Raw genomic sequence first — 57,671 nt, 5'->3', positions numbered from 1 at the left:
TGCGAAATGTCGGAAAGGTAGTTTCCTTCCTTCATCTGCTCAATACCTTTGTAAAGAGCCTCGCGCGTCGACCTGAGAAGATGCATCACATCATCAGATACGTCGCCAACGGGGACAGTCACCGCGCTGTCGCCGAAATATCCTTCGTAATTCGTGCCAAGGTCGAGTTTTACAACATCGCCCTTCTTCAACTTTCTTTTACCCGGGATCCCGTGCACCACTTCCTCGTTTATAGAAACGCAAAGCGCACTCGGGAAACCCCTGTACCCCTTAAACGAGGGTTTTGCCCCTTCCGCCAGGATCATCCTTTCAGCGGTAAGGTCCAGTTCCTCGGTAGTGATACCGGCTTCAACCAATTCAACGATCCTGGAAAGCGTCTTTGCGACAATCTGGTTGGCACGCCTTAACTTCTCGATTTCCTCTTCAGTTTTAAGGATTATCATGCCCCTTGCCGATTATCTCTTCCACTTTCCTGTAAATATCATCAATCTCCAGCATCCCGTTAATGCTGTGGAAACTACCTTTTTTACCGTAATATCCCTTCAGCTCTTCCGATTGCTGCTTATATACTTCGTAACGTTTTCCTACCGTTGCCTCGTTATCATCCCCCCTCTGGAACAACTCGCCTCCGCACTTGTCGCAGACGCCATCCTTCTCAGGTGGGGAAAAACGTATATGATACCCGAATCCACAGCTTTTGCAAGTCCTTCTTCCGGCTATCCTTGTAACAACGGTTTCCCGATCAATCTCAAAATCAATTACATGGTCAATCTGAAGCCCCTTGGCCTTCAGCATATCATCCAGCGACCGCCCCTGTTTCAGCGTCCTCGGGAACCCGTCAAGGATGAACCCGTCACCGCAATCATCCTCATTCGTTCGGTCGCAGATTATCTCAATCACGACCTCGTCGGGAACCAGCATCCCGTGATCCATAAATTCCTTGGCCTTCAGCCCCATCTCGGTCTCGTTCTTTACCGCTTCCCGGAGAATGTCGCCTGTGGAAATCTGGGGGATCTCAAACTTTTCTATTATCTTCTTTGCCTGTGTCCCTTTTCCGGCCCCCGGTGGACCAAGAAGGATTAGGATCACCTTCGACCCCTTATCCGACCCTCTTTCAAAAACCCGGAATATTGCCTCATAACCAGATGCGATTCGACCTGGGACATGGTATCCATGGAAACACCCACGACAATAAGTACGCTTGTTCCGCCAAAATAGAACGGCACTGAAAATGCCTGGATCATGAAATCCGGGAAGACGCAGACTATCGCAAGATAGAGAGCGCCACCGAGAGTTATCCTGGAAAGGACGTAATCTATGTATTCGGCTGTGGGCCTGCCTGGCCTGATGCCGGGCACAAATCCGCCGTTCTTCTTCATATTTTCAGCAACGTCAGTCGGATTGAAAACCAAGGCTGTATAGAAGAAACAGAAAAATATGATCGTGCTTACATATATGGTGGTGTAGATAAGCGTGCCTGGAGAAAGGCTGTCCGCGATCTTGTTCATCACCGGATGCTGCATGAAGCTGGCTATTGTAGCCGGAAACATTATCACCGAGGATGCAAAGATCGGAGGGATAACGCCTGACGTATTTATTTTCAACGGGAGATGGCTCGACTGCCCGGAGTACATCTTTCTCCCTACCATTCTTTTTGCGTACTGGATAGGTATCCTTCTCTGTCCGGTCTCGACAAATACTATCACGCCGACGACAGTCACCATGATGGCAAGCGCTATCAGGGCGGTTATCGGAGTCAATTCACCAGTCTGAAGTAGCCTCAGACTGTTTATTATGGCGTTCGGCATGCTCGCCACGATTCCCGCGAAGATGATAAGCGAAATCCCGTTTCCAACTCCGCGCTCCGTGATCTGTTCGCCGAGCCACATCAGGAACGCTGTTCCTGATGTAAGGGTTATGACGGTAATTATCTTGAAAGCCATCCCCGGGTCGTTGACTACGGGAACGCCTGTTGGCGAGGTCATCGCTTCAAGACCGAAGGCAATACCGGAACCCTGTATCAGTGCGAGGAATATCGTACCGTACCTGGTGTACTGGGTAATCTTTTTCTGCCCCTGCTCACCCTCTTTTTTAAGTTTTTCAAGATGGGGAACCGCTACGGTAAGGAGCTGGATAATAATTGACGAACTGATGTAGGGCATAATGCCAAGCGCGAATATCGTGAGCCTGGAGAGCGCGCCTCCGGAAAACATATCGAAGAAGCCGAGAATGGTCCCTTGCATGCTCGCAAAAAATTCCGCAAGTACGGAGGAGTTAATGCCTGGAACCGGGATGTGGGAACCGAGCCTGTAAACGGCCAGCATCGCCAGCGTGAAAAAAATGCGGTTTCTTAATTCGGGAACCCGGAATATATTTCCAAAACTCTCGGTGCCCAATTAGATCTCCGTTACTTTTCCGCCAGCGGCTTCTATTTTGTCTTTTGCGGTCTTGCTGAATTTGTGAGCGGTAATGGTGATGGATCTCTTTATATCACCGGTGCCCAAAATTTTAATTCTGTCGCTTTTCCCTGCAATACCGAGCTGAGCAAGAACGCCCGGGGTGAATTCGCTAACCCCTTCAACGCCGTTCAGCCTATCTAGATTAACAGGAGTAAATTCTATTCTGTGAATGTTTCGAAAACCTCTTTTCGGAAGTCTTCGATGGATCGGATTCTGTCCACCTTCGAAACCGGGTATGTGCGATTTTCCGCCTGACCTGGCTCTCTGCCCCTTGTGTCCCCTGCCCGCAGTCTTTCCAAGACCGGAGCCTGTTCCGCGGCCAAGCAGTTTTCTTTTCCGTTTTGCGCCAGCGCCTGGCGATAATGTATGGATTCTCATTTTGTTTCTTCCGCTCCACCCATCGATGTTTCACGCATCTTTTTAATGCTTTCAGGAGTCCTCAACGCAAGCAACGCTTCCATCGTCGCGTGAACAACATTGTTCGGATTGCTGGTTCCGAGCGATTTCGTGAGGATATCGCTTATGCCTAGAACCTCAAGAACCGCGCGAACCGGACCGCCGGCGATAACGCCTGTACCTTTTGAAGCCGGCCTCATGATTACATGCCCCGCTCCAAATCTCCCTATTACATCGTAGGGGATCGTTCCGTCCTTAATTACTATTTTTTTCAGATTCTTTTTAGCGACTGAGATCGCCTTCTTAATAGATTCCGGAACCTCCGCGGCCTTGCCATAGCCGACACCAACCGTACCGGCCTTGTCGCCTACCACTACCAGGGCGCTGAAACTGAATCTGCGTCCGCCCTTTACGACCTTCGCGACCCTGTTGATAAAGATAACCCGTTCTTCGAGTTCAATTTCGGAGTCTGCCATATCCCTCATGTCCGGTTTTTCAAATTTCAATGCCGTTTTCCCTCAAACTTTCTGCGATCTTTTTGACTCGTCCATGATAGACATAACCGTTCCGGTCGAAGACCATCTTTGTTATTCCCTTGGATTTTGCTCTATCAGCAACGATCGCCGCCAATTCACCGGCAGCTTTGATGTTATTGCTTTTGAACTTCGACCTGAGGTCCTTTTCAACGGAATTGGCCGATACTATCGTCTTGCCTGCGTCATCATCTATTACCTGAATGGTAAAGTGCCTGTTGCTTTTGAAAACTGTAAGCCTCGGCCTGACCGAGCTACCCCTTATCTTTTTCCTGATGCGGAACTTTCTTTTAAACCTTAGATCTTTTTTTGCCTGCATTGATGTCTACCCTATTTTCCAGCCGAAACCGACTTACCGGCCTTTTTGATTACTCTCTCGCCGAGGTAGCGAACCCCTTTGCCCTTGTATGGCTCAACAGGCCTGCAACTTCTGATATTGGCGGCCACCTGGCCTACAACCTGCTTGTCTATTCCGATAACGGTTATATCCGTCTGCTTTTTGCTTACATCGAACGAGATCCCAGCCGGTGGTTCGATCACTACAGGATGTGAAAAGCCAAGCGCCAAGCCGAGGTTCTTCCCCTGCAGTGTCGCTCTGTAACCAACACCCTGAAGCTCCAGTTTTTTTTCAAAGCCTTTTGTAACCCCCTCTATCATGTTCGCGATGAGGGAACGCATCAGGCCGTGGAGCGACTTGTTTGTTTTGCTGTCGTTTGGACGATCAAGATTGATGGTAGAACCTTCGATCTTGACGGTTATAGGCTCCCTTCCGGTCTGCTTAAGCGTACCTTTAGGCCCTTTAACCTCGATTACATTACCGTTGACAGAGACGGTAACGCCCGCGGGTATCGTTATTGGTTTTTTTCCTATTCTTGACATATCACCAGACGTAGCACAGGATTTCACCACCGCAATTTTGTTGCCGCGCTTCGTGGTCGGTTAATATCCCTTTGTTTGTTGAAATTATCGCTATCCCAAGTCCGCGCAAGACTTTGGGTAGATCCTTTGCCTTTGTGTATGTTCTTCTGCCCGGGGTGCTTATTCTCCTGATACCCTTTATGGCGGCCTCTTTCGGCCTTATCCATTTAATGAATATCTTGAGCGTCCCCTGCTTATGATCCTTCACCACCTTGTAATCGTTTATATAGCCTTCCTTGCGGAGTATTTCGGCGATATTCACAAGCATGTTGGACGAAGGTATGTCCACCTTGTCATGGCCCGCCATCATGGCGTTCCTTATTCTCGTTAACATGTCTGCAATAGGATCAGTTACCATATCTTTATCCTTACCAGCTAGATTTTGTTACGCCAGGAAGTTTTCCTTCCAGCGCCAGTTTTCTAAAACATATTCTGCACATCTCGAATTTTCGGAGGAACGCCCTTGGCCTCCCGCAAAGCGGACACCTGTTGTATGCCCTGACCTTGAACTTCGGCTTCTTTTTCGCCTTCGCCATCATTGAAGCTTTAGCCAACTTTAATACCTCCTAATTCCTAAACGGCATGCCGAGCAATCTAAGCAATGCTTTGCCTTCCACATCGTTCCTTGCGGTCGTTCCAATGGAAATGTTCATTCCCATAACCTTATAAATCTTGTCGTAGTCTATTTCCGGGAAAATGAGCTGTTCCTTTATCCCAAGCGTGTAGTTGCCGTACCCGTCGAAACCCTTTCCAGATACTCCGCGGAAGTCCCTTACACGAGGAAGCGCGGCGACTATCAGCCGCTCGAGGAATTCGTACATCCTCTCTCCGCGTACTGTTACCTTCACGCCTATCGGTATTCCCGCCCTCAGCTTGAAGTTCGATATCGCCTTCTTCGACCTGGTAACAACGGGCTTCTGACCGGTTATCGTGGAAAGCGTGTATACGCCCCCTTCGATCACCTTGCTGTCGGAGACCGCTTCACCAAGCCCCATGTTCAGGGTTATCTTCTCCAGCTTCGGAACCTGGTAATAGTTCTTAAGCCCAAGCTCTTTCATCAGAGCCTGAACAACCTCGTTCTTGTATTTCTCGTGCAGCTTCGATGCCATTTACTTAATCACTTCTCCCTATACCGCATCCAGTACTTCGCCGCATGAACGGCAGATGCGTGTCTTTTTTCCATCTTCAAGGGCTTTCTTCCCCACCCGAACAGCTTTATCGCATTTTGAACAAACAACCTTTACGTTGTCGACACGGATCTTGTTCTCCTTGTCTACAATGCCGCCCTGCCTCATCTGGGCATTCGGCTTCTGGTGCTTTTTCACCATGTTCAGCTTCTCTACGGTAACAAAACCGTCTACCGGATTTGCCGATAGCACTTTCCCGCGCCGACCCTTGTCCTTGCCGGCAATCAATTCCACTATATCGTCCTTCCGTATTTTCATGGCGATCACAGTACCTCCGGGGCCAGCGAGACGATTTTCATGAATCTCTTGTCTCTCAGCTCCCTTCCTACCGGGCCAAAAATACGCGTTCCGAGCGGCTCTCTGGCATCGTTTATGAGCACTGCCGCATTCGTATCAAACTTTATATATGAACCGTTCGAGCGCCTTCGCTCCTTCTTGGTCCTCACTATCACGGCGTTTTTCACCTCGCCCTTTTTGATGCTCGAGTTTGGCGACGCCTGTTTAACCGCAACCTTTATGACGTCGCCGATCCTCGCGTATCTCCGCGTGGAGCCGCCTAGCACCTTGATGCACTGCACTACGCGGGCACCGGAGTTATCCGCCACTTCCAATACCGTTCTAAGCTGAATCATCCTGTTTTCCCAACCCTATTCCGAAACAATGGAAGATACTTTCCATCTCTTTGTCTTGCTCAATGGGCGGGTCTCAACTATCTCGACCAAGTCCCCAATCTTGCACTTGTTGTCTTCATCATGCGCGTAAAGCTTTTTCGTTTTCTTTATGAACTTCTTGAAGACAGGGTGGATGATCTTCCTTTCGATCTTCACCACAACGGTCTTATCCATCTTGTTGCTGACTACTTCGCCAACGCGAACTTTTCGTCTAGGAGGAAGCGCTGACATCTTTTACCCTCTTCTTTTCATTTAATACTGTAAGCATCCTTGCGATATCCTTTTTTACTACCGATATCTGATGCGGTTTCTCCAACTGCTGCGTGCTCTTCTGGAAACGCATGTTAAGGTACTCTTTCCTCAACTCTTCCAGCTTAAGCGACAGCTCTTCTATCGTCAGTTCTCTTATTTCCAAAGCCTTCATGACAGGCAACCTCTCGTTTCCTTTGAAAGTATTCTGGTGGCAAGCGGCAGCTTCATCGCGGCGAGCCTCAAAGCCTCTTCCGCAGTCGACAGATCCACCCCATCCATTTCAAACAGTATCCTTCCCTGCTTTACGCGGGCTATCCACTGTTCTGGGGAACCCTTACCTTTACCCATTCTGACCTCAAGCGGTTTCTTTGTAATCGGCTTATCAGGGAATATCCGTATCCATACCTGACCGCCGCGCTTCACATGCCTTGTCATCGCGATACGGGCAGCTTCGATCTGCCTGTCAGTGATCCAGCCCGGCTCTGTAACCTGGAGCGCGTAGCTTCCAAATGAGATGCTGGAACCGCGCCACGCGACGCCTCTGTTCCGCCCCTTTTGGCGTTTTCTATGTTTAACCTTTTTAGGACTAAGCATTATCTTCCCTTTTTGAGCTGTCCTTGCCCATCTTTTCGTCGAGCATGTCGCTGGCGGCAACCGACGAATCTCTTACCTTAAGAATCTCTCCATGAAAAACCCATGCCTTTACGCCGATAACGCCAAAGGTGGTCTGGGCTTCCGCAAATCCAAAATCTATGTCCGCGCGGAGAGTATGAAGCGGCACCCTTCCTTCGCGATACCATGCAACGCGCGCTATCTCTGCCCCGTTCAACCTGCCTGAGCAGTTTATGCGGATACCCTTCGCGCCAAACCTCATCGCTGTCGAGAGCGATTTCTTCATAGCCCGCCTGTATGCGATTCGCCTCTCAAGCTGCATGGCGATATTTTCCGCCACAAGCTGAGCGTTAATTTCCGGGCGGCGAACCTCTTTAATGTTAAGAGATATCTCCATCTTACCCCCGACCATCTTCTGCAGGGTCTTCTTCAGCGCATCGACCTCCGAACCCTTTTTACCGATGATGATCCCCGGCCTTGATGTATGAATATTTATCTTGAGCTGTTTTGAGCGCCTCTCAATCTCGACCCTGGCTACGCCTGCGTGAGAGAGTTGCTTGTGTATGTATTTCCTGAGAGCCAAGTCGTGATGCAACTGCTTCGCGTAATCAGCCTCGGCATACCAGTTCGAAAGCCAAGACTTGTTGACACCAAGCCTGAAACCAATTGGATGCGTTTTCTGACCCAAAGCTGCTCCTTCCTTTATTTCTTCTTCGCGCTTTTCTTCGCGGTTGTCTTCTTTGCCGCGCTCTTCTTGGCAACGGTCTTTTTCGCGACAGCCTTCTTGGCTGCCGCCTTCTTCGCTGTGCCCTTCTTGGCATCAGCCGTTTTCTTTGCTACCGGTTTCTTCGTGGAAGTCTTTTTAACCGTGGCCTTCTTGGCTGGCGCCTTTTCGGCCTCGCCTTTTACGGCCTCGCTCTTCTTTTCGGTCTTCACCTCTGCGCCCTTTTTGACAACTCCTTTTTTCGCTGGAGGCGCCTTTCTCTTGGCCCCTTCCTCTTCATGCGATTCGAGTATCAGGGTAATGTGACTGAAAGGTTTGTGAAGAACATCCACGCGCCCCCTTGCCCTCGGAAGCTGACGCTTCATAACCGGTCCCTTGTCGACCAATATTGTCTTGATGATCATCGCATCAGGATCGCCCACATTTTTTTCTTCCGCATTTGCGCGGGCGCTTTTTAAAAGCTTCTCGATAATCTTCGCAGGTTTCGTGTTCGTGAAATGAAGCATATTTAGCGCGTCACCGACTTTTTTGCCGCGAACCATGTCCGCGATCAGCCGTCCCTTCTGGGGTGACATCCTTACAAATCTCAGTTTAGCGCTGGCTTCCATATCTTCCTTTAAATTCAACAATTTCTCTGCCGCACCACTAAATGGCACGAAAGCACGTAAGTTTATTTTCGAAGGGAAGGAATGTCAAGAAGTTTCTTGCATTCAGAACCTGCTTTCCCTATCGAAAACGGTTTTCCGAATCCCCTTGTCCTGCTCGCCGTTACCGGCGCCGCAAAATCCAGGAAGCGAAGTACGAAGTATACACGATGTACGCGTGAAACCTAATCTTTTTTTTTATTTTTTTTATGTTTTTTTAAAGGCTAAAATCGGAGGCAAACAGCCGATAAATATTGTCCGCTCATTGTTCAAAAAGTCGGTGATATTTGAATATAAGGGGCGGCATTTTACGATCATGTGGGCTATTTTTTGCCGAACCAGAACTTTGTAAACATAGCAAGCGTACCGCTGAAGAGCTTCTCCACGCAACACTGGTCCCTTATTAACTACTTCACCCGTTGCAAGGATTTACCTGTAAAGGCCTGCGATATCTTCATTACTGTCGACTAAAAATAAGGTTTTTCAGATCTGACAAATCAATGGATGTTTATGGGAAAAACTTGAGGAGAGGAGAGGAGAGGAGAGGAGAGGAGAGGAGAAAAAAAGGAACCAGGAAATTGCGTCAGATCGATTCCGGCAAAACCCAACCAAGTTCGCGAAGAATGATCGGGAGCGATTCCCTCGTGGTCCTTCGTATCGCCTGCGCAATGTAGAATTCAGATTTTTCAATAAGCCCATCCCGCACGAGCTGTAACAGGTTCTTGTTGTCAAACATCCCCCTAATGCGTTGCAACAGGGAGCGCCCCTCCCTCTCGATCCTCTTGAGAGGTTTTCTCGAGTAGTGCCTGTTGATATTAGCAAGCGCGTTCACCGCGGTGCAGGCAATCTTCACATTGTGATGCCTCATATACTTTTCAAGCACCTTGGCAGATTCAAAATGATCAATTAAGCCGAGACTGAAAATGATCTCCTCCGCCAGATCCGCAGGTGCCGTTTCAAGCTCCTTCCCCAATATCGGAATCGCGTCGGCGCCATAAACTACCGCCATCGCCCTGGCACCCTGCTTCCTTACAAAATCGTTGCTCGATTCCGTAAGTCTAAGCGCGAGCTCTTCAAGCGGAAGATCCATGAGAACCGGATCAACATAGGTATGGTCATATAGCCTTTTTTTCCGTAGTCCCTTCACGGCAACCGGCCTCGACGGGCGAAACAGCATGGCAAAGATGTTGAACGAAAAAACCCCGTGGGGCTCTGCAGGCTTTATCCCTAAAACCTTGTAATGGTCCTGTATCGCTCGGTATGCCTTTACTACCTCTTTGAATTTATAGGTGTTACCTATCCCATTATTTGTATCGGGATGATATTTCTGAACAGCCTTTCTATAGGCCTTTTTAACCTCGCTCATATCGGCGCCAGGTTTTACATTAAGTATGTCAAAGCACCTTTTCATTTACCAGCGTTTACCCCCAAATTAGGGCTAATTGTATGTAAATTAGATACCCTTGTCAATATATTTTTCTTTCCTTTTTTGCCTCAAAAGCTAACTACCTTTGTTTCGGAAAAATGCAATAATTACTTGATATGATTTCCATTATTGATGCGGCTGGCGTAACTTACAAATTCCCGACAGGGGAGTTTAAATCTGCCAAAGATGGCTCTGCTGACCCGGCAGGAAGACCCCTGCTACACAATATCCATTTTACCCTTAATAGCGGTGAAATTATATTTATCAAGGGGGAATCGGGTTGCGGAAAAAGCACCTTCCTGAAACTCCTTAACCGCCTCATAGATCCCGACACCGGCAGAATGGAATTTAACGGGAAGGAGTACCACTCCATTGACGTAATGGAACTGAGACGGAAAATACAGCTGGTGCCGCAAACCACATTCCTCATGCCGGAGATGACGGTAAGAGAGAACCTGCTCTTTGCCGCGCCGGATGCGGGGGAAGAGAAGATCGTCCACCTGATGGACGCATTCAACCTTCCGCACAATCTCCTTGAAAACTCCGGCTCCCGTATATCGGTAGGGCAGTCTCAGCGGTTTTCCGTTATTCGCGCGCTACTGATGAAACCCGACGTGATACTCCTCGATGAACCGACAGCCGCGCTCGATCCGGACAACCGGGAGAGGTTCCAGGAATCGTTCCTCCGCCTCCATGGGGAGGGGGGGCTCTCCGCGGTATGGGTCACGCACGACGAACTGAAGATCGCAAACGGAAAAGGGAGGCAGATGCGCCTTGATAAAGGTGGGTTCATATGAACAGTGTCGTGATCGATCCCTCAGCGCTCGATCTGGCGATGGTCGCCCTCCTGTTCGGGATAGTTATTGCACTCTCCATTAAGGAACAGCTCGGCATTGAAAAGACCTTCCTCCATGCCGCGGTACGATGCGTCGTCCAACTCCTTCTGGTCGGTTACATCATCGAATATATCTTCGCCCTGAACCGATGGTATTTTGTTGTGCTACTGATAATCACGATGAGCGTTATCGCCGCGACAGCGGGATCGCAAAGGATGACCTCTCGCGTCAAGAATGTCGGCCTATACGTCTGGTTCGCGATATTCACCGGGACGATAGTGAACACCTTCATTGTTACAGAAGTTATCCTGAAGATAGAGCCGTGGTACGATCCCCGGTACCTTCTCCCGCTTGCCGGAATGATAATGGGGAACGCGCTGAACTCCGGCTCAATGGCTGGAGAGCGGTTCCTCTCCGAATTGAAGAACAGGAAAGCGGAGGTGGAGACTATGCTGATACTCGGCCACTCCTCCACGCGGGCCTGCATAGAGATGAAAAGATCCGCAGTTCGGGCAACCCTCATACCGACGTTCAACGCGATGTTCACTGTCGGTTTTGTGCATCTCCCCGGCATGATGACCGGACAGATCCTTGGAGGGGCGTCGCCGGTAGTTGCGGCAAAATATCAGATAATCGTGATGTTCATGATTTCAAGCACTGTGCTGTTGACCGCCCTGATACTTATCAACCTTCTGAAAGGGAAGTATTTCACCAAAGCGCATCAGCTGAATTACCACCTTCTGTAAAAGAGGTTCTCCTACCTCAGCCTTTCGAGATACGTTCCCAGTCCTGATGTCTGCCGGCTGGAATTGACCGCCCTTTCAAGCTCATTTTTTACCTCTTCCCTCTCGGCACCGGATGAAGCGCTCACCTTCTCTTCCAGGTTGAAAGGGGTGATCTGACGGTAGCCGTACTTTTCTATCACCCCGCTGTTTCTCCCCCCTCTCCTTGCAAGGATCACGGAAATATCGTCGAAGTAAACAACGCTCCACTCTTCCATCGGCAGGTTTTTCAAAACGGCGTCCCTGTATCCGGCGATAACCCATTCGACTTTGTAGAGATCGAGCATTTTTGCGTATCCGAAATCCTCCAGCCTCCTTATCGTGTTCGCGTGAAGGAGGTCCCGCCCGTCGATGAATACCTTGCGCGATGGATATAAACGGTAGATGAGGTAGCCGCCAAAGGGGTGCGAATTGAACATCTCCCCTTCCATGGGCACCTTCTCAATAAAATCAACCGCCGATACCGGGATGCGGTCCATTGCGATCCCTCGTCCCGTATCCAAGGGCTGGGAGTATACCGCCGCTATGGAAACGATTGCCATAATTGCTAAATAGACGACCTGTTTCAGCCGGATATTTTCGATGCGGTTCTGCCAGAGGGTGACGACGGTAAAGAGCGAAACTATGCAAAACGGCTCCATCCCTCTAAACGAGGTGAGGCCAAGATAGCCGAAGCCGGCGACCAGCATGACGGCATACGGCGGAGCTTTCCTCGCTCTCGCGAATATCAAAACCATCGCGGCGAAGATCACCAGCCAGTAAATAGTAAGCTGGGGAAGCTCCCATGGAAGCGGAGGGGGAGCGTGTTCAGCGTTCAGAAAGGCGACCTCCTTTTTAAAAAGGAGGTATCTGAACGAATAAAGATAGATATGAATGTGATTCGGATTTACAAGTCCGGCGATAAATGAAGCCCCGAACAGGGCGGCAAAAGGTTTCCAGTTCCGCCTCTCAACTATCGATGAAAGCAGAAAAGTTCCTGCGGTGATAAGGCCGAATACAACACCAGCGTGAAGATTCGACCAGAAAAAAATAAGCAGAGGCACCTTGTAAAGATCCCTGACGCTCATGCTTAATCTCTCCCTGCCGTAAAGCCGGACTAGCTGAAAAAGGACAAGGACGAAAAGAATGTCGGACGCAAGGATCGGCCGTAGAAAAAACCTTAGGCGCAGTGACGCAATAACGGCGATTGCGAGAAGGGCAGATTGCCAGGCGGGGACCTTTAACCTGAATAGGAAATAAAGCGAGGCCGAAAAGAGCGCGACGAGGATGGCCCGGAATACAACCAGTCCATCAACGCCGGATATTTGATGTACTGCGAACAGCGGTAGATCGAAAAGCCAGTTGTGAAAAACCCATTTCGCCCCCGCAGTGGTAAACGAAAAAGGATCCTTGAAGGGGAAACCGAGATTTTCCACCATCCATCTGCCGGAAGCGATGTGCCACCAGACATCGTATGAAACAATTTGAAATAGTGAGAGAATGAAACCCGCAGAAACGGTTAGAATAAGGGGACGTTCCATTATTGTTTTCATATTCAGGTGTGATTATAGGGAAAAGAGAGGTTCGGCGCGTTTTTTTTTCGCCCCCTTTTTCGCGTAAACAGATGCAGGGAGTTTTTATGAAATATCGTGAACTTGGAAGAACCGGAATGAAATTTTCGGAGATCGCTTTCGGCGCCTGGCAGATAGGGGGCGCTCCGTTCTGGGAATCAAAGGGGGAAAAGGCCTCCATGGAGGCGATCTCGGCGGCTTTGGAAGCCAACATAAATATTTTCGATACCGCACCTGTCTATGGATTCGGCAGGAGTGAAGAGTTGATAGGCAAAGCGTTGAAGCCATATCGCGACAATATCTTCATCGCGACGAAATGCGGACTTCGATGGAAGAAGGAAGATCTCGCCACCCTTTACCGCGACCTGAAACCGAAGTCGATCCGCGAAGAGGTGGAACTTTCCCTGCGGAGACTGCAAACCGACAGGATAGACCTGTACCAGATACATTGGCCCTCCGCCGACGATCCTGTCGGACCTACCATGGAAGAACTTGCCAAACTGAAAGAGGAACAGAAGATCATGGCGATAGGGGTGAGCAACTTCAACCTCCCGCTTCTACGCGAAGCGTCGGGAATAGCTCCGATCGATTCAATCCAGCCGAAGTACAACCTTCTGGAAAGAGAGATCGAAGATGAGCTTCTTCCATTTTGCGCCCAGGAGGGTATCGGCGTCCTTGCCTACAGCCCGCTCGCGTCCGGCCTTCTCTCTGGAAAATACAACAGCTCTTCCGCATTCAACGACTGGCGGGGGAAGGGGAACATGGGGCTATTTAAAAAAGATAAGATCGATGAAGCTTTCAGGAGAGTCGGCAAACTTTCGAAAATAGCCGAAGAGAGGGGGGAAAACCTCCTGCATCTCGCGCTCAACTGGGTCTTGTCCAACAAAACGGTAACAGCCGCGCTTGTCGGGGTAAAGGACGGCAACCAGCTGAGGCAGAACGCAAAGGCGCTTTTAAAACCGCTGTCGGAGGAGTTGAAGGCCGAGCTTGAGGCGGTATAGCTGATAGCAGTAGCCTTCAGGTTATCTTCGGGATCTTTTTTGAAAGACCCCGTTTATCGGCGAGCTTGTACTGGTGCTCCATCCATTGATCGTACTGTCTCTCAAAAAGGGCCCTGTTCCCTTTCCTGTCTACATCAAGCGCACATCCGCCATATGTGGTGATGACAGTTTTGCTCCTCCCCCCTATCAGCCTGCTTACCACCTTTTCCCCTCTCTCTATCGGGACGAATTTCCTGAAATAATCGGACGCCGAGATAAATCCCATCCTGTACAGTTTCATGGCTAGGATCATGAACGCCCAACCGAAAAGCCCTTCGAGGCCGACGTTCCTTCTCAAAATCCCGATTCCGCTTTTGAGGATATTGGAGAAGCGCCTAAGGTATCTGACCCTGTAGAATTCGGTGAACTCGTTTTTGTTTTTTATCTTGAACGGTTTAAAGAGGTGAAGATTGTTTATCCTGTAAAGCCCTTCCGCGAAATGCGAGTAGGCCATCCTTATCCCCCTTCTCCTCTTCTTCGGCTTGTAAAAATCGAGCGTCTCTTTCCTCGTCATCCCCATGAACCAGTCGTAGTCGCCAGCCGCCTTGCATCCATCGAGGAACTCGTCTATCTCCATCGGCGTGGCGAGCGGCATATCCCCGGCACAGGCAAAAAACAGTTTCTCGCGAAGCTCTTCATCATTATCCTCGTCTCCCGGCTTGTATTTCACAAGAGAGTGAATAAATGCTATCCAGACATTTGCCACAATGTCGGTACTCTCCTGCACGGGAAAAACCTTCCCCGAAGGGATATCCCCTCCATGCTCCTTGAGGATCCTTTTGATCTCGTCCGCCGGGCCGGTTATGAAAATCCTCCCTATCCTCTTCACCTCCAGAAGTGCAAAAAGAATATGGATGAAAAGGGGGCGGTTCTTGACGAGGAGCATGTTCTTGTTTATCGGCAAAATCCCGAAACGCGACTCCTTACCCCCCGCAAGAATTACGGCGTCTATGGAATCAATGTTACTGCTCACTCTTGTTTACCCCTGGCTGAATAGCATTTCGGGAAAAATTTATCATCAATAAATTCCATTAGCAGGAATTACCCTGCTCATGTTACATCCAAAGGGGAAAAAAACGACAGAGAATTAAATGGAAGGCGTTAGTTCGTACCAAAATGAATTTGAATGCGTAAATTTTAGATATATATGAACAAGCTCTGCGCATTTATTTTCGCACTTTATGCGCGCATAACTCATTGTTTTATTGACTTTTTTAAATCTGAGGAGAATTATACTGTGCATTTGTTTTCGCATATAGAGTATTTTTAATGCCCTGGACTTTCGTAACAGTTTGATATTAATACCTTAACATTTTTGGCATAAAAGGTGCTTTATTCTAGGGCAGAAAGCATTCGTGCTTGGTTTATACGTCGAGTCTCTCCCCGTCCTTTCGCCTGTCCGGATTCTTTTCTATTTTTATAGAACTCCCACTTCCGGACAGGCGAATAATTTTTCCCGGCCAGAGAAGAAATAGCGCCGATCCGTTAAAATCCGAACAAGCCCCCCTCTTCCCGAAATGTGAATCCGCATGTTTCGATATCATCCTTGAACCATGGGTATTTCCGGCAGATGAACGGCTTTTTGTCCATTTCATGAAGCAGGCATATGTTATCTTCAGAAAGCTGGTCGCATTTCCTGTCAATCTCAAGGAGCGCCCTGTCCGATATCTTGTCCGCATCTACGAGTTTCACGCCATGATAAGAGTAATAGGCCTCCGCATCCTCCAGTGTTCCATGTTGCCTTACGATATTGCTCAATATCCCGGTGATCCGAAGCTTTTTGCAGCATTCACCGCATGAAACGCATTCCCCTTCGCGCACTATTTTCCTTCTCATACAATTACTTTTTTCAGCTCTATCGGAGTTTCTATCATGGCATCGGGCTTCGCTTCGATTATCTCTTCCCTCTCCCTGAATCCATAGGTCACACCGACTGTCCTTATCCCGGAGTTTATCCCGGCCTTTATATCAACCCTGCTGTCCCCGACTATCACCGATTCCTTCCTTGAAGAGGAAGCCTCTTCAATTATTGAAAGTATCATTTCCGGCTCCGGCTTGCTTGTTTGATACGAATCCCCCCCCTTTACGGAGAGGAAATAGCGCCTCATATCAAGCCCGTCGATTATCTTGTCTACGTAACGGAACGGTTTGTTCGACGCAACAGCCATCTTCTTTCCCAGTGATGCGAAATGCTCAAGCACCTCGGGAATCCCGTCGAACATTACTGTCGTATCGAGGAGCGTCTCTATATATGTATCCTGAAAATGTTTGATAGCCTCCGGCAATCTTTCGGCGTTGCCGGATTCGATCATGCTCTTTTCGATGAGTGGACGGACGCCGTTGCCGACGAAGGAATAGAGATGCTCAACCGGAATCTCTCTCTGCCCCATCGCGGCTAGTGTGCTGTTCACCGCGTCGGCGATATCCTTTTTCGAGTCGATCAGCGTGCCGTCAAGATCGAAAATTATCAGATTTGCTTCTATTGTATTCATGAGCAGAACAGTATAAATGAAAAACCGGGCATTTTAAAAACCGTTCTCCGCCTCCGGTATAAATACGCTATCATGTCGGCATATGATTGATTGTCATGTACACCTCCTTACGGCCGAAATGGTCGAGGATTCCAGGTTCCGCTTCGAGAAGAATTACCCCGGTTCGGCGGATATGCTAATAAAGAAGGCATCACATCTGATAAACCAGAAATTCATAAATTTCCTCAAGGAGAGAACGCTGGAAGATCACGCCAAGCAGTGGCTCTCCGAGATGGACGCAAACGGGATAGATAGAGCGCTCTTTTTCCCCATTTCAGAGCAACCGGAGCAGGTGCGCGACTTCGTAGCCCTTGCTCCCGAGAGGTTTGCGGGTTACGCCTACCTGAACGACCCGCTGGCAAAAGACGCCCCCGAAAGGCTTCGCAACCAAGTCACGCAGTACGGTTTTCGCGGGCTGAAGCTCTACCCCTGCCTTCAGCTTTTTCATGCGTACGACGAAAAGGTCTTCCCATTATACGAAGAGGCGCAGAGCCTCGGGGTTCCGATAACCTTCCACATGGGGATAACGCACGCCCCTGCATCCGATTACCGGTATACAAATCCGCTCGACCTCCAGCTCCCGCTACGGCTTTTCCCCGACCTGAACTTCATCATCGCCCATTTCGGAGCCGGCTTTTTCCGCGAGGTATGCCTCATCGCCTATCACACCGACAATCTGTATGTCGATACATCCGGCACCAACAACTGGCGAGATTACACCCCTGAGAGGATGGAGCTTATGGAAGTGTTCAGAAGGGCGATCGACATAATGGGAGCATCGAGAATCCTGTTCGGCACCGATACCGTGATGAGACCAGACAGCGGATACAGAAAAGCGATAATGGAAGAGCAGAAGGCGATAGTTAGATCGCTCTCCCCTGATCCTGCCGACGCCGAAAAAATCCTTGGCGGCAACGCCGCCGAACTTTTCAAAATATCGTCAAAATAATTCCTATAACCGCGCTTTCCACGTCGAGTATTTCTGGCCAAGCACAATAGAGTGACATTGAAAACGGATTTCAGCTATCTGGATAAAGTTGACCTCGCAAGGTATGGGACTTAAAAGAAAGGGCGGCCTTTGACTATCAAAGGCCGCCCCGGCAAAGAAAGCTATTTCTTTTCGTCGGAAGCGTTGAAATATTTCATGAACTCCGACCTGTCGGAAAGAATTACCGCGTTGTTGCTCGTTAAAGCCTTGCGATAAGCCTCAAGCGACCTCTGGAACTCATAAAACTCCGGATCCTTTTTGAAAGCATCCGCGTAGATCTTAATGGCGACCGAGTCGGCCTCACCGCGGATAATCTGCTCTTTCTTGTAGGCCTCGGCAAGCATAACGGTCTTCTCCTTATCGGCATTTGCCCGTATCTTGTTCGCCTCTTCTTCACCCTCGGCTCGGAACTGCGAAGCTATCCTTTTTCGCTCTTCCCTCATTCGGCGGAAAACGGAATTCTTGTTCTCCTCCGGCAAGTCCGCCCTTTTTATCCTTACGTCTATGATGGCAATACCCATCTCCATCTGCTCGGCCTTCTGGTTTGCGCGCATGGTAACGTTCTCCATGAATACCTGCCTGTTAACAGAAACTATCTCTTCGAGAGTGTGGGAGCCGAACTCCTGCCACAGCTCGGAGTAGATGATGTCCTTGATACGTCCACGAGCCTTTATCTCCGTCCTCACTCTCTTGTAAAAGAGCTCCGGGTCGGTGATCTTCCATTTCGAGAAAGAATCGACGACAAGCGTCCTCTTGTCCTTCGTTACTATTTCCGTAGGGGTAATATCGTAATCAAGAAGTCTTTTATCGTATTTCGTTACCTGCAGGATTATCGGTATCTTTGTATGCAGGCCCGGCTCAGAAACCGCCGTTACGAACTTTCCGAACCGGAGGACTACCGCCTGCTCGAACTCCTGCACGACATAAAAGGAACTCCCTGCAAGGAATAGCGCGACAACCAGCAGAATTCCAAAAACCAGATTTTTTACTTCGCTCATCATTTCACACCTCCCGCTCCGGTAGGCGCCCCGGCCGAGCCAGGGGGCATCAACGCTTGATCCTGACCAAATGAAAGGATCGGCATCATCTTCTCGGCTGTCTGTTTATCGACAAGAATCTTTTTGGAATTCTCAAGCACAGCTTCGACAGTCTCAAGATAAAGCCTCTTTCGTGTAACATCCTTCCCCTTCCTGTACTCTTCCAACTGCTGGGTAAAGCGGGATGCATCGCCTTCAGCCCTTTTCTCTTTCTGTTCGCGATACGCTTCGGCCTCTTTCAATATCTGCTCGACCTTACCCCTTGTTACCGGGATGATTGAATTCAGATATCCTTCAGCCTCTCGGATAAGCCTGTTCTTATCCTCTTCAGCGTTGTTTACATCCTTGAATGCCTCTCTAACCTCCTGAGGTGGGTGTATGTCCTGAAACTGCACAAGTCCGACATGGATGCCGCTTTCATACTTGTCGAGTATTTTCTGTATAAGCTGACGGACCTCTTCCTGGACGCGCCCCTTGTCGGTGGTAAGAAGCATATCTATCTCGGTTCGTCCAACCGATTCCCTGAGCGCGGATTCTGCCACACTCCTGACGGTCCCTTCCAGGCCGCGGTCATACAGCTCCCTGGAATCGTCGTCGGCTACCTTGAAGAGGTAGTTGATCGGATCCGATACCTGGTACTGCACTACCATGTCGATATCCACGATGTTCACCGACTTGGTAAGCATCAAGGATTCTTCGAGGAAAGCGTTCGGATTCGGCTGACGTTCCCTGGTCGATGAACGGAAACCTATCTCTACCCTCTTTATCTCCTCAACCCTGACTTTTATGACATCGCCGATCGGGGATGGCACAAACCAGTTGAGTCCCGGCTCGGAGACCTTCATGTACTTTCCGAAAAGGAGGACAATTCCTCTTTCATTAAGCTCAACCTTGTAAATTCCCGTAAGTACCCAAATACCGAAAGCTATCATAAGAGCCGAGATTATCGTGCTCTTGTTCAAAGGCGGAAGATCCGGGAGCTTGATATCAGGGATGTTTATCGGGGGTTGCTGACCGCCAGGCGGCCTCCATTTGTCTTCCCAACCCATTATTGTTACTCCTTTTGAAGCTAAAGATTGATTAAGTTAGTAAAAATATACGGTGAACCAGTATTGTTACTTATTTAAACCTCATGTGCAAGGGTTCCGTTGCATAATTAAAGGAATTGACTTTGCCGGAAAGTCGTATATATTCTCTTATTCTGGATTAAACGGGGCTGTGGCGCAGCTGGGAGCGCGCTTCACTGGCAGTGAAGAGGTCAGGGGTTCGATCCCCCTCAGCTCCACCATTTCCCCATATCAAACCCCACATTCTGCGTGATAACGGCCTCTCGAAATTCATCCGGGGATCGAAAGTGAGTTTTCGTTTGCGACCGAACAGGGAGCAACGCAAAACAGGACGTTTTGCGAGAAAACGAATCGGGTCGAGCGAGCGTTGCAGGAGCAGCGCGAGAGTGACCGATCCCCCTCAGCTCCACCATTTCCCCATATCAAACCCCACATTCTGCGTGATAACGGCCTCTCGAAATTCATCCGGGGATCGAAAGTGAGTTTTCGTTTGCGACCGAACAAGGAGCAACGCAAAACAGGACGTTTTGCGAGAAAACGAATCGGGGTCGAGCGAGCGTTGCAGGAGCAGCGTGAGAGTGACCGATCCCCCTCAGCTCCACCATTTCCCAATATCAAACCCATCAATTCCTGCCATACTAAGGCACCCTGAAAAACATCAAAGTGCCGCACTTGGTCCGGAAGAATATGCCGTTAAGCCCTGCATTCGCATCTAAAAGAATTTCGGCAAAACTTATAAAATCGTTTAATCTATTGACGATGATCTCAAGAACTTACATACTAATTTTTACGGCGTTTGTGATTCTCGTACACGCCCAAAAAGCTGAATCATCTCAAAAGATAAGCCCACAAAACGGAATAAAGGTAAATCTATCTGCCACTGAGACGGAATGGCTAAAGCAACATCCGGTCATTCGAGTCGGTCCCGACCCTGCCTTCCCGCCAATAGAGTGGTTCGATAAAAAGGGGGAACTTGATGGTATCGCCGCTGAATATCTTGAAATTATCCAGGACAGGACCGGGCTGAAATTTACTATTGTAAAACTGGAATCATGGGAGACCGTGCTTGATAAAACAAGAGCAAAAGAGGTCGATGTATGGAGCGCGGCGGCAAAAAATCCGGAACGGGAAAAGTATATGCGTTTCACCTCGCCATACCTTCGGCTTCCGGCGGTCATTATCGTGAGAAGCGACAAGCTAAGGAAACATACACTGGAAAGCCTCAAGGGGAAGAAAGTCGGGGTCACTTTCGGTTACGCGGTCCACGATTATCTCATGGAGAATTATCCCGAACTTGAGATCACCCCAATGCCTGACGTGGTCAGCGGTCTGCGAAAACTTGCTTTTGGCGGGCTTGACGCCTTTATCGCAAACATCGCCACGGCATCGTACTACATCGAAAAGGAAGCCATAATGAATCTCCATGTTGCCGGTGAAACCGGTTTTATATACCAGCTCTCCTTTGCCGTAAGAAAGGACTGGCCCGAGCTTGCAGGGATACTTGAGAAAGCGCTTGCAACACTCACCGGAGCTGAAAAAAGCAATATCGTCCGAAAACATATCATAGAATTCAAGGAACCGTGGCTGACACGCGGTGAGCTGACAGCCCTCATCCTCATCATTGGCGGCGGGCTGGGAATAGGATTCGTGCTGACATGGAACCGTTCGCTTAAAAACCAGGTGAAACTTCGGACAGAGGAACTATCCAGGGAGCTTGCAGAAAGAAAAAAGATGGAAGACAGCCTGAGACACGCCAAGGAGCAGGCTGAGAGAGCGAACAGGATGAAAACCGAGATGCTCGCCAACACGAGCCACGAACTGCGTACACCCCTGAACAGCATTATGGGTTTTTCAAGGCACCTGTTAAAAACCGAAATTACAGAGGAACAGAGGAAACCGCTCAAGATCATTCAGGATTCATCCGAAAAACTTCTTCACCTGATAAACACGCTTCTGGATGCCGGAACAGTAGAACATGGAATAGCCGAGCTGGACGAAACGCCGTTCAATTTCATTGAATTCATGGAGATGACCATAGAAATCCCAAAAAAGAGCGCGGAAGCGAAAGGCCTTGGTTTCATATATCAGATATCACCCAATGTTCCCGCCATCCTCATAGGGGATTGCGACAAGCTGATGCAGATATCGAAAAACATACTGAACAACGCCATTAAGTTCACGCAAAAAGGGGAGCTGAATATGAAAATATACCTCGATGATGAACAGAAAGACAAGCGCGCCTGGATACATTTCGCGGTGAAAGACACCGGCATCGGAATACCGGAAGACAAGAAGTCGCTGGTGTTTGAAAACTTCAAACAGGTCGACGGATCGATATCCCGAAAATTCGAGGGTATCGGTATTGGGGCGTCAACGTCGAAACAGTTCGCGGAGCTGATGGGCGGGAGGCTATGGTTCGAAAGCGTAGCGGGAGCCGGAACCACCTTCCATTGGATACTCCCTTTCAGCGTGCCGTAAGGAACTGACTCCCTCCAAAGTAATCATCATGCCAAGGTTTGTGTTGGCCCAGCCAAATTCGCAATTTGCCTGATTGCAGTTCGAGAAAGGGATGTCAATAATACCAGGCGCTGTGGCCAGTAGGCCTGAAGTTGCGCCTATGTACGCGTCTCTATCCTATTTCTTTTTTACAGCAAGACTTAGCGTCTGGGTTGTAGTCCCGGGCCAGAACAGAAGTAGCGGAGACGCAATGAATATCGATGAGTAGGTACCAATCCCGATACCAACCAGGAGCGCAAAGGCGAAATCATGAATAACCGAACCGCCGAAGATAAAGATCGCCAAAACAACAAGGAGCGTGGTGCCGGATGTAATAACGGTACGGCTCAACGTGGCGTTTATGCTACCGTTGATCAAGTCGTTTATCGGCAAAGACCTCTTCAGCCTCAGGTCCTCCCTGATGCGGTCGAACACGACTATCGTATCATTGAGCGAGTAACCGATCACCGTAAGCAACGCGGCAACAACCGGCAGCGCGAACTCCTTGTCCGCGATGGAAAAGGCGCCAACCGTAATGATCGTATCGTGCGCCAGCGCTACTACCGCCGCGACGGCAAAGCGGAATTCGAACCTGTATGAAACATAAATAAGTATCCCTATCAAGGAGTAAAGGATAGACATAATGGCCTTTGTTGAAAGATCGCTTCCAACCTTTGGTCCAACCATCTCGACCCTTTCAATGATAAAACCGTCCTCCCCATACTTGCCAACCAGACTTTCTTTAACCATCTGTACTGTTTTATCATGCGCCCCGTCTTCGGAGTGGAGATTGATGATAATGACCTCAGGCTCGCCAAATTCCTGAATGTCCCCGCCGTTTGCATCAAGGGCATTCACGATCTTCCTTACCTCTCTGATGTCGACAGGCTCCTTGAATTTGATCTGTATCAGTGTGCCGCCGGCAAAATCTATCCCGTATTTCAATCCCCCGTGCAAAGCCACGCTGAGCAATGAAATAGTGATCAATACTGCGGAGAATATATACCCGGTCTTTCTAAAATCAAGAAACTTATAGTTTAAATTGCTAATCGAAAATCTCATGTTCAGATGCTCACACTTGTAACTTTCCGGCTGGAAAGTATCAGGTTAAAAACTGTCCGCGAAACAAAAACCGCGGTAAACATTGATGCCAATATGCCGATGGTCAGGGTCACGGCAAACCCTTTCAAAGGACCGGTACCGAACTGAAACAGCACTATCGCCGCGATAAGAGTCGTAATGTTCGCATCGATAATCGTGAGGAACGCCTTTGAAAAGCCGGCCTCAACCGCCGCGCGTATCGTTTTCCCGTTCGCGACCTCCTCGCGAATTCGCTCAAAGACCAGAACGTTCGCATCCACCGCCATACCGACTGTGAGGATAATTCCCGCGATGCCCGGGAGTGTAAGCGTAGCTTCGAGATAGCCCATTATCCCCGCGATGACCACAAGGTTCAAAATGAGCGCAAAGTCGGCGATTATCCCCCCTATCCTGTAGTAGGCAAGCATAAAGAGTATTACGGTGACCAATCCAAAAATAATCGATTTTACCCCTTTTGCTACGCTGTCCGCGCCGAGAGTGGGGCCAACAGTTCGCTCTTCAAGGAGATGCAACGGTGCCGGCAACGCACCGGCCTTCAGTACTATCGCAAGATCGTGGGCCTCTTCGGTCGAGAATCCGCCCGAGATCTGCGCCCTACCACCTCCGATGCGCTCCTGAATGACAGGAGCGGAATGCACCTTCCCGTCCAGAATAATGGCAAACCTCTTGTTCACGTTCTTTTCCGTTATCTCGGCGAACCTCCGTCCCCCTTCGCTGTCGAAAACCAGAAGTACGTATGGTTCGTTGTAACTCTGATCAATACGCACGTCGGCGTCCTCGATCGATTCGCCTGTAAGGAGAGCGTTCTTCATCAATACATACGCGTTTCTTTTCTCATTCTTTCCGGTGTTGGGATCTATTTCGTATCTCCAGAGTACCTCTCGGCCAGCAGGGATATCACCCGCCACGGCCTTCTCGATGCTCGCATCTTCATCTACCATCTTGAACTCAAGCATTGCGGTGGTTTTGATGAGCGATTTCGCCCGATCGGGATCCTGTACCCCCGGAAGCATTATAAGTATCCTGTTCTCCCCCTGCCTCTGAATGCCAGGTTCCGAAACGCCAAACGCGTCTATCCTGTTCCGCAGGGTTTCAAGCGCCTGGTCGACTGAATTCTGTCTCAGCGTTTTGGCCTTGTATTCGCTGAATGTATAAACAAGCTCCCCTTGCGGCTGGCCGGAATCTTCGCTCAGATCGGAAAATTCAGAAAAAATCCTCTTAGCCGATACTGTATCGTCAGGATTGGCAAGAACCACCCTCAGAGAGTTGCCCCCCTCGGTATCCATATGCCCGACGCCAATGCCGTCGTTCTCAAGTGCATCCTTTATTTCGTTCCTGAGCCTTTCAAGCTTCAGTTGAATTGCCTTGTCTGTTTCGACCTCATACACGAGGTACATCCCCCCCTGGAGATCCAGTCCGAGCTTGATCTTCTTTTCCAGCGGAAGAGCTGAGTAAAGCGCGGTTATAAGCACAACCGCGGTCAATCCAAAACGCCAAAGAAGAGGTTTGTTCATATGCTTTTCGTCACCAGTGATGAAACGTAATTTTTATTTATTTTCACTTTAACCTCTTTCGCTATCTCAACAGTAAGTTCGTCATCCTTGACCTTCACAATAGTCCCGATGATACCGCCGGAGGTTAGCACCCTGTCCCCTTCCTTCAGGTTTTCTATCATCTGTTTTGTCTCCTGCTGTTTCTTTCCCTGCGGGCGAATAATAAACACATAAAAGATAAACAGAAGTAGTATCAGCGGAGCGAAACTCATAATAGTGTCGACCGTCGATACCTCGGCCCCCGTAGGTGGTGCCATAGCGAAGGCGTTGTCTACCAGCGAAAACATCAATTAACTCCTATTTAATAAAATCAAAAGGATAGATTAAAACCTAACCGGATGAAAAGTTCAAGAAAAACCGAAAAAACAAATTTTTCGTCAAACAGGCCCTTGCCGCCCCCCTGTTTCGCCAATCTCTCCTTCGTCCTCCCCCCTGGCGAAACATGTGGCAAGAAAAAGGGCGCAAATCACGGAAAGCATCATAACAACCCTGTGAAGGATCGACTGATGGTATGGCATGTTTACGTACCAATAGACCATGAAATAATACGTCTCAAAAAATATTGCTGAAAGAAATAGGAAATCCCATACAAGTTTCGTGCTGAAAATCCTCCTGAAATACGCAACAGTCGCCCCGATCAAAAGGTAAAAATGAATGCCGAAATTGCCGCTTATAAAAAGAGAGTGCCAAAAAGCCGCGCTCTTTTCCCCTACCGTATTATCAGGCATTACTTCATTACTCTGCCGGATAATGTCCGCTGGCGCGCCGGCCGCCATGCGGAAAAGACCTGATAGCATAGGATCGTGATACTCCTTTATTGCCAAAAATAGCAGGAAGGGAACACCGAATCCGGCTACCCTAATGGACGGGAGACGCCTGTTTTCCCAAAATTCCCGGACAAGATACATCCCGATAAAACCGAATCCGGTAAGGCCTGTTATTATCCCCTTCGTTTTGGCAAAAGATACAAGCGTAAAAAAGATGATGGATGTATTCAGATCGGTCTCATCGCCGTCCCTGATATATAAAGAAAAGAATAAATATCCAAGCGCTACCGCAACTATCAGGAATATGTCGATGTACGTTGATGTCATATGAAAGACGAAAAGCGGGATCGAAACTACAAGGAAAAGGGAATAAAGCCCCTGACGCGTATTCCTTTTTTGCGCAGGCGAAGTATAGACAAGCACCATAAAGAATACGGCCAAAGTTAAAACACCGTAATTCAGATAAAAATGATCCGCGCTCCCATTCAGGTGCCACGATAACAGCGGGGCATAGTTTGGCCAGATCCCGTTATGAAAGATGGAATTATTTATGTCCACAACGCCCGCATGCACCAGTAGCGGGTGGTATCCGCGCGACCTCAGCGCGTCATCTCCATTGGTAGGCGTACTGATCCCGTGAAAAACAGCGAGCAGGACTACCGCGACCACAACGGCGACCAATATCGCTTCGAACGCGGAAAAAGATATCTTTTCCTGCCGCAGTTTATGGCGCGATAAAGTCTCTGCTACAAAGCCGCTAAACTCCCTCCACCTGTACCCCGCCGATAAAAGCGGTAAGGCGACTATGCCGACTGAGATGGATGCCATCGGTGCCACCCCCGTAACATGTTGAACCGCAAGATACGCAAGAGAAAAGTATCCGGAACCGATAAACCAGCCGAGGGCAATATCGTACGCCAGGTTTTTCCGCAACAACCGGGCGTGATGGCCTATGACATAGCCTGAAACCGCTGTAAGCGTTGCGCTTATGAGGTAGATCACTCTTTCCTCGCTATGAAAACATTCCTGTTGAGCTCATACACCTTCCTGAAGCCTACGGGGAGCGGATACGCCGAATTGTATGAAACGATCGCGTTCACGCTGTTGATGTCCGCCTTTACGTATGTCGGAAGACCCGGCCATGGATTTCCAAAAAGCGTATCATTGTCAGGTTCATAAAAAACGCACCTTTCGGGAACAATGTTAAAGCAGAAGGCCTCAGGCGAGAACCAATCCCCGCTTTCGTACATCACCACTACTGTATCGCCGGTTCCAATTATCTCTCTTGCCTTTGAGACAAGAATGCCGAACTCGGGATAATAGTAATTGAGTTTAATTTTCTCTTCGTTTGAATCGAGAATATTGTAATTGACGGAAGGGGCAAGCCTGAAAGCAAAGTGAAGCGCAAATATGCAGACCCCCGTCAGGGATATCAATACCGCAAACTTTTCCGTCTTTATCTTTTTCGAATAAAGCCGTGCGAAAATCAGAACAACGACCAAAACGAGATATGAAACTCCAAGCATTAAGGAAAAACTGATATTCCTGTTTACATCCCAATATGCCGGCGTAATAAAGTTGATAGTCGTATGCCAGATGCTTATCGGTTTCCAGAAAAAAGCGGATCCTTTTTCCGCGCTGTAATCCCGCAGGTTTGCCGGCGTGGTAACTGCCAGATTTCTAATTCTGAAATTCCCCGTCCCCTCAAATATCAGCATAGGCCTGCTGCCGGGCGACCACCCTATCGTTCGCCTGAGATCAAACTCAACCCGCCCTGTCCCGCTCCATATCTTCTTCCGTTCGCTGAAGAGATAGTCAATCTGCTCGCCACCCGGTGTCAGAGAAGAAGATGAAACCAGGAAATTCCCGTCAGTCTCGTATTCAAATGAAACTGCCGCGACGTTCGGCATGGCAAGCATCAGGTTTTCCCTCTTGTCGACATCGAACAATACGACCCCTTTATCCACCTTTAACGGTGTATGCGCCATCCAGGTCTTTTCATCCTGGGGTACGGTGATGGTCGCCCCTTCAGCATTGTTCGTATGTGGAACAACGATCATCAATACGAAAAAGAGAAATGGAAATCGGCAAATCCCGGCGATAAAGGTCATGCCGGAATTCTACGTTGTGAACCAACCTATTTCAAATGAATTGCCAGCCGATCCGGTAATAAACAACCAGAATCGTTCCGATGAAAAGAGAAGCGATAGGCGGTTAGCGTCTTCTTGCATATGCCATTTATTCAATTAGTTACAGCCAGCACGCAAGAGTTCTCCGTTTTGCCTTTTTGGTAGAAAGCTCTCGAAAAGCCGATTTTATTCTCCAAACAATCGCTGATACCGCAAAAGTCGATCGCATGAGCGCTGAAAAATCGGATATTATTTAAATTGGAAGGCTAAGGTATATGCCGATTTGGCCGATATACCATAGAGGAGAAAAACGTCCGCCCAGCATATTACGAAGCGGACAGATCTACGAATGCCGAAAAATTCGGAACTGAATTACTTGCAGAGCAGGAGGTTTATAAATGGATCAGGCACATGCTGAAGGGGTACACCGCTCGTCATCACCCGAAGCGGCAAACGCTATCAAGATGACAAAACTTTTTTCCGAGAGCTATATTGAAGCGTTCAACAAGCTTGGCGGAAAAGGGAAGTTTACCGTATCCCCCTCTTACTACCTTATCAACTCTGCCCAGACGCGCCATCGCGTCGCATCCCTCCTCGATTTCACAGGTGGCATAAACGGCCTCGTAATCATAAACTACCCCGAAGAGGCGGCAATCGACGTCGTTTCGGAATTCATGAAGGGGATGGGGATGGGCCCTGAAGATACACCAAAGGTCATAGCCGAAGAGGTGACAAATACCCTCGGCGAGATTTGCAACCAGGTTGTCGGGAGCTTCAGGAAGAATCTTGAGAGAAAATACGGGTTCCAGGCGACATCTGGCACGCCTATGACCATGCTCGTAAATACGCAGCTGAACCTTTCGCCTGTTGACGCGAGAGGCTTTTTCTTTGTCCGGTCGCAGATACTTACCCCAAGCATGAAAGCATTCTTCATAGAATTCTGCATTCAGGAAGGTGTTTTCGTAAAACTCAAAGCCTAGCACCAAGAAAAGAAGAATTCCCGCCGGGTGGCTTCGCTGTTTTTTAGCCGGGCAATCGCTGAAGCGAAACCGCAAGCGCGGCGGGCGCAAACATCCCGGTGAAACGGTTTTTCCCGATAAACATGGAAGAACCGGACGAATAGATATAAAATATTACCCAAGGCGACTCTACAATGCAGACTACAAAACAGAAAATACATTGAAAACTAAAAACATAATCATCGCGGCTCTGATAATCGCCGCCGTCATCTCCCTGGGCGCCCTGGCAAATCTCGGCTATAACAGCGTGGGGGGCATACAGGGGATAGAAACCATCACATTGTGGATGAACGGTAAAACCGTTCCGCTTGACCTCAAAACAGAGCGCCCCACTGAGGATGCGGAGAACATCCGGGTCGGAAGGGTGAACTATGAATTGCGATGCGCGGTTTGCCATGGAACCATGGGGGACGGGAGAGGGAGCAAAGCAGAAAGACTCAAAACAAGGCCGACCGATTTCACCACCGGCGTTTTCAAGTTCCGCTCTACCAAAGGAGCGGTACCTGACAATCTTGATATTTTCAAAACCATTTCGCGCGGTCTTCACGGCACGGGTATGCTTGCATGGCCCGGCCTTACCACGACTGAAAAGTGGCAATTGACCTACTATGTAAAGACTTTTTCCGACCTGTTCGAGGGGGCTGACAAACCTGAGAAGGTATACATCCCTTCCCCGATAATGAGCAGACCTCAATACATGAAGTTCGGGGCGGAGATCTACAGCAAGGCGAAATGCTACGAGTGTCACGGACACGAAGGGAAAGGGGACGGCGAAAAAGCCGGCGAACTTAAAGACGACTGGCAACGCCCCATCAAACCTGCAAATCTGAAAGAGAGAGGATTAAAGCGTGGCAAGGATATCGATGAGATATACCTCTCCATCGCAACCGGACTTGCCGGCACGCCGATGCAGTCGTTCGCAAAATCGCTGAAACCTGATGAGATGCTCGCCCTCGCCTACTATGTCCAGTCTCTTTCCCGCGTCCCTACCGAGAACGGCTTCATTACGGGGATTCTAAATATGGAGGATGACGAAAGGAACGGACTATTCATAGACCATGTTCTGATGCCGACGCTCTACCGGGTAAAATATTTCGGCTGGATGTTTTAATACCCCCTAACTCTCCTCTCAACAAAACATCGCTCGTTACCCCCAAGCAATTTTACATTTAGCAGAACTGCAATATACTGCTGACAACAGGAGCGTCAATACTCACTGTTTATCCACCAGTTGAGAAATCGATAAGTAACTTATTTTAACATTATATTTCTTGTTATTGCAGATGTTACACAGTAACATAATAGAGGGTGCGCGATGCTTTCTATGAAAACTGCCCAGAAAAAAACATAATTTTGGTGAACAAACGAAATGGACAGTGTTCTAAAGCGATTTGAAAATGTCTCTGATTTTACGTCTGAGGGCGTTGTCATATTTGCCTCGAAAAGGCGCAGGCCATCACCAGGCTGGGTCACTGGAAACTGGATCCCGCAACAGGCAATGTTGAAGGCTCAACCGAACTTTTCAATATCTTCGGCCTTTTCAGAGACCAAGCGACACTCCCGGCTTTTGCCGACGTCGTACACCCGGATGACAGGGAATTCGACCTTAAAACCATCCAGCGGGGGATCGATTTTGGTGAGCCCTGGAACATCGAACATCGGCTTCTGATGAGAGACGACGCCATTAAATGGGTACAGGCAATGGGTGAACCGATGCTGGATGATGACGGGAAGGCAACCCAGATACCAGGAACGGTTCAGGATATTACCGACCGCAAGAACAGGGAGGATGAAAGGAGCCGTCTGTTGACAGCCGTCGAGCAGTCCCCCGATACAATTGTAATTACAGACCCTGACGGGAAGATCGAATATGCAAACAGGGCATTCGAGAAGGCCACCGGATTCACCACTGCGGAGGCAATAGGACAGAATCCGCGCATTATCAAAAGCGGCAAACATGATGAGGCTTTCTATAAAAATCTGTGGGATACCATAAAGGGGGGCAATGTCTGGGAAGGCTTTTTTACAAATAAGAGGAAGGACGGCACCCTGTACGAAGAGTTGGCTACTATCTCACCCGTCTTCAACTCCGACGGCAGGATAATATCTTTTGTCGCAAGCAAACGGGACGTATCCAGGGAGCAAAACCTGAACAGGGCCAGGGAATTCTTCACCCACGCAACCTCACATGAACTGCGAACTCCCCTGACACATCTGAAAGCTCTTCAACTGCTGACATCAAAACTCCGCGAAAAATATCCTGACAGCGAAGAAGCGAAAAAGTCATGCAACCTGGCCGACATTCTTTTTAACAATCTGGAGAGGATCGTTTCTGCCACCAGCCTGCACCTTGACATATCGTCAAAGAGAGAGATTCCGTTTCACAAATTCAAGGTTGTGCCGTTCCTGGAGAACCTCTTCCTTGAGACAGTGAAAGTCGTCAAATCCGAAAATCGTGACATATCACTGTCTATTGATCTGGAGCGGCTACCCGAGGAAACCTTGATTTTCGGCAACGGGGAGATACTTGGCCGCGCGATCAATGAGATACTTTCAAACGCGATAAAATATACTCAGGACGGAAAACGAGTTGACCTTAAAACATCAATTGATCGCGGTTCACTGGTAATTGAAATTATTGATGAAGGGATCGGAATTGCTGAGAATGAACAGAATTTCCTTTTTGACCCGTATTATTCAGTCGAAAACATACTTGAACATTCGACCGGCGCATACAAGTTCAAAGGTGGGGGGATCGGCCTCGGTCTCACAATCGCCAAACTGGTGATCGAATACCATGATGGGACCATCCTTCTTGAAAGCGAAGGGAAGGATAAGGGTACAAAGGCAACGATACTTCTTAAACTTGCAAAACCTTATTCTTGAAAATGCCGCCTACTTGAGAGGGAAACCGACGTTTACGCCAAAGGCGAAAATGGTATTGTTCTCCAGATCCCCCGGCAACATGCTGACAAACAGAAAAGGTTCTACTTTTGTTTCCCCCATGTCCATCTTGTTTCCTATCATCACACCTGGAGCAAACCCTTCGGCTTCAATATGCCCATACAGATCGCCCTGATAAACATATTCCCACCAATCGACTGATACCGAAATCCTGTCTATGCCAAAACCAAAGTACATCCCTTCCATCGACTTTCCAGAATAGAATTTTCCGTATACGCCAAAGATGGAGCCGCCCCCCTCTTCCGTATATCCGTCAGTTTCATAATAATATGAGAACCCTCCCCCGCGTACCAACAGAGAGTTTTTTTCACCTGATTCGAATTCAACACCGACGCCATACATGGTACCAAGAGGATTTGCTCCAAGTGACACCTGCATCTCCTTTCGTGATTCGCTGTGTGAATAATCCGCTGAAAGCAACAGAAACATGAAACCAATCGTCATGCAACGGACAGCTATTGTTGATAGGCGCATAACAAATCCCCCTTGATGAAATATCAATCAAACCAACCCTTGGTCAATTAGAGCAAATTTATTTCAGGATGACAATCCACTACGGATGGACGAACTACTCCTTTATGCTTGGCGCGGGATCCAGATGCCAATACTCTTTCTTGAATTCCCACGGAGGGAGAGCATCCACTGCCGACCATATGCCGATACCGCTTTTCCTCGCTTCTTCCTCGGCGGCCATATACGATTTCCTGTACGATCCTTTCAGATGCTTTTCATAGGCCCATGCGAAACCGCGACGTATCATCTCCCGGTTCAGGTCCCAGCCATCCACCGTCACTATGCATATCTCCCTGTCGTATGAGCGCTCCCCTGTCAGCTCCACCTTTACGCTCTTTCCAAGAGACATTTTTTCGAGCTCATCCGCCGCCTCTTCGCCAAACGGCTGACCAGGCTTCCCTTCATGTGCCACTTCCGGCGCATCGATGCCGTACAGCCTGCACTTTATCTCATGCTTCTGCTTTACCGGTTTAACGACAAACGTATCACCATCGCTAATATATATAACTGTCCCTTCCATCTTCTTGTTCCCCCAGGCAAACGCGAACGGGGAAAGGAACGTTAAACCAAAAAATATAAAAAGAGCTCTCTTCATCATATATGCCTCATTCCTGCTTTTTCCGCCTGCAAATCACCTTGCAGGAATTGCCGCCCCATCTTTCCCTGCTGTTTCTTCATCAACTATCAGGCTGTAGTCCTGCCTGCGCCTCCGCGCCTCAAAGCCTGCATCTGTGATTATCCTCCTGATATCTTTTTCATTCAGTCTGAACCCGACCCCCGCCGCTTTCACGACGTTCTCTTCGATCATTGTGCTCCCCATATCGTTTGCGCCGAAATAGAGCGCCATCTGGGCCATCTTCGCCCCCTGGGTCACCCACGACGCCTGTATGTTCGGAATATTGTCTAGAAACAGCCTGCTTATCGCCACGGTCCTCAGGTATTCAAGACCTTCGTCCCCCCTGCCGGCTATTTCGGGATTCTTTTCTAGATCGGTATTGCCCGGCTGAAAGGGCCACGGGATAAACGCCGTGAAGCCTCCAGTCTCGTCCTGCAGTTCCCTTATCCTCTCCATGTGCCGTATCCGCTCGGACCTGGTTTCGATGTGGCCATACATCATTGTCGCGGTTGTCTTCAATCCAAGACAATGAGCTGTTCTCATCACCTCGATCCACATATCCGCGGAACATTTGCCGGGGCTCAATTCCCCACGGACACGGTCGACAAGTATTTCAGCTCCCCCTCCCGGTATTGAATCAAGACCGGCGTCAATAAGCCTCTTCAAGGTCTCCTCTATTCCGATATTGCTCAGTTTTGACATGTGAACCACTTCTGGGGGTGAGAAAGCGTGAAGATGAATGTCGAAATCCCCCTTGATCTTCATTAGAAGCTTTTCATAATCCTCTATCTTCCATGTCGGGTGTAGCCCCCCCTGCATCAGTATCTGCACGCCGTCGAGTTCTTTCGTTTCCTGTATTTTCTGGGATATCTCTTCGTAAGAGAGGAGATATCCATCCGCGCGCCCCGGTTTCCTGTAGAAGGCGCAAAAACGGCAGCCGGAGGTGCATATATTCGTGTAGTTGATGTTACGGTCGATTATGTATGTGACGATCCCTTCGGGATGAAGCCTCTTCCTTACATCGTCGGCCACTCTGCCGAGAGATAAAAGATCGTTGGAGCCGTAAAGCTCTTCCGCCTTACTTGAGGTTATCCTGTTTTTCATCCTTCTCGCCTTTTTGCAAAACTTCCAGCTTTATCAACCCTCGGTTGTCGCACTCCCTTACTATGAATGTAAAACCGCCGATTGTGATATTTTCACCTTTTACTGGAATCCTTTCAAGGTGGCTGAGAATATATCCCGATATCGTTTCGTAATCACCCTCCGGGATGTCCCACCCAAGACGATCCTTGACCATATCTATTTCTGTATGCGCATGAATAAGCCATCGGTTCGGTTCCAAAACTTCCACGTGGGACATCGGAGAATCATATTCATCCGCTATTTCGCCGAATATCTCTTCGAACAGATCTTCCCTGGTAACAACACCGATCGCGCCGGAGTATTCGTCCACCACTACGGCCATCTGCACGTCGGCCTTCTGCATTTCCGACAGCAGGTTGCTTATCTTTTTCTTTCTGTAAACATAGTAGGCCGGACGGATGAGATCCTTTGCCTTGACCGCTCCCTTGGAACTTCTGAGAATGTCAAACGCGGTCACTATTCCAATGACATTGTAAATCTTTCCCGAATATATCGGGAGCCGCGAAAATCCTGTATCAAGGAGCATCGCGCGCACCGAGCCTATCGGCTCGTTTTCGCCGACTCCGTAGGTATTTATCAACGGCACCATGCACTGCTCCACAGTAGTGTGTCGCAGTTCGAAAATATTGTGGATCATCTTCATCTCTTCCGGATGCAGATCGAACTCCTTTTGCCCCATTGTAAAGAGCCTTCGGATCTCCTCCTGGGAGACGGTCTTCATATCGTGTATCTCGTCTTCCTTCTTCTGCCTCAAGAGGACGCGAACTATCCCGGAAGCGACCCAGAGTAACGGAGCGAAAACTTTCTTGAAAAACGAAAGCGGGTAGACGACCACATAGCTGATCGTGTCGGTGTACCGCTGGAAAAGCGCCTTCGGGAAGATCTCTCCGAAAAGGAGGGTCAAGGGTGCCATTATCAGTATCGTCCAGAGGTCGGCCTCTCCCGGAATTATCTTGGTGAAGTACGCGGTTGTTACGGCGGTGGCGGCGACGACAAACATGTTCGTGCCGAGCGACGTTGTACCGTACAGGCCCGAGGGCGACTTGAAGAGTTCCTGCAGAAGAAGAGCCCCCCTCTTTCCCTGTTCGACGTACAGCGAGAGCTTATGCCTGCTGATCGAGATAAGTGCGAGTTCGGAGCCGGAAAAGAACGCCTCCATAAAGACGCATACAACGACAATTATTATAGTAGTAACAAGTTCCATCTTTTACCTTTTCTCCGATGAATCAGAGTTGATTATCTTATCGGCGTCATCCAAGTTCCTTGTTTCTTCGGCCTTTATCGCCAGGCGCCAGATGTTTGCCCCTTTCAACCTGTCGACAGTGAAGTTGATTCCTTCAGCCGTAATTGATTCTCCCCACCCCGGCATCCTGCCGAAGAGATGAAAAACAAGTCCGCCGACGGTATCGATCTCCTCGTTCTCGAAATTTGTTTTGAAATACTCGTTGAAATCTTCTATCGACAGTCTTCCCGGCACAAGGTAGCGCCCCCCTTCGATCTCCTTTATCCCTGTAAGGTTCTTTCTGTCCGGCGCTTCCCCTACTACCTCCTCCAGAATATCGTCCATCGTTACCAGTCCGTCTACGCCGCCGTATTCGTCCCGCACAATCGCCATGTGGAAATGTTTTTTCTGGAACTCGCGGAAAAGCTCGTCAATCTTTTTCGTCACCGGCACCTGATAGGCGTCATGCAGAAGGTCTTCCACCTTTTCGAAGTTCTTTTGCACATCGTCCTTTAAAAGATCCTTGGCAAACAGTATCCCCACGATGTCGTCGGGATTCTTTCTGTATACCGGTATCCTGGAGAAATTCGAAAGCACAGCCTTTTGAATAAGCGTCTCTATCCCATCTTCCAGGGGAAGAGAGAATATCTCCGTGCGCGGAGTCATTATGTCGGTTACCAGCGTATCCCCCAGCTCAAAGATATTGAAGATCATCTCCTTCTCATCGGCCTTGATGATCCCCTTGTCCTTGCCATGCTCAAGAACCGTTTTTATCTCATCCTCGGTGATGAGCCTTCTCTCCTCGTTTTCAGACTCGCCGGTTAGGGATATGAGGCGGTTTGTCAGCCAGGTCACTACCCCCTGAACTGGGGAGATAACCTTTGAAAAGACGTAAATGAACCGCGCCACAAAGAGCGCGTACTTCTGGGCGTTCTTTAAGGCAAATGTCTTGGGAGTGATCTCGCCGAATATCAGGAGCACGAAGGTGCCGATACCGACGCCGATAGAAAGCCCGTGTTCCCCGAAATAATGGAATGCAATGATGGTTGTTACAGCCGCTATCGCGACGTTTATCAGCTCGTTGCCGATATATATGGTGACAAGGAGCCGCCTCGGAGACGACAGCAGTTCCGCCACAAGACGTCCGCGTTTCCCTTCCCTCTCCCTCAGCATATCCACCTGTACGGGACTAAGCGAAAAATATGCGACTTCGGCGCCCGAGAATACCGCGGAAAAGAATAAGAGGAAAAACAGGGATAAAAAACGGACTAATAACCAAACTTCCATATATATAGCGGTTAAACCTGCTCTCCTCTGTTACGCACGGTTTTCTTCGTTCAGTTGCGCCGCATGCAGGGCGCGGTATTTCCTCACCGCGTGCAGAATAAGGAAATAGGTGATCACCCCTCCGACAATCCCAAGCAGAATGTTCCCTATACAGAACGGAATGAAAAACACCTTGCCAATCTCAATAAGTGTCTCCATGTTCATGGTCCAATCAATGCTTACGTCCTCCGTTCCTGTGACCGCAAGCCCGACCCAGAATCCGCTTAGAAACATCGGAATCATGGTAAAAGGATTGTTCAGGAAATTGCCTACGAAAACAAGCGCTGTACTCAGCCTAAAAATCCAGGCCGCCCCGATTGCCATTACCGTATGGGTTCCGACAATCGGAAACCACGCGATAAATACGCCTACCGCCACAGCCGAGGCTATCCGGCCTGGTTCTCCATCCGAATGGATCACCTTTTTTACAAGGTTCTTTACCGTATCAAACGACCATTTCATTTTTTCAGTTTAATCTCTTTTACTTCGCCAAGTTTCATCATATTTTCCCCCATACCACTCCTGTCACCGACAGCCATAATGACCATTTCATCGGGGTGGAGATACTTCGACGCGACCTCCAGTATTTTCTCCCTTGTCACCATATCGATATTCTCGCGGAATTTCTCAATATAATCCTTGGGTAATTCAAAATATTCAAGATTTATATAGTTGGAAACTATCTCAATATCCTTATCGAAATCAAACACATAGGAATTGATTATCGATTCCTTCGCCATGGAGAGCTCTTCATCGGAAACCCCGTTCTTGATAACCTCACGGAAAATCTCCCTGCTCGCCTCGATAAGCTCATAAGCGCTTGCGGCCTTCGTCTCACCGCCGGCTATGAACACCCCCTGGTCCCAGTTGCCCCCCGAGTAATAGGAATATACCGAGTAGGCCAACCCTCTCGTTGAGCGGATGTCCTGCACCATTCTTGAAGAGAACCCGCCACCTCCAACAATGTAATTCATTACCCTCACTGGATAGTAATCGGGATCGTTTCTCCCTACTCCAAGGTGCCCCATCTTGATAACGGACTGCGGAAGTTTCTTGTCGATAATGTAGTTTCCAGGTTTTATTTTTTCCGGGAATTGCGGTATCGGCGGCAGTTTCCTGGGGGCACTCCCCATGTCGCCAAACAGTTTTTCAAATTTCGCCACAATTTCCTTTGAGTCGAAATCACCCGTGATACCGAATATGAAACTGTCCGCTCCGATATAATCCCTGTAAAATTTGATGCAGTCGTTCCTGGTGATTCCGCTTACCGTCTCGACCGTTGCCGGATTGCCGTAGTGGTGTTCGGGGAGGAGCATACGCATGAACTCGCGAGTGCTTATCTCCTGCGGGTCGTCGTTCTCGCGCTTGATGCTTTCGAGCATGTTGTTCTTTACAACTTCGAACCTTTTTTCGTTGAAGGCCGGCTTCCTTATAATTTCCGCCAATATCCCTAATCCCTCTTCAAGGTCCTTTTTCATGACCGACATGCTTATGGAACCAGATTTACTGCTTATTGATGTTTCTATGGAAGCGGCGATGAACTCAAGGTTTTCATCCAGAATGTCAGGCGGCATGGATTCAGTCCCGCCGCTACGCCACGTTCCCCCTGTGATCGCCGCCAGCCCTCTTTTGTCAAGAGGCTCGAATATCTCTCCAACACGCACAAGTGAAACGATGTCGACCATCGGAAGCTCATGATTCTCGAGCAGGTGGAGCACCATTCCGTTTTTCAGCACAACCCGTTCCGTAACGGGGGGCTTGAACTGAAGTTCCGGATATTTTATTTTTTCAAGGTCGCTTCTCTTGACGCCTCCCGCAGTGGCGCAGGCCGATATCAATACGGCAATCGTTGCTATCCTGAATAATCCGCTTTTCATTTGCTGGCCTTCTTCTCCGGCGTCTTACCTTCCGGACGCACTAGGATCGCCACCGTGCGGTTGTTCTTGGTGAAATATTTCGTCGCGACCGCCATGATGTCCTCGGCTGTGATCTCCTTTATCCTGTCGCTATAGGTCGTCATGTACCGCCAGTCCCCCAGCAGGATCGCATATGAAGAGATATAATGGGCCAGGCCGGAATTCGATTTCAGTTTGCGAATATAGTCCGCCTCCACATTGTTGGTGATCTTTTCAAGCTCACGCAGGGAAACCGGCTCTGTTTTCAGTTTTTCAAGCTCGTCGTATATGGCCTTTTCCACCTCTGCCACAGTATGAGGCGAGCGGGGAACGGCATGGAAATTAAAAAGGTTCCCTCCCCTGTCTCCGGGACCTGTCCACGCGTCGACCGATACCGCGATCCCTTTTTCAAGAACAAGCGACCTGTATAGCCGCCCTGTGCGTCCCGACGTAAGGATGTAATTTATAACGTCAAAGACATAATCATCCTTGTGCGGCACGGGAGGTTTATGGAAGCCGATCATCGCTTCCGGATTCGCGTCAAACTCTACCATTATTCTCCGTTCACCTTTTTGCATCGGCTCTTTGGTCCCCACCCTGTCGGGGATTTCCTGTCGGGGAATATCGCCAAAATATCTCCTTATCGTGTTGTAGGCATAGTCGGGCTCAATGTCCCCCACTATGCAGATGACCATATTCCCCGGAGAGTAATATGTCTGCAGGAACTTCCTCACCTTGTCCTTCGGCAACAGCGATATGTCGCTGCTCCATCCGATGATAGGATTTCCGTATGGATGCGCCTGGAATGCCGCCGCCCCATACTGCTCGTATAGAGTACCGCTTGGCGAGTTGTCCACGCTCCTTCTCCGCTCTTCAAGAACCACATCCCGCTCCGAATAGTACTCCCGGAGCACGGGGGATCTCAGCCTGTCGGATTCTATCCATGCCCAAAGCTCAAACTTGTTTGACGGGAGCTTCACAAGATAGGTCGTTGTGTCCTGGCTCGTAAACGCGTTGAAACCGGAACCCCCGCCCCTCTGGTATATCGAGCTGATCTCGTCCTTGATTATGTATTTACGCTGTTCTTCAAGCGTTTTGCCAAGCTCATCTTTCAGCCGCTTGATCTTTTCGCTGTCCCCCTTATCCCCTTTTCGCACTTCAGTATCGATGTTTCTTCCGATCTCCTCCGCTTTCTTCATCAGCGGCTCTTCCTTTTTGAAGTCCAGGGTGCCTATGTTTTCGCTCCCCTTGAAAAGCATATGTTCGAGGATATGCGCGGTTCCGCTCTGCCCAGCCTCCTCATCGATACCTCCGACAAGAAAACGGATATACGCGGCAAAGGAAGGTGATCCCGCACGCTGAAGTACGATTATCCGAAGTCCGTTATCCAGCGTGTACTCCTTTACCCTTTTCTCAAGCGTCTCCTGAGCGAAGGCGTGAGAGGAGGCAAGAAGAAGGAGTGCCGCTACATACGCAAAAATGCGCGCAGAACTGGGGGGTATTGTATCGCTTCTCAAAACTGGATTAACGGTATCATTTCTGTAAACACTCTTTAAAATCATAATCTTGGATATATTGGAAGTCAAATAGTATTTGTCCCCTGCCAAAAATTGAATATATAATGCTGTCTGTACCATATTTTGGCCGAGGAGGAACTTTTGGATATGCCTGATAATGATATGGACGATTCTTTCGATGAAATAGCAGAGGAACTACGGAAGGAATACGTTCTCGATGCCAAGGAACATATCGATACTATTGAAAATCTTGTCGTTACACTCGAAAAGGAGAGAACGCTCGGCAGGGGGGACGTGGATCGGCTTTTCAGGGCATATCACACCATAAAGGGAAACTCCGCGCTTGTGGGGTTTGATAACGTCAGGGACCTTGCCCATATCGTCGAAAGTGTCATCGGGCAGTTCAGGAGCGGGGAAATGGTCATGTCTCCCAGAGTGGCAGACATTATCCTCTCATCCGTAGACATGCTGAAAAAAATGGTCGCGGAAATCGAGGACACAGGAAAACCTGTCGCTAATCCTACAGCTTTAATAAAGAGCATCAAGGAATTCAAGGAGAGCTATAACATAGTCCAGGCCGCTCCACCGGCAAAAACCGGGTCAAAGGCAAAACCTCCCACCAAGGCGACGCCCAAACCGGCACCGAAGGAGTCCGCTCCCGTTAAAAAGCAGGTTATGAAAGTAAAAACAACCGGCAATCTGGCGATACTCCAGATGCCCGAACAGCTTGACAAGGAGTTGAAGGGCGATTTGATAGAACACATAAAGAGCTTTCAAAAAAGGGGGATCTCAAAATTTGTCCTAAATTTTGAATTGACGAAATCGATCAGCCAAAGCGGAGTCGATCTTATCCGTGAAGTTCAGCAGGAAATAGATTCCGGCGGGGGAAAACTTGCAAGCTGTGAAATACCTCTTGATGTGATGTTCACCTTCAATAACTCAGGCAGTAGCGACACCATCAATCCCAAAACAGACCTAAGGTCGGCAGTCCTCGCCGTCGGCTGGCCGTAAACGAAAAAACCAGCAAATAAAAGACCCCGGAGAAGGGGGCAATCTTCAGTCTATAGACATTCAGGAATGTGATATTTCCGATCTCAACGCCGCTTCGAGAAGATAGTGTGCGAGCGTACCGGCAAGGAAATACGAAATCGTCAGCGCGTAAAATATTCCCGGAAGACCAAACCAGGCCGACCCGGCATACGCCAGCGGCAGATAGAAAATAAACGCGTGCGATATCGGCAAGAGCGACGCGTGGTACGGCCTGTTGAGAACATTCAGCACAGACATTGATATCTGAATGATCCCGAAAAAACCGTACCCAACCGGAACAACCATAAGATATAACACCACCTTGCTCTGCACATCGGGATTATCGGTAAACGCGGAAGCTACCGGACCGGCGACTGCCAGCATGAGCAGAAAAATCCCCGCGCCCCACCAGATTGAAAATCTTTTGCTATAGCTCACCCCTTCTCTGACCCGCTCCCCTTTCCCCGCGCCAAGATTTTGTCCTATGAACGGACCAAGAACGACGGAGAGAGCGAACACCATTATCATCCCAAAGAACTCTATACGGGACGCAACTCCATATGCCGCCACAGCTTCGGGTCCGTAGGTAGCAACCAACATTGTGATGATCCCCGTTGCGACAGGGACCACCATCCTCGACCCTGCCGCGGGGAGACCGATATGGAGAATCTGTTTCCATGATTCGAGCATGTCGCTCAAAGAAGCAAGCTTGAACGAGAGAACGGACTCGCGCCAGTAAAGGACATATATAGCGACAACGAATGTGATCGCCCGCGCTATGATGGTCGCTATCGCGGCCCCTTCCATCTCCATCCTCGGTATCGGGCCGTAGCCAAAGATCAAGAGCGGGTCGAGCGCCACATTCACGATAGCCGCCACCATCATTATCAGGCTGGGGGTCTTCGTATCCCCCATCGCGCGAATCGCATTGTTTCCTACCATAGGAACGATGAGAAAACCGATGCCCGCGTACCAGATGACCATATACTTTTTTACAAGCTCAAGAATTTCACCATCAGCTCCAAGAAGCCGGAACATCGGTTCTATGGTTAAAAACCCCGCGGTCACGAAAATCCCTACTACGCAAAGAGCGAGTATTAACGAATCGGTGGTGAGGCGCGTGACCTTTCCATGATCCCCCTCCCCCACGGCGCGGGATATCACGGCGGAGGCTCCTATCCCAAGTCCCATCGCGAGGCTCCCTATTACCAGCACGACCGGAAACGTAAAGGTTATCGCGGCGAGTTCATCCGTTCCGAGCATACCGAGGAAAAATGTATCAGCAAGATTGAAAATGACCATCCCCGCGACCCCATAGAGCATTGGGAGCGTCAGATCCATAAGGGTTTTACCTACGTCCCCCTCTATCAAGCGGGCGCTCTTCCCTCTCATCCGTTCGGAGCTTTTACTGTTGCTGTAAATGTGAGAACATCTCCAGGACGGAACCGTTTACGCCTGACGACATACTGCTCGCGAAATAAAGAATCGTCTCCGCCACCTGCTCAGGCGAAAGCCTCGGATAAAGATTCGGCGCCGCATCCTGCAACATTGCGGTATCGACCGCGCCGGGCGCGATGCAGTTCACCCTTATCCCGAAGTTCTTCCACTCAACGGCGAGCGCCTCCGTGATGCCGACCACGCCATGCTTTGAAACTATGTACGGTCCGAATCCCGGGAATTTTTCCGAACCTTTCACGCCGGAGAGCGAGGATATGTTTATTATCGAGCCTCCGTTCTGCTTCATCAGCGGAAACGCCTCGCGGCAACATATGAAAGTCGCCGTGCAGTTTACGTCGATCGCTCTCCTGAATTCAGCGGTCGACATCCCTTCCATCTTCCCGGCCTTGAATTCGCCGGCGGCGTTCACCAGCACATCCAGCCTGCCGCTCCCTCTATCGACCATCTTGAACATGCTCACTATCTGGCTTTCGACCTGCAGGTCGCAGATTATCTTCTCCACTTTTCCGCCGGCCTTCTCGACCAGCTTTCCCGTTTCATCAAGCTCCTGCCCGGAGCGTGAGCAGATATATACGTGTGCTCCGTTCCTTGCCATGAGCATGGCAGTATGCGCCCCTATTCCTCTTCCACCGCCGGTTACCAGCGCTATCTTCCCCTTCAGCATTTATCTTCCTCCACTCTTAATGGCGCGCTCACGACTCAAGCCACCCGGTCAACGGTTTTACTACGTCGCGCCAGTCGAAATTCCTCTTTACTCGCTCCATACCAGCAAGACCCATTTTCATCGAGAGATCCCTGTCGCCAAGGAGCAGTATAATCCTTTCCGTGAGGCTCTTCATATCGCCCGGTTCCACCAGGAAACCGTCCGTGCCGTCACGCACCACTTCCGGCACTGCCGTGCAGTTCAACGCTACAACAGGTTTTTCCGCCGCCATAGCCTCCAGGTAAACTATTCCGAAAGTCTCATGAAGGCTCGGCAGACAGAATACATCGCAGTTGGCATACAGTGAAGCTAGCTTTTCCTGGTCCAGCACCTCCCCCTCCAGAATAACTGAATCCGCGAGGCGCTTTTCCTTTATCAGCTTTTGAAGCGCTTCATATTCCAGGCCCCCACCCGCGATCCTCAACAGCGCCGTCGGGAAGCGGGAAAGGACTTCGGGCCAGATATCTATCAAGGCATCTATCCCCTTCCTTTTATATAGCCTGGCAACGGCAACTACGGTTGGCGGCCTCTCCTTTTTTATCGCGGCTCTTTCTATGCTACTGCGGAATTCATCGAAGAATATCCCGTTGTGCATCAGCTTCACCTTTTCCGGATCTATGCCGTACATGGAGCATATCTTCTCCCTGGCGTAGAGGCTTGGCGCGAATACCACCTCCGCCCTTTCGCACGCCTTTTTCTCCAGCAACGCGAGAGTCTCCAGCACCCTCCGCACCACGCCTGTCTCAAACCTCACTATGTCCCTCAGCGTCCCGCCGTTTATCGATGCAAAGCGGACCTGATGGGGAAATGAGAAACCGTCGATATCGAACGCCACGCACCGGCGCCCGGAAAGGGCTATCTTGGCGTTTATGGAACGATTGAACATCACCCTCTTGAGCGAAGAGGCAAAGTACCCCTCCGATCTGAAGTCGGGGTTTATCAGTTCCGCGTCATACCCTTCTTCCCTCAGCAGTCTGTGGACCGCTTCCGCAACAACGGCGACGCCGCTACCTATGCCGGACTTGAGCGGCCATGATGTAACGACATTGCAGGGATTTTTTTTCATTTCCGGTTTGCCTTCGTTATCAGCTTCTCCATATAGATCTTCACTACCGGGTCCATCCAGTCGCGGTACCCTTTGGCGTAAGCTACCAGCCTGCCGCCGGGATTTATTACGAACGTTGTCGGAACAGCGTCGAGCATAAATTTCTCTCCAAGCTTCATCTCCGGGTCGTGATAGATCGTCTCCCTTATGCCGATCTTCCCGACGAAATCCCGCACCATTTCAGGCGACCGGTCGATGGAAACAAGCACGACAACGACATCCTTATCCCCCTTCTCCTGAAGGAAACTCTCAAGCGAGGGCATCTCTTTTTTGCATGGAGGACACCACGTTGCCCAGAAGTTCAATATAACCCACTTTCCCGCCAGCGATGAAAGTTCCTCGCTCCTCCCGTCAAGCGTAATAAAGCTCAACTCGGGAAGCACAACCCCCTCTCCTGCTGGCATGGCGGTGCTCTCAAGACCGGTGGAAGGTATCGCCCCTTCGCCACGAAGGTTCAACAGCTCGACGTAAGCGTTCGCTTTTATATAGAGCGACTCCGCCCTGGAACGGTCCTTCTCCACCCCTTTTCCGTTTTCATAGAGTTTCCCCAGCGCCAACTGCGCCTTCGGATAACCTTTTCCCGCCGACTTTCCATACCAGTATGCCGCTTCGCCGTAATCCTGTTCTGCCCCTATCCCCCAGTCGTGCATCCTTCCGAACTGGAACTCCGCTTCCATGCTCCCCCCCTTTGCCGCGTCGCGGATCAGTGGGTATGCCTCCTCATATCTGCCATGATCGTAATACGCCTTCCCCCTTTTGTAGAGGTCGGAGGTATCAACTGTGGCACAGGAGCCAAGAAGAACGGAGAGGAGAAATATCGGAAATGAAAGGTTATTCAGGATTGGTTTGGAATCCGCGGAATACCCGAAGAGCCTCTTCCTTATTGCAAGACGCCTTTCGGGATAAACCCCGTTTTCATTTCTGACTTTTGTTACCCTTTTTTCTTTTTGTCTTTTGTTATCGACATCAGCTCGGCAAAATAATCCTGTATCACCGGATCCATCCAGTCCCTTCCGCCGAGGGCATGTGAGACTATCTCACCCTCTGGATTCAATACGAACGTGGCGGGGAGGCTCGATACGTTGAACTTGCTCGCCGCTTCTGCCGCAGGGTCGTGGAATATCTGGAACGTAAGGCCGTAACTCTTCACAAAGTCCGCTACCTTGTCTGGCGATCCCTTGTCGATAGATACCGCGAGAACGGTCATGTTCTCCTTCTGGTACTTGCGGTAGAAAAGCTCAAGCGATGGCATCTCCTCTATACATGGAGGACACCACGTTGCCCAGAAGTTGATAAGCACCCACTGCCCGCGGTACGCCTTGAGATCTATCTTCCCGCCCCCCAGCTTCTTCAGCGTTACGTCGGGAGCGATAAGCGAAGGCTCGTTGCCGGTCGCGGCGTCGGCATGCAGATCCCTGTGACCGCCGTTAATGGAGGCTACCGTTATGAAGTAGCCGACCAGAAAGACCACGCCGAAGACGGTCAGGCTTCGCCAGTTGAACAGTATCTTCTTTCTGTTCACATTACCTGCTGTACTGCTTTTACTTCCGGTATCTCGTTCTGAAGGGCTCTCTCTACCCCCATTCTCAGAGTCATGGTCGAGCTCGGGCACGAGCCGCAAGCCCCCATAAGACGCACCGATACGATCCCGTCCTGAACATCCACAAGCTCAATGTCTCCGCCATCGGCCTGAAGGGCCGGCCTAACCTTTTCCAAAACTTCAGCAACTCGTTCTCTCATTTGCAATCTCCTAAAAATATGTTTTGCGCTATACCTTATTGTTTCAGTAGGATTTCGACATGTCAATTATTTTCGATACGGAGGAATATTTTTGCTGTAAACCCGTAAATAACCTGGTGTTGAAGGGGCTACTCCCGCGGTTGCCAGCCTATGACCGCAGAGACCGACTTCCTCGGGATCATGATATTGGTCTCGGTGAGGTGGACCCCTATCCTCTCCCCCTGAGTGAGCCTCATCATCTCCGGTTGCGCGTCCAGCGACCAGTCGCCATACCCGGGGGCATATCGGAACGTCCCGATGTATCCGTTCTTTTTCATCTCCACCTGTATCCTCTCATCGACCCGCTCGGCGAAGTAGTCGGCCATCCATCCCCCCACATGCTCTAGGTAGAAACCGTCCGTCGGCTCGCTCTTTATCAGCTCATCCGCCCTGTCGGGGATCCCCGGCCCGATAGTCGTCATCAGCACGGTGGCATAATCGCAGTTGTTGAGCGTCTCCGCCAGCTTCTTCCCGAAAAAGAGGCGGGGACTCTCCTCGAAACCCGGGGGCTGTCCCTCCTCTTTCACAAGCGGATATGTACGGTAGATCGCCTTTGGTTCTATCAGCGTATAGCCGGTATCGATCGCCTTCTTTATGTATGCGGCGATATTCTTCTCCGGTATCTCCGCAAGAGATTTCGCTTTCGCTATTTTCAGCTCGCGCATCACACGCACCTCTTCTATCTCAAACGGCATATTCGTTAACAAAACATGCTTTTTAAGGCTCTCGAACTGTGCCGCCATAATATCTCCCGGGAAAAATGTGGTTCAGGTTTTACTCTTTCACTCTATGGACTGTGTCTATCGTTTGATTATAGCTTGAATCGCGCGTGGAGCAACAGAGATGGCAAATAAAGACCTGTCAGCCTGCAATGAACGCCTTGCATCGTTACGCGTTACGTATTCAGTTACTGTACCGTTTCGTATTTTTGCCCCTCTATATTAAAATGTCTATTAATGGGATGAACTATAAGAAGTCGCGAAATAACAATCGCGAAACAATATCCGCGAAATAACAATCGCGGAACGATGATCGCGAAACAATAACCGCGTGATTACGATCGCGGAACAATAATCGCGTAACAATTTTATTTGGAGATGTTAATAAAATGATGCGCATCAAGGGGCTGGCACTATCACTGATCTTATCTTCAACGATTATCTCCTGCGGAAACCCCCAACCAGGCCCCCCCGGACCTCCGGGCGAAGTGACTACGGTCACCATTACGGTCACAAGCACATCCACAAGCACATCCACAAGCACATCCACAAGCACATCCACAAGCACATCCACAAGCACGTTAACCGACACCTCAACAAATACTTCTTTAAGTAATAATAATGGAGAAAGTCTTACCATCATTACCGGTAAACTGACCACCCCTGCCGGTGTTGATGTTGGAGAATTCAAATCTGCAAAAGTTTATGTGGTTGGACAGGAGGGGGATGCTGTTACCACTGATGAGAACGGAAACTACTCTCTTCCAGTGAACATGACATCCGCCGAACAGATATCCATCCTCTCCCAGACACTTGCCGGAAAACCAAACTTGGCAAATGGCGATATCAAATCTTATGCGACAAAGAAAACCGCCCAGGTCGGTCTTATCAGCATCAGTAATTCAAACCTGTATGGTAAAAAACTTAATCTTTCCGTGACCGAAGGGGAATCAAAGACGCTCCCGGATACTGTCATTACCCCTGTCGGCGCTATATCGGGCAGTGTTAAGCTTCATGGGCAGACCGACCATACCGGCATACTCGTATACATACCCGGCACATCATTCATGGCAACAACCGATGCGACCGGCAACTACACTATCAGCAACGTACCGGAAGGTGACTACACATTCCTTCGCGCGGAAAAGGATGGCTACAACTACGCGATGCTTTCAAACATAGCGGTTGAATCCGGGGCCACAACAACCGCGGACAGCATGAAGCTCATTATCTCTACCGGCGCGGAGGGAAAGATACTGATAAACTCCGGCGCTACGGTATCAACCTCGGCAACAGTCGACCTTTCTATCGCCGCGTCAACTAACGCAGTTCTAATGATGATCTCCGAATCAAGCATTTTCCTGAATGCCGCATGGGAGTCTTTGCAGTCTACCTCCAGCTACACATTTGCCAATGACGGACTTCATACGCTATACATAAAATTCGCCGATGCAAACGGCCTCGAAAGTTCGCCTGTCTCCGCAACCATAAACGTGCAGGCGAATCCGAAAAGCGTGCTCGCCTACCCCGCGAACACAGACACGATAAGCAATACAAAACCGGCGTTCGACTGGAGCGACACCGCCCTGCCGTCCGCCACTTACAAACTTCAGGTCTCCACAAAGGCGGATTTCACCGGGACACACGTTATCGACAAACCCGGGCTGACCGCGTCGACGCATACGCCTACTGTCGCGCTGGCGAACGCAACAACCTACTACTGGCGCGTTGCCATCGTTGATGCAAGCGCGACCCAGTGGTCGTGGGTGTCGGGGTCATTCACCACAGATATCGGTACCGTGACCCCCACCGGCCCGTCCGGCGTTATCTCCGAGACCAAACCTACCCTTGAATGGACCGCCAGCCCGCTTCCGGGAGCTTCATACAAGGTGCAGGTTGTCGACTCAATTACAAAAGCGGTATTCGAATCGGGTAACGCCGCTTCTGCTTCCTACCCGCTCACTTCCGCATTGACCAACCTGAATTCGTACTACTACCAGGTCGCGGTGGTGGACGAAAACGGCGTACCGGGAGCGTGGAGCGGTTCAAAATCTATTAGCATTAACCTTGGCGCGGTGAGCCTCCTGAGCCCGTCAGGGACGATAAGCGATACCAAGCCGGTTATCGACTGGACAGACAGCACTCTTACAAACGCCTCGTATATCGTGGAGGTCTCTGCCAACCCGGCGTTCCCGACCGGCGGAACAACTCAGGTAGCTACGCCCTCCAGCTCCATTCATACCGTACTAACCCCCCTTGCCGACCTGACGACCTATCACTACCGTGTAGCCGTTGTTGACGCGAACGGAATGCAGGGGGCATGGAGCGCGAAAGGCTCTTTCAATACTAACCTTGGGAAAGTCTCCCCCCTCTCGCCGTCGGGAACCATTGTCGCCACAAAACCGACGATCGACTGGACAGACAGCTCACTTGTAAACGCGAAATACAGGGTGCAGGTATCGACCGATCCCGGTTTCGGTACGACGGTCGAGGATGCCACGACGCCGATCTCAACTTCCGCGCACACCGTAGCCGGGACTACGCTTCAAAACCTGACGACATACTACTACCGCGTGGCGGTGATAGACGAGAACAACGTGCAGGCCGCGACATGGAGCAGTAGCGGCTCGTTCGACATAAGCCTCGGCACGGTAACGCTCTCATCCCCTTCAAACGGTTTCTCGACCAAGAGCACTCTCCCCTCCTTTGCGTGGGGCTCGAACTCAAACGCTACAACATACAAACTTGAGGTATCAAAGAATGCCGACCTCTCGGCCCCGGACCAGACGATCACCGGGATCGCAACCACGTCAAAGACCCTCACCTCCGCGCTATCCGGCGGAGCGGGACAGATGTACTACTGGGGGGTAACGCCTGTCGACACAAACGGAGCGACCGGTGTGAGATCCTCAATTAGAAGTTTCGAAGTTGATACTCTTGCGCCATCAGTATCAAGCACCTCGCCGGTCGATACCGCCACAAGCGTGGCTGTCGATTCAACCGTTACTGCGACCTTCGATGACGACATGGATGCCGCGACGCTTACGACAAGCACCTTCACACTGAACGGAGGTGCAATATCGGGTACTGTCTCCCTTTCCGGGAATACCGCCATCTTCACCCCGTCTGCAAACATGCCGGGTAGCGAAACTGTCAGCGCGAACCTCACGACCGGTATTTGGGATTCTGTCGGCAACGCGATGCTCTCCCCCTACCCTTGGAGCTTCACCACCGCCCCCGGCTGGATGCACCCTGTAGACAGGAACGACTTTTTCGGCATCAGAGGATTTGAAAGCGAGGTCGCCTCGCAGATGGACGTCGCGATGGACAAGAACGGCAACGCTATAGTCGTCTGGGTGGAGGATAATACTTCGAACCTTACATGTAGCGGGCCGTGCATGCATGTATACAAGGCGGAGTACAACTCCACTACAAAGACATGGACATACCCCGCGAATGCGGCTGACTCAATAAGCCCGGTCGGAAGCCTGTTCGCTGGCGACGGCGTTACAGTGATATCTTCCGATGCGCAAAATCCGAAGGTGGCCATAAGCGACAACGGCGACGCGGTTATCATCTGGGTGCAGGAAGATAATACAAAAAACTGTAATAGCGGTTATGGTCCCTGCAACCAGCTATTCATGAGCGAGCGCCGAGGGGGAACATGGGCGCACCCTGCTGACAACACCGTTGCCAGCATCGTAAACCCGGACGCAACCGGAACTGGCGGAGTATATTCCGCGAATGTGGCGATGAACGCAAGCGGTAAAACAATTATCGTATGGCAACAAGTCCAAACGACTCTATCTAGGATTTATATGGCCGATTACAATATAACATCGGCTACCGTATGGACCTTCCCTGCCGACCTTACCGCATATATAAGCTATCCAACTACAGCTGGCATAAGCCCGGATGTAGCTATGGGAGATAATGGCGACGCCGTTATTGCATGGTACCAGTCGGACGGCACACCGAACTGCGGTTCCCCCACCCCTTCGTACGCCTGCAACCAGATATTCAAGAGGGAGTACCGCGAGACCGTACCGGGAAGCAGCGGCGTATGGGGATGGACAGGCCCTGCAAGCCTAACCGACAACATTAGCCCGGACGGACAGTTTGCGGAAGATCCCAGGGTCGCGATGGATGAGACAGGGAAAACCGTCATCGCATGGTCACAGCTAGACGGCACTAAAAACTGCAACAGCCAGTCATGCCTCCAGATATTCAAAAGCGACTTCGGTATTACGTCCGCCGGGGCATGGACACATCCGAACAACGCAAGCCTGCTCGACAACATAAGCCCTGACAATCAATCAACTTCAAGCATCCCGGTTGTGGCAGTAAAGAACGGAAACGCCCTGATCGCATGGACCCAGGGGGATGGAACGACAAACTGCTCCAACTGGCAGGCTTGTTCGCGAATATACAAGGCGCATTTCAACGGAACGTCATGGTCCTTCCCTTCGAGCCTTACGGGTGATGCCCTAAGCGTGAGTGGAGCCCATGCCAACAGCCCAAATGCTTCGCTCGACCAGGGAGGGAATGCTGTCATAGGCTGGACACAATCCGACGGTTCGACCAACTGTCTTAACGGCTACTCCTGCACGCAGGTATACATGAACGAGTATAAGGACCACGGTATCGGCTCCAAAACCTGGCAGAGCCCGCCAGCGCTTTCCAGCTATATAAGCGCAAGCGGAGTGAACACTTATGGAGGTCCGTTTACCGCCCTCGGATCATCCGCGACAGGGGTAAGGCACGGTATCGTCATCTGGGCGCAGGACGATAACAGCACCACAAACGAATGCGGAATGATGATGATGGGGTGCAACCAGATATTCAAGAGCTTCTACAAATAGAGGAGGCTCAACCGCCGCGGATTGCCGCTCCCCTTCGCTCCCCCTTGAGGTGGGGCGATTGGGAGCCATCAGCTCTTGCCGTCTTGATACCCTCTCATCCTCTCGACTCCTCTCCTCTCGACTCCCAGCGCCGCGCTCTTTACCTCTTTTCCAAAACGTCACAACCGGCTATACCGCCCGGCAACTTTTCTGGTAAACTTCACCGATGGAAAAACCCACGCCGGAAGTATCGATAGTTATCCCGACCTACAAGGAGTCGGAGAACATCGTCTCGCTCGTCAAACAGATAGCGGAAGGGTTCCGCGACAGCGGGGCGCACATCGAGATCATTGTCGTAGATGACAATTCGCCCGACGGAACCGCCGATATGGTTGAAGCTCTGCAGGATTCCAACATCCTCCCTCCATATGTCGACCTGCAGCTCATCGTGAGGCAGGAAGAGCGCGGCCTCGCAACGGCTGTCCTTGCAGGATGGAAGAGCGCCAAGGGGCCTCTCCTCTCCGTTATCGACGGCGACCTTCAGCACCCGCCCGAGGTGATCTATAAACTGTACAAGGCGATCAAGGACGACGGCCTCGATATGGCTGTCGCCAGCAGGAAGGCTGAAGGGGGGGGGACCTCCGACTGGGAACTTAGCCGCGTGATCGTTTCGGTTGTTGCCACATGGATTGCAAGATTCTTCCTCCCTGTAACCCTCTGGCACGTCAGGGACGCCACCACAGGATGCTTCATGTTCGACAGGACAAAAGTGGATTTCGGCAAACTCTCCCCCGTCGGCTTCAAGATTTTCCTGGAAACCCTCGCACGCGGAAAATTTAACAAGGTGAGGGAGGTAGGATACGTTTTCAGCCAGCGAAACGTCGGAAAGAGCAAGATGACCCTCTGGCAGGACATCCTTTTCCTAATCCATCTGTCTAAACTCGGCCTTTCCACAGGTGAAATTGCCGTGCCATTGTCAATAACCGTCCTCCTCGTATATACTTTAATCAGGATGTTTTAGGCATTCCCGCCGGGATGGCGGGAGATATTTCTTCATGGATTGAGGAATGCGAAATGGTTGGTATAGAACCTCTGGCGGCACCGCCTCACAGGTCGCCGGCGGAAAAAAAGGGCGTAGCTCCCCCTGAGAGCGCCAAGCGCGTAGGCAAGCCTGTATCGAGAAAGCCTGTCACCGAAAATATCGCAATGCCGGCATGGGAATTCGACGCCCAGAGGGCCGAAAACCTGGCGCACAAGTATGCCGGGAAGGGGAATAAGATCACCGTAGTCGCCTGACCTCATCCACCCCTCCATCTCGTCTTATCGTCGGCAAACCTTTAAACTTTAGGAAAAATATTTATTTTTTTGACCCCCCAACGAATTTTCCAATACCGCTATAATCAACAGATGTCCGAATCAGAAAACATTGAAATATTACAGCCTGCAAAAGGGTACAGGTACTCGCTCGACCCGTTCCTCCTCGCGGGATTCGTGGAGCCGGGGGATCATGGGCGAATAGTCGACCTTGGCACCGGAAACGGGATAATCCCCCTCCTCCTTGCAAAATCGTTTCCTGACGCCCTGTTCGTCGGCATCGACATCCAGCGCCCTCCCCTCATTTTCGGCAAGAGCAATGCACCTTTCGCGACCTTCCTCCATGCCGATATCCGGGAGGCGCGATCCATCCTCAGGGGGGAGAGCTTCGATATGGCGGTGAGCAATCCACCATACCGGAAACTCAGGTCCGGGAGGATCAACCACTTGGAGGAGGTCGCCATCGCAAGGCATGAGATCAAACTGACTCTGGCCGAGCTTATAGACTCCGCCTCGCATCTTCTGAAGGATGGTGGGGTTTTCTATTTCTGCCATCTTGCCGGAAGAAGCGCGGAAGCAGAAGGAGAATTGAAAAAATCGGGATTCGGGTTAAAAAGAACCAGGTTTGTTCAGAGCAGAAACGGAGAAACCCCCTTCCTCGTCATGTTTCAGGCGGTCAAGGGGGGAGAGTGCTCAAAGGCGCTTCTCCCCCCTTTGACCGTTTATACCGATGGAGAGAGTTACACCAGTGAGATGTCTTCCCTCTACGCCAAACTGAAGATAAAAGCGCCGGCAGGCCGCAATGCCTGAAACCCCCAGACGAAAAATAATCGTCATTGCAGGACCGACTGGCGTCGGAAAAAGCGAAACCGCCGTGAGGGTTGCCGAGAGGATCTCTGGGGAGATAGTCAGCGCTGACTCGGTGCAGATATACCGGTATTTCGACATCGGCTCCGGCAAGCCGGTCAGGGAGTTTCGCGAACGAGTTCCGCACCATCTTATAGACATCCTGGAGCCTGACGCCGAATACTCCCTCTGGAACTTCAGGGAGGATGCCCAGAGGATCATTGAGGAAATATTTTCGCGCGGAAACGTACCGATACTGACCGGCGGCACCGGGCTATACATAAGATCGGTTCTGCAGAATCTCGAAGGGGGTGCGGCCAAAAACCCGGAACTGCGGGATTCGCTCCTGCAAAACATGAAAGAAGAAGGGACAGAGGCGCTCTACCAGTGGCTGATACGTCTCGACCCGAAAAGAGCCTCAAAAATACACCCAAACGATACGCACCGCATCATCAGGGGAATCGAGAACGCTCTCCTACCAAAGGAAAATAACGGCGAAACCAGAGAAGCCCCCATGTACGACGCCGATTATTTCGTCCTCTGTGGGCCTAGAGAAAAGGTATATGACCGTATAAACAGGAGGGTTGAGGATATGATCGCTGGCGGATGGATTGAGGAGACCGCCGGAATATTCAATAAAGGCTTTTCAAAGGGGTGCAAACCGTTCCAGAGCGTTGGATATAAGCAGATAGTGAAACATATTGACGGGGAACTCCCCCTTGAGCGGCTCACATCCGAAATTCAGCAGGAGACAAGGCGCTACGCCAAGCGCCAGATAACATGGTTCAACCAGGTAAAGGGATCCGTTTGGATAGACAGCGTCTCATCCGGCAATCATTCCGAAGAGATATCGGATTTTATTTCAAATTGTTACAGGGGGCTTTAGTAATTTCATTTTATGGTTATAATATATGGATGGATAAAGATGTAAGGGGGAACGCTCTTTTAATAATTGCCATCATTGTACCTTTTTTATTCACCAGTAAACCTGCATACGCCACCACGCCCAACCCTTTTGGGAATGTAATAAAATATTTCGACATTGAAGATTATCCCTCTGCTCTTGCGGAACTCGACAATATCCACACGTTTATCAGAAGCCAGGACGCTGCGAACGTTGCCTACCTGAGAGGGCATGCCTACTCCAAACTGAATAACAATATCGAAGCGGAAAGGCATTTCCGAAAGGCGGGTAAAAACGACCTGGTGGGTGATTACGCGCTATTCAATATCGCACAGATGTTGCTAGACAGGGAGGATTATGAAGAGCTGGTAAATATCGCCGACAGATTTCTGGCTGAGTTCCCCTTCTCCCCCCTCTACTCAAGGATGGTCATTTACAAGGCAAAAGGCTTGGTAAAACGCGGCAACGTGAAGGATGCGATGGTTCTTATAAAGAATCATTTAAGCCAGGGACCCGACCAGACCGAGGACGCCCTTTGGGAATATGCCCAATATCTCGAAATAACCGGCGACTCTGAAGATGCGTACAGAACGTACCAGAAGATCTACTACATGTTTCCTCATTCGCCTATCTCACAAACGGCATTCAAGCAGACCGCCAGAATGCAAAAAGAGTATCCCGGCGGTTTCCCAACGGCAAGTTACAGGCTGAAGTACAGAAGGGTCCAGGTACTTATGAGGAACGGCATGTTCAAGGACGCCGAGGACTATCTATTGAGGCTGATACGTGACCGGGGAACCACATATGAAGAGCGTTCGGAGCTTATGTTAAAACTGGCGATCTGCCTCAAGCGGCTTGGCAAGATCGACAGGTCCATAACTCAGTACAATAAGATCATTAATCTCCGCCCGGTAACAAAAGAGAGCCCGCAGGCGATGTATCATCTATCGCGACTCCTCTGGAACCAGGGGAAAGATATGCAGGCGCATCACATTCTGTCCGAGATGATAAGGGAGTATCCAAACCATCCCCATACAGCTCTGGCCTACTACATATCCGCGAGGATCGAAGAGAAGGAGAAAAAGTACGACTCCGCCATCAAAAACTTCAATCTTGCCGTGAAGAATTTCCCGCGGACTGAAATCGCAGAAGACTGCCTGTGGCACCTCGGCTGGCTCTACTACAAACTTGGACAGCATGAGGACGCGGATAAAACATTTTTGCGGTATGTCTACTCCTATCCATATTCGGACGAACTGTCGAAGGTCTACTATTGGCTTGGCCGAAACCAGGAAAAGATGGGAAAGAGCGGCGAAAATTATTACGCGACACTTAAAAAGAAATTCCCATTCTCCTACTACACTCATTCCGCTTCATCCGGATATGCAAAACCTGTTTACGCCCAGGCGTCGCTTGCTCACCCGGACGGTTTCAAGCTGAGAGAACTGGTTCAGAAGGAGCTTGACGACTCCTTTTCCAAAATGAAATATAAACCGAAGCTCGACGCCCGCCAGAAATGGTATCTGAATGCCGCCCAGAACTGGGGAAAACTTGGATTTCCCAAGCATGGACAAAAACTTGTCAACCGGATCGCGGTTAACCTGGAAGAAACCACCGAAAACAACATCTGGCTCAGCTATGTATACTTCAGCATAGACGACTACCCCTCCGTACTGAGACAGTTCTGGAAACTCTGGGGCGACAACGAGAAAGCGGCTAAAGCGCGCGGACTGGTCACCATGCTGATGTTCCCCCTCTCGCATTGGGAAACGATCCTCAATGAAGCGGACAGAAACGGGATCGATCCCTTTCTTATTCTCTCGATAATAAGGCAGGAGAGCAGTTTCAATACAAGATCGATCTCCCCTGCCAACGCGCGCGGCCTCATGCAGATAATCCCCGCTACCGGAAAAAGGATCTCCAGAGCGCTTAGCATCGAGAATTTCAAGGCAGAAACGCTTCATGACCCCGATACAAACATCAAGATGGGCGCTTTCTACCTCGCCTTCCTCCTGAAGGATTCCGACGGCGATATCATACCGGCAATCGCCTCCTACAACGCGGGAAAAAGCAAGGTTACCGAATGGTTCAAAAGGTACTCCTACGACGATATCGAGGAGTTCATCGAACAGATACCGTATCCCGAAACAAGGGGGTATGTGAAACAGGTACTGCGGAACTACGGAATTTACAGAAGCATATATGAACAGCACTTCGGCGCCGACAGGCTCTCCGCCAGATAACCGACCCCAATGCTTGATTATGTAATCAGGAACTCCACCCTCTTCGGCCTAGATAACGGCGGCTCTGCCAAGACAGACCTCGGCATTAAAGAAGGTATCATTGCCAAAACCGGAAAAATTGACGAAGAAGCAAAGATTGAAATAGACGGAGAGGGGCTTTACACTCTCCCCGGTTTCGTTGACGTCCACTCACATTCCGACTACTACCTCCTGTTCGATCCCGAAGCGCAGGGGAAGATAATGCAGGGGGTAACAACGGAGATAGGGGGAAACTGCGGCTACTCCTCCGCTCCGATAGATGGCGAGATACTGAAAATAAGACGCGAATCGTACAAGGAGCAGTTCGGCCTCGACCTGAACTGGAAAACATTCGATGAATACTGGCAAAGGCTCGCCGAAAAAGGTTCGTCGGTGAACTACGTCGGCTTGGTCGGATATAACACGCTTAGAGCCTCTGTTGTCGGCACGCAGAACGTAAAAGTCACCAAAGAGCATATCGCGGAGATGAAAAGGAGGCTGAAAGAAAGCCTCGACCAGGGGGCGGCAGGTATGAGCATCGGTCTCGTATACCCTCCAGCCTGCTTCTCCACCGTTGAGGAGGTTGCAGAGGTAACCTCCGTACTCAAGGATAGCGGGAAGATCTTCGCCACGCATATCCGCTCGGAGGGTCAAACGCTTGTTGAATCGATAGAAGAGGCGATCGAGATTGCCAGAAGATCGGGGGCGAGGCTTCAGATATCCCACCTCAAAACGGCGGGGAAGGACAACTGGCACAAGCTCGACAAGGTTTTTGAGCTGATCGAAAAAGCCAAGAGC

Annotated in this window: 61 protein-coding genes and 1 tRNA gene (1 of these 62 running past the window's edge); 18 read left to right on the top strand and 44 right to left on the bottom strand. The window is 50.0% G+C overall.

Annotation, left to right across the window (positions count from 1 at the left end):
- The 17 genes in view from map to rplV are tightly spaced (at most 18 nt apart) and all read right to left on the bottom strand, a layout consistent with a single transcriptional unit that may run on beyond the window.
- On the bottom strand, positions 1-443 hold the 5' portion of the coding sequence (gene map / locus OEY64_04620) for a type I methionyl aminopeptidase (protein ID MDH5542232.1). 313 nt of this gene lie to the left of the window's left edge; only the first 443 of its 756 coding nucleotides appear in the window; its start codon is at positions 441-443; its stop codon lies off the left edge, out of view.
- Positions 430-1,089: an adenylate kinase gene (locus OEY64_04615; GenBank protein ID MDH5542231.1), complete on the bottom strand. Its 660-nt coding sequence runs from the start codon at positions 1,087-1,089 to the stop codon at positions 430-432. The genes map and OEY64_04615 overlap by 14 nt, the downstream gene beginning before the upstream one ends.
- A complete protein-coding gene (gene secY, locus OEY64_04610; GenBank protein ID MDH5542230.1) occupies positions 1,086-2,396 on the bottom strand; it encodes a preprotein translocase subunit SecY in 1,311 nt (436 codons plus the stop codon). Before secY ends, OEY64_04615 begins: the two co-directional genes overlap by 4 nt.
- Positions 2,397-2,837: a 50S ribosomal protein L15 gene (gene rplO / locus OEY64_04605; protein MDH5542229.1), complete on the bottom strand. Its 441-nt coding sequence runs from the start codon at positions 2,835-2,837 to the stop codon at positions 2,397-2,399.
- A complete protein-coding gene (rpsE, locus tag OEY64_04600; protein ID MDH5542228.1) occupies positions 2,834-3,340 on the bottom strand; it encodes a 30S ribosomal protein S5 in 507 nt (168 codons plus the stop codon). The genes rplO and rpsE overlap by 4 nt, the downstream gene beginning before the upstream one ends.
- A 10-nt stretch (positions 3,341-3,350) precedes the next feature.
- A complete protein-coding gene (gene rplR / locus OEY64_04595) occupies positions 3,351-3,707 on the bottom strand; it encodes a 50S ribosomal protein L18 (GenBank protein ID MDH5542227.1) in 357 nt (118 codons plus the stop codon).
- 11 nt (positions 3,708-3,718) lie between these two features.
- Positions 3,719-4,267, bottom strand: a complete 549-nt coding sequence (gene rplF, locus OEY64_04590) for a 50S ribosomal protein L6 (GenBank protein ID MDH5542226.1) — start codon at positions 4,265-4,267, stop codon at positions 3,719-3,721.
- Position 4,268: 1 nt separating this feature from the next.
- Entirely contained in the window at positions 4,269-4,664 is a 396-nt protein-coding gene (rpsH, locus tag OEY64_04585) for a 30S ribosomal protein S8 (protein MDH5542225.1), read from the bottom strand.
- Between the two features lie 10 nt (positions 4,665-4,674).
- Positions 4,675-4,860, bottom strand: a complete 186-nt coding sequence (locus OEY64_04580; protein MDH5542224.1) for a type Z 30S ribosomal protein S14 — start codon at positions 4,858-4,860, stop codon at positions 4,675-4,677.
- Positions 4,861-4,872: 12 nt separating this feature from the next.
- Complete coding sequence (gene rplE, locus OEY64_04575; protein MDH5542223.1) at positions 4,873-5,415, bottom strand: 50S ribosomal protein L5; 543 nt, start codon at positions 5,413-5,415, stop codon at positions 4,873-4,875.
- An 18-nt stretch (positions 5,416-5,433) separates the two neighbouring features.
- A complete protein-coding gene (gene rplX / locus OEY64_04570) occupies positions 5,434-5,751 on the bottom strand; it encodes a 50S ribosomal protein L24 (GenBank protein MDH5542222.1) in 318 nt (105 codons plus the stop codon).
- 5 nt (positions 5,752-5,756) lie between these two features.
- Positions 5,757-6,125, bottom strand: a complete 369-nt coding sequence (gene rplN / locus OEY64_04565; protein ID MDH5542221.1) for a 50S ribosomal protein L14 — start codon at positions 6,123-6,125, stop codon at positions 5,757-5,759.
- A 15-nt stretch (positions 6,126-6,140) separates the two neighbouring features.
- The gene (gene rpsQ / locus OEY64_04560; protein ID MDH5542220.1) at positions 6,141-6,395 is read right to left on the bottom strand and encodes a 30S ribosomal protein S17; all 255 of its coding nucleotides are present in this window, start codon (positions 6,393-6,395) and stop codon (positions 6,141-6,143) included.
- Positions 6,376-6,588 (bottom strand): 50S ribosomal protein L29, encoded by a 213-nt coding sequence (rpmC, locus tag OEY64_04555; protein MDH5542219.1) that lies wholly within the window; start codon positions 6,586-6,588, stop codon positions 6,376-6,378. The genes rpsQ and rpmC overlap by 20 nt, the downstream gene beginning before the upstream one ends.
- On the bottom strand, positions 6,585-7,010 hold the full coding sequence (rplP, locus tag OEY64_04550) for a 50S ribosomal protein L16 (protein ID MDH5542218.1): 426 nt from the start codon (positions 7,008-7,010) through the stop codon (positions 6,585-6,587). Before rplP ends, rpmC begins: the two co-directional genes overlap by 4 nt.
- Positions 7,003-7,716: a 30S ribosomal protein S3 gene (gene rpsC / locus OEY64_04545; GenBank protein ID MDH5542217.1), complete on the bottom strand. Its 714-nt coding sequence runs from the start codon at positions 7,714-7,716 to the stop codon at positions 7,003-7,005. Before rpsC ends, rplP begins: the two co-directional genes overlap by 8 nt.
- 14 nt (positions 7,717-7,730) lie before the next feature.
- Positions 7,731-8,378 carry a 50S ribosomal protein L22 gene (gene rplV / locus OEY64_04540; protein ID MDH5542216.1) on the bottom strand — a complete coding sequence of 216 codons (648 nt, stop codon included), beginning with the start codon at positions 8,376-8,378 and terminating at the stop codon, positions 7,731-7,733.
- A gap of 348 nt (positions 8,379-8,726) precedes the next feature.
- Between rplV and OEY64_04535 the strand changes: the two genes are divergently transcribed.
- On the top strand, positions 8,727-8,867 hold the full coding sequence (locus OEY64_04535; protein MDH5542215.1) for a hypothetical protein: 141 nt from the start codon (positions 8,727-8,729) through the stop codon (positions 8,865-8,867).
- A 112-nt stretch (positions 8,868-8,979) separates the two neighbouring features.
- Here OEY64_04535 and OEY64_04530 read toward each other — a convergent pair whose 3' ends face one another.
- Positions 8,980-9,807, bottom strand: coding sequence for a DnaJ domain-containing protein (locus OEY64_04530; GenBank protein ID MDH5542214.1), 828 nt, complete (start codon positions 9,805-9,807; stop codon positions 8,980-8,982).
- A 131-nt stretch (positions 9,808-9,938) separates the two neighbouring features.
- Here OEY64_04530 and OEY64_04525 point away from each other — a divergent pair, with 131 nt between their 5' ends.
- Positions 9,939-10,619, top strand: coding sequence for an ATP-binding cassette domain-containing protein (locus tag OEY64_04525; GenBank protein MDH5542213.1), 681 nt, complete (start codon positions 9,939-9,941; stop codon positions 10,617-10,619).
- Positions 10,616-11,404, top strand: a complete 789-nt coding sequence (fetB, locus tag OEY64_04520) for an iron export ABC transporter permease subunit FetB (protein MDH5542212.1) — start codon at positions 10,616-10,618, stop codon at positions 11,402-11,404. Before OEY64_04525 ends, fetB begins: the two co-directional genes overlap by 4 nt.
- 11 nt (positions 11,405-11,415) lie before the next feature.
- Here the strand turns inward: fetB and OEY64_04515 are convergent, their stop codons facing one another.
- Positions 11,416-12,960 carry a hypothetical protein gene (locus OEY64_04515; GenBank protein MDH5542211.1) on the bottom strand — a complete coding sequence of 515 codons (1,545 nt, stop codon included), beginning with the start codon at positions 12,958-12,960 and terminating at the stop codon, positions 11,416-11,418.
- Between the two features lie 98 nt (positions 12,961-13,058).
- Between OEY64_04515 and OEY64_04510 the strand changes: the two genes are divergently transcribed.
- Positions 13,059-13,991 (top strand): aldo/keto reductase, encoded by a 933-nt coding sequence (locus tag OEY64_04510; protein MDH5542210.1) that lies wholly within the window; start codon positions 13,059-13,061, stop codon positions 13,989-13,991.
- A 16-nt stretch (positions 13,992-14,007) separates the two neighbouring features.
- Here the strand turns inward: OEY64_04510 and OEY64_04505 are convergent, their stop codons facing one another.
- From OEY64_04505 to OEY64_04495, 3 genes are all read right to left on the bottom strand, one after another.
- Positions 14,008-15,003 (bottom strand): NTP transferase domain-containing protein, encoded by a 996-nt coding sequence (locus OEY64_04505; protein ID MDH5542209.1) that lies wholly within the window; start codon positions 15,001-15,003, stop codon positions 14,008-14,010.
- A 512-nt stretch (positions 15,004-15,515) separates the two neighbouring features.
- Entirely contained in the window at positions 15,516-15,866 is a 351-nt protein-coding gene (locus OEY64_04500) for a YkgJ family cysteine cluster protein (GenBank protein MDH5542208.1), read from the bottom strand.
- Positions 15,863-16,522 carry an HAD hydrolase-like protein gene (locus tag OEY64_04495; GenBank protein MDH5542207.1) on the bottom strand — a complete coding sequence of 220 codons (660 nt, stop codon included), beginning with the start codon at positions 16,520-16,522 and terminating at the stop codon, positions 15,863-15,865. The genes OEY64_04500 and OEY64_04495 overlap by 4 nt, the downstream gene beginning before the upstream one ends.
- An 82-nt stretch (positions 16,523-16,604) precedes the next feature.
- Between OEY64_04495 and OEY64_04490 the strand changes: the two genes are divergently transcribed.
- Positions 16,605-17,510 (top strand): amidohydrolase family protein, encoded by a 906-nt coding sequence (locus tag OEY64_04490; GenBank protein MDH5542206.1) that lies wholly within the window; start codon positions 16,605-16,607, stop codon positions 17,508-17,510.
- Positions 17,511-17,671: 161 nt separating this feature from the next.
- Here OEY64_04490 and hflC read toward each other — a convergent pair whose 3' ends face one another.
- Together hflC and hflK are read right to left on the bottom strand one after the other, a co-directional pair.
- Positions 17,672-18,550 carry a protease modulator HflC gene (gene hflC / locus OEY64_04485; protein MDH5542205.1) on the bottom strand — a complete coding sequence of 293 codons (879 nt, stop codon included), beginning with the start codon at positions 18,548-18,550 and terminating at the stop codon, positions 17,672-17,674.
- A complete protein-coding gene (gene hflK / locus OEY64_04480) occupies positions 18,547-19,635 on the bottom strand; it encodes an FtsH protease activity modulator HflK (protein ID MDH5542204.1) in 1,089 nt (362 codons plus the stop codon). Before hflK ends, hflC begins: the two co-directional genes overlap by 4 nt.
- A gap of 163 nt (positions 19,636-19,798) precedes the next feature.
- On the opposite strand from hflK, the gene OEY64_04475 reads away from it, so the two are divergent.
- Positions 19,799-19,874 (top strand) — tRNA-Ala (locus tag OEY64_04475).
- 466 nt (positions 19,875-20,340) lie between these two features.
- A complete protein-coding gene (locus tag OEY64_04470; protein ID MDH5542203.1) occupies positions 20,341-22,131 on the top strand; it encodes a transporter substrate-binding domain-containing protein in 1,791 nt (596 codons plus the stop codon).
- A gap of 156 nt (positions 22,132-22,287) precedes the next feature.
- On the opposite strand, the gene secF is transcribed toward OEY64_04470, so the two are convergent.
- The 5 genes from secF to OEY64_04445 form a co-directional block, all read right to left on the bottom strand.
- Entirely contained in the window at positions 22,288-23,211 is a 924-nt protein-coding gene (gene secF, locus OEY64_04465; protein ID MDH5542202.1) for a protein translocase subunit SecF, read from the bottom strand.
- 2 nt (positions 23,212-23,213) lie between these two features.
- Entirely contained in the window at positions 23,214-24,764 is a 1,551-nt protein-coding gene (gene secD / locus OEY64_04460; protein ID MDH5542201.1) for a protein translocase subunit SecD, read from the bottom strand.
- Positions 24,761-25,090, bottom strand: a complete 330-nt coding sequence (gene yajC, locus OEY64_04455; protein MDH5542200.1) for a preprotein translocase subunit YajC — start codon at positions 25,088-25,090, stop codon at positions 24,761-24,763. Before yajC ends, secD begins: the two co-directional genes overlap by 4 nt.
- A 90-nt stretch (positions 25,091-25,180) precedes the next feature.
- Positions 25,181-26,572 carry a hypothetical protein gene (locus OEY64_04450; protein ID MDH5542199.1) on the bottom strand — a complete coding sequence of 464 codons (1,392 nt, stop codon included), beginning with the start codon at positions 26,570-26,572 and terminating at the stop codon, positions 25,181-25,183.
- Positions 26,569-27,681 (bottom strand): hypothetical protein, encoded by a 1,113-nt coding sequence (locus OEY64_04445; protein MDH5542198.1) that lies wholly within the window; start codon positions 27,679-27,681, stop codon positions 26,569-26,571. The genes OEY64_04450 and OEY64_04445 overlap by 4 nt, the downstream gene beginning before the upstream one ends.
- Before the next feature lie 416 nt (positions 27,682-28,097).
- On the opposite strand from OEY64_04445, the gene OEY64_04440 reads away from it, so the two are divergent.
- The 3 genes from OEY64_04440 to OEY64_04430 all read left to right on the top strand — a co-directional run bounded on the left by OEY64_04440 (position 28,098) and on the right by OEY64_04430 (position 31,604).
- Positions 28,098-28,679 carry a DUF3334 family protein gene (locus OEY64_04440; GenBank protein MDH5542197.1) on the top strand — a complete coding sequence of 194 codons (582 nt, stop codon included), beginning with the start codon at positions 28,098-28,100 and terminating at the stop codon, positions 28,677-28,679.
- A gap of 199 nt (positions 28,680-28,878) precedes the next feature.
- Positions 28,879-29,829 carry a cytochrome c gene (locus OEY64_04435; GenBank protein ID MDH5542196.1) on the top strand — a complete coding sequence of 317 codons (951 nt, stop codon included), beginning with the start codon at positions 28,879-28,881 and terminating at the stop codon, positions 29,827-29,829.
- Positions 29,830-30,245: 416 nt separating this feature from the next.
- Positions 30,246-31,604, top strand: coding sequence for a PAS domain S-box protein (locus tag OEY64_04430; GenBank protein MDH5542195.1), 1,359 nt, complete (start codon positions 30,246-30,248; stop codon positions 31,602-31,604).
- A 9-nt stretch (positions 31,605-31,613) separates the two neighbouring features.
- Here the strand turns inward: OEY64_04430 and OEY64_04425 are convergent, their stop codons facing one another.
- From OEY64_04425 to OEY64_04390, 8 genes are all read right to left on the bottom strand, one after another.
- Complete coding sequence (locus OEY64_04425) at positions 31,614-32,156, bottom strand: hypothetical protein (GenBank protein MDH5542194.1); 543 nt, start codon at positions 32,154-32,156, stop codon at positions 31,614-31,616.
- 94 nt (positions 32,157-32,250) lie between these two features.
- The gene (locus OEY64_04420) at positions 32,251-32,715 is read right to left on the bottom strand and encodes a thermonuclease family protein (protein ID MDH5542193.1); all 465 of its coding nucleotides are present in this window, start codon (positions 32,713-32,715) and stop codon (positions 32,251-32,253) included.
- A gap of 111 nt (positions 32,716-32,826) precedes the next feature.
- Positions 32,827-33,915, bottom strand: a complete 1,089-nt coding sequence (gene mqnC, locus OEY64_04415; protein MDH5542192.1) for a dehypoxanthine futalosine cyclase — start codon at positions 33,913-33,915, stop codon at positions 32,827-32,829.
- Complete coding sequence (locus tag OEY64_04410) at positions 33,890-35,158, bottom strand: hemolysin family protein (protein MDH5542191.1); 1,269 nt, start codon at positions 35,156-35,158, stop codon at positions 33,890-33,892. The genes mqnC and OEY64_04410 overlap by 26 nt, the downstream gene beginning before the upstream one ends.
- 3 nt (positions 35,159-35,161) lie before the next feature.
- A complete protein-coding gene (locus OEY64_04405) occupies positions 35,162-36,463 on the bottom strand; it encodes a hemolysin family protein (protein MDH5542190.1) in 1,302 nt (433 codons plus the stop codon).
- A 30-nt stretch (positions 36,464-36,493) separates the two neighbouring features.
- Positions 36,494-36,964, bottom strand: coding sequence for a DUF2062 domain-containing protein (locus OEY64_04400; GenBank protein MDH5542189.1), 471 nt, complete (start codon positions 36,962-36,964; stop codon positions 36,494-36,496).
- On the bottom strand, positions 36,961-38,379 hold the full coding sequence (locus tag OEY64_04395) for an insulinase family protein (protein MDH5542188.1): 1,419 nt from the start codon (positions 38,377-38,379) through the stop codon (positions 36,961-36,963). The genes OEY64_04400 and OEY64_04395 overlap by 4 nt, the downstream gene beginning before the upstream one ends.
- Complete coding sequence (locus tag OEY64_04390; protein MDH5542187.1) at positions 38,376-39,914, bottom strand: insulinase family protein; 1,539 nt, start codon at positions 39,912-39,914, stop codon at positions 38,376-38,378. Before OEY64_04390 ends, OEY64_04395 begins: the two co-directional genes overlap by 4 nt.
- Before the next feature lie 147 nt (positions 39,915-40,061).
- On the opposite strand from OEY64_04390, the gene OEY64_04385 reads away from it, so the two are divergent.
- Entirely contained in the window at positions 40,062-40,925 is an 864-nt protein-coding gene (locus OEY64_04385) for an Hpt domain-containing protein (protein MDH5542186.1), read from the top strand.
- Positions 40,926-40,985: 60 nt separating this feature from the next.
- Here the strand turns inward: OEY64_04385 and OEY64_04380 are convergent, their stop codons facing one another.
- The 7 genes from OEY64_04380 to OEY64_04350 form a co-directional block, all read right to left on the bottom strand.
- Positions 40,986-42,335 carry an MATE family efflux transporter gene (locus tag OEY64_04380; GenBank protein ID MDH5542185.1) on the bottom strand — a complete coding sequence of 450 codons (1,350 nt, stop codon included), beginning with the start codon at positions 42,333-42,335 and terminating at the stop codon, positions 40,986-40,988.
- Positions 42,336-42,348: 13 nt separating this feature from the next.
- Positions 42,349-43,065 carry an SDR family oxidoreductase gene (locus OEY64_04375; GenBank protein ID MDH5542184.1) on the bottom strand — a complete coding sequence of 239 codons (717 nt, stop codon included), beginning with the start codon at positions 43,063-43,065 and terminating at the stop codon, positions 42,349-42,351.
- 28 nt (positions 43,066-43,093) lie between these two features.
- On the bottom strand, positions 43,094-44,170 hold the full coding sequence (locus OEY64_04370) for a glycosyltransferase family 4 protein (protein ID MDH5542183.1): 1,077 nt from the start codon (positions 44,168-44,170) through the stop codon (positions 43,094-43,096).
- A complete protein-coding gene (locus OEY64_04365) occupies positions 44,167-44,886 on the bottom strand; it encodes a redoxin domain-containing protein (protein MDH5542182.1) in 720 nt (239 codons plus the stop codon). The genes OEY64_04370 and OEY64_04365 overlap by 4 nt, the downstream gene beginning before the upstream one ends.
- A 254-nt stretch (positions 44,887-45,140) precedes the next feature.
- Positions 45,141-45,731 (bottom strand): TlpA family protein disulfide reductase, encoded by a 591-nt coding sequence (locus OEY64_04360; GenBank protein MDH5542181.1) that lies wholly within the window; start codon positions 45,729-45,731, stop codon positions 45,141-45,143.
- Positions 45,728-45,949 (bottom strand): NifU family protein, encoded by a 222-nt coding sequence (locus OEY64_04355; GenBank protein MDH5542180.1) that lies wholly within the window; start codon positions 45,947-45,949, stop codon positions 45,728-45,730. Before OEY64_04355 ends, OEY64_04360 begins: the two co-directional genes overlap by 4 nt.
- A 128-nt stretch (positions 45,950-46,077) precedes the next feature.
- Complete coding sequence (locus OEY64_04350; protein MDH5542179.1) at positions 46,078-46,731, bottom strand: hypothetical protein; 654 nt, start codon at positions 46,729-46,731, stop codon at positions 46,078-46,080.
- A gap of 365 nt (positions 46,732-47,096) precedes the next feature.
- On the opposite strand from OEY64_04350, the gene OEY64_04345 reads away from it, so the two are divergent.
- The 7 genes from OEY64_04345 to OEY64_04315 all read left to right on the top strand — a co-directional run.
- Positions 47,097-51,569 (top strand): Ig-like domain-containing protein, encoded by a 4,473-nt coding sequence (locus OEY64_04345; protein MDH5542178.1) that lies wholly within the window; start codon positions 47,097-47,099, stop codon positions 51,567-51,569.
- Positions 51,570-51,774: 205 nt separating this feature from the next.
- A complete protein-coding gene (locus OEY64_04340; protein ID MDH5542177.1) occupies positions 51,775-52,569 on the top strand; it encodes a polyprenol monophosphomannose synthase in 795 nt (264 codons plus the stop codon).
- Between the two features lie 53 nt (positions 52,570-52,622).
- Positions 52,623-52,844 carry a hypothetical protein gene (locus OEY64_04335; protein MDH5542176.1) on the top strand — a complete coding sequence of 74 codons (222 nt, stop codon included), beginning with the start codon at positions 52,623-52,625 and terminating at the stop codon, positions 52,842-52,844.
- A 111-nt stretch (positions 52,845-52,955) separates the two neighbouring features.
- Positions 52,956-53,672: a methyltransferase gene (locus OEY64_04330; GenBank protein MDH5542175.1), complete on the top strand. Its 717-nt coding sequence runs from the start codon at positions 52,956-52,958 to the stop codon at positions 53,670-53,672.
- On the top strand, positions 53,665-54,594 hold the full coding sequence (miaA, locus tag OEY64_04325) for a tRNA (adenosine(37)-N6)-dimethylallyltransferase MiaA (GenBank protein ID MDH5542174.1): 930 nt from the start codon (positions 53,665-53,667) through the stop codon (positions 54,592-54,594). Before OEY64_04330 ends, miaA begins: the two co-directional genes overlap by 8 nt.
- 29 nt (positions 54,595-54,623) lie before the next feature.
- Positions 54,624-56,855: a transglycosylase SLT domain-containing protein gene (locus OEY64_04320; protein ID MDH5542173.1), complete on the top strand. Its 2,232-nt coding sequence runs from the start codon at positions 54,624-54,626 to the stop codon at positions 56,853-56,855.
- Positions 56,856-56,864: 9 nt separating this feature from the next.
- Positions 56,865-57,671: amidohydrolase family protein (locus OEY64_04315; protein ID MDH5542172.1), on the top strand; the 807-nt coding region annotated here is incomplete at its 3' end.

The organism is Nitrospinota bacterium, assembly GCA_029881495.1.
GTDB lineage: Bacteria > Nitrospinota_A > UBA7883 > JACRGQ01 > JACRGQ01 > JAOUMJ01.
Note: the sequence above shows the minus strand (reverse complement) of the source record. Positions and strands in the feature narration are given on the sequence as shown.

Bases quoted from the DNA above. Each gene is read 5' to 3' on its own strand.
- OEY64_04375 (MDH5542184.1), bottom strand. From the start codon at position 43,065: ATGCTGAAGGGGAAGATAGCGCTGGTAACCGGCGGTGGAAGAGGAATA.
- rpsE (MDH5542228.1), bottom strand. From the start codon at position 3,340: ATGAGGGATATGGCAGACTCCGAAATTGAACTCGAAGAACGGGTTATC.
- miaA (MDH5542174.1), top strand. From the start codon at position 53,665: ATGCCTGAAACCCCCAGACGAAAAATAATCGTCATTGCAGGACCGACT.
- OEY64_04355 (MDH5542180.1), bottom strand. From the start codon at position 45,949: ATGAGAGAACGAGTTGCTGAAGTTTTGGAAAAGGTTAGGCCGGCCCTT.
- OEY64_04470 (MDH5542203.1), top strand. From the start codon at position 20,341: ATGCCGTTAAGCCCTGCATTCGCATCTAAAAGAATTTCGGCAAAACTT.
- OEY64_04330 (MDH5542175.1), top strand. From the start codon at position 52,956: ATGTCCGAATCAGAAAACATTGAAATATTACAGCCTGCAAAAGGGTAC.
- yajC (MDH5542200.1), bottom strand. From the start codon at position 25,090: ATGTTTTCGCTGGTAGACAACGCCTTCGCTATGGCACCACCTACGGGG.
- OEY64_04395 (MDH5542188.1), bottom strand. From the start codon at position 38,379: ATGAAAAGCGGATTATTCAGGATAGCAACGATTGCCGTATTGATATCG.
- secF (MDH5542202.1), bottom strand. From the start codon at position 23,211: ATGAGATTTTCGATTAGCAATTTAAACTATAAGTTTCTTGATTTTAGA.
- hflC (MDH5542205.1), bottom strand. From the start codon at position 18,550: ATGATGAGCGAAGTAAAAAATCTGGTTTTTGGAATTCTGCTGGTTGTC.
- rpsH (MDH5542225.1), bottom strand. From the start codon at position 4,664: ATGGTAACTGATCCTATTGCAGACATGTTAACGAGAATAAGGAACGCC.
- OEY64_04405 (MDH5542190.1), bottom strand. From the start codon at position 36,463: ATGGAAGTTTGGTTATTAGTCCGTTTTTTATCCCTGTTTTTCCTCTTA.
- rplX (MDH5542222.1), bottom strand. From the start codon at position 5,751: ATGAAAATACGGAAGGACGATATAGTGGAATTGATTGCCGGCAAGGAC.
- OEY64_04420 (MDH5542193.1), bottom strand. From the start codon at position 32,715: ATGGAAGGGACAGTTATATATATTAGCGATGGTGATACGTTTGTCGTT.
- OEY64_04525 (MDH5542213.1), top strand. From the start codon at position 9,939: ATGATTTCCATTATTGATGCGGCTGGCGTAACTTACAAATTCCCGACA.
- OEY64_04335 (MDH5542176.1), top strand. From the start codon at position 52,623: ATGGTTGGTATAGAACCTCTGGCGGCACCGCCTCACAGGTCGCCGGCG.
- rplF (MDH5542226.1), bottom strand. From the start codon at position 4,267: ATGTCAAGAATAGGAAAAAAACCAATAACGATACCCGCGGGCGTTACC.
- OEY64_04410 (MDH5542191.1), bottom strand. From the start codon at position 35,158: ATGGAACTTGTTACTACTATAATAATTGTCGTTGTATGCGTCTTTATG.
- mqnC (MDH5542192.1), bottom strand. From the start codon at position 33,915: ATGAAAAACAGGATAACCTCAAGTAAGGCGGAAGAGCTTTACGGCTCC.
- OEY64_04530 (MDH5542214.1), bottom strand. From the start codon at position 9,807: ATGAAAAGGTGCTTTGACATACTTAATGTAAAACCTGGCGCCGATATG.
- OEY64_04500 (MDH5542208.1), bottom strand. From the start codon at position 15,866: ATGAGAAGGAAAATAGTGCGCGAAGGGGAATGCGTTTCATGCGGTGAA.
- OEY64_04365 (MDH5542182.1), bottom strand. From the start codon at position 44,886: ATGGAAGCGGAGTTCCAGTTCGGAAGGATGCACGACTGGGGGATAGGG.
- rpmC (MDH5542219.1), bottom strand. From the start codon at position 6,588: ATGAAGGCTTTGGAAATAAGAGAACTGACGATAGAAGAGCTGTCGCTT.
- fetB (MDH5542212.1), top strand. From the start codon at position 10,616: ATGAACAGTGTCGTGATCGATCCCTCAGCGCTCGATCTGGCGATGGTC.
- rpsQ (MDH5542220.1), bottom strand. From the start codon at position 6,395: ATGTCAGCGCTTCCTCCTAGACGAAAAGTTCGCGTTGGCGAAGTAGTC.
- OEY64_04445 (MDH5542198.1), bottom strand. From the start codon at position 27,681: ATGACCTTTATCGCCGGGATTTGCCGATTTCCATTTCTCTTTTTCGTA.
- OEY64_04370 (MDH5542183.1), bottom strand. From the start codon at position 44,170: ATGAAAAAAAATCCCTGCAATGTCGTTACATCATGGCCGCTCAAGTCC.
- OEY64_04510 (MDH5542210.1), top strand. From the start codon at position 13,059: ATGAAATATCGTGAACTTGGAAGAACCGGAATGAAATTTTCGGAGATC.
- OEY64_04400 (MDH5542189.1), bottom strand. From the start codon at position 36,964: ATGAAATGGTCGTTTGATACGGTAAAGAACCTTGTAAAAAAGGTGATC.
- OEY64_04385 (MDH5542186.1), top strand. From the start codon at position 40,062: ATGCCTGATAATGATATGGACGATTCTTTCGATGAAATAGCAGAGGAA.
- rplE (MDH5542223.1), bottom strand. From the start codon at position 5,415: ATGGCATCGAAGCTGCACGAGAAATACAAGAACGAGGTTGTTCAGGCT.
- OEY64_04495 (MDH5542207.1), bottom strand. From the start codon at position 16,522: ATGAATACAATAGAAGCAAATCTGATAATTTTCGATCTTGACGGCACG.
- OEY64_04340 (MDH5542177.1), top strand. From the start codon at position 51,775: ATGGAAAAACCCACGCCGGAAGTATCGATAGTTATCCCGACCTACAAG.
- OEY64_04440 (MDH5542197.1), top strand. From the start codon at position 28,098: ATGGATCAGGCACATGCTGAAGGGGTACACCGCTCGTCATCACCCGAA.
- rplO (MDH5542229.1), bottom strand. From the start codon at position 2,837: ATGAGAATCCATACATTATCGCCAGGCGCTGGCGCAAAACGGAAAAGA.
- rplP (MDH5542218.1), bottom strand. From the start codon at position 7,010: ATGCTTAGTCCTAAAAAGGTTAAACATAGAAAACGCCAAAAGGGGCGG.
- secD (MDH5542201.1), bottom strand. From the start codon at position 24,764: ATGAACAAACCTCTTCTTTGGCGTTTTGGATTGACCGCGGTTGTGCTT.
- rplN (MDH5542221.1), bottom strand. From the start codon at position 6,125: ATGATTCAGCTTAGAACGGTATTGGAAGTGGCGGATAACTCCGGTGCC.
- OEY64_04380 (MDH5542185.1), bottom strand. From the start codon at position 42,335: ATGAGAGGGAAGAGCGCCCGCTTGATAGAGGGGGACGTAGGTAAAACC.
- rplR (MDH5542227.1), bottom strand. From the start codon at position 3,707: ATGCAGGCAAAAAAAGATCTAAGGTTTAAAAGAAAGTTCCGCATCAGG.
- OEY64_04350 (MDH5542179.1), bottom strand. From the start codon at position 46,731: ATGGCGGCACAGTTCGAGAGCCTTAAAAAGCATGTTTTGTTAACGAAT.
- OEY64_04345 (MDH5542178.1), top strand. From the start codon at position 47,097: ATGATGCGCATCAAGGGGCTGGCACTATCACTGATCTTATCTTCAACG.
- OEY64_04490 (MDH5542206.1), top strand. From the start codon at position 16,605: ATGATTGATTGTCATGTACACCTCCTTACGGCCGAAATGGTCGAGGAT.
- OEY64_04425 (MDH5542194.1), bottom strand. From the start codon at position 32,156: ATGCGCCTATCAACAATAGCTGTCCGTTGCATGACGATTGGTTTCATG.
- OEY64_04320 (MDH5542173.1), top strand. From the start codon at position 54,624: ATGGATAAAGATGTAAGGGGGAACGCTCTTTTAATAATTGCCATCATT.
- hflK (MDH5542204.1), bottom strand. From the start codon at position 19,635: ATGGGTTGGGAAGACAAATGGAGGCCGCCTGGCGGTCAGCAACCCCCG.
- OEY64_04515 (MDH5542211.1), bottom strand. From the start codon at position 12,960: ATGGAACGTCCCCTTATTCTAACCGTTTCTGCGGGTTTCATTCTCTCA.